This is a genomic window from Acinetobacter wuhouensis (assembly GCF_001696605.3).
GTDB lineage: Bacteria > Pseudomonadota > Gammaproteobacteria > Pseudomonadales > Moraxellaceae > Acinetobacter > Acinetobacter wuhouensis.
Map to the genome: position 1 here is coordinate 3,803,230 of NZ_CP031716.1, position 47,859 is coordinate 3,851,088.

A 47,859-nucleotide genomic window follows, 5' to 3' on the forward strand; every position below is an offset into this window, starting at 1 on the left:
GACTACCTACTTCTGGTGCAACAAACTCCCATGGTGTGACGGGCGGTGTGTACAAGGCCCGGGAACGTATTCACCGCGGCATTCTGATCCGCGATTACTAGCGATTCCGACTTCATGGAGTCGAGTTGCAGACTCCAATCCGGACTACGATCGGCTTTTTGAGATTAGCATCACATCGCTGTGTAGCAACCCTTTGTACCGACCATTGTAGCACGTGTGTAGCCCTGGTCGTAAGGGCCATGATGACTTGACGTCGTCCCCGCCTTCCTCCAGTTTGTCACTGGCAGTATCCTTAAAGTTCCCACCCGAAGTGCTGGCAAATAAGGAAAAGGGTTGCGCTCGTTGCGGGACTTAACCCAACATCTCACGACACGAGCTGACGACAGCCATGCAGCACCTGTATGTAGATTCCCGAAGGCACCAATCCATCTCTGGAAAGTTTCTACTATGTCAAGACCAGGTAAGGTTCTTCGCGTTGCATCGAATTAAACCACATGCTCCACCGCTTGTGCGGGCCCCCGTCAATTCATTTGAGTTTTAGTCTTGCGACCGTACTCCCCAGGCGGTCTACTTATCGCGTTAGCTGCGCCACTAAAGCCTCAAAGGCCCCAACGGCTAGTAGACATCGTTTACGGCATGGACTACCAGGGTATCTAATCCTGTTTGCTCCCCATGCTTTCGTACCTCAGCGTCAGTATTAGGCCAGATGGCTGCCTTCGCCATCGGTATTCCTCCAGATCTCTACGCATTTCACCGCTACACCTGGAATTCTACCATCCTCTCCCATACTCTAGCTTCCCAGTATCGAATGCAATTCCCAAGTTAAGCTCGGGGATTTCACATCCGACTTAAAAAGCCGCCTACGCACGCTTTACGCCCAGTAAATCCGATTAACGCTCGCACCCTCTGTATTACCGCGGCTGCTGGCACAGAGTTAGCCGGTGCTTATTCTGCGAGTAACGTCCAAGCATCTTGGGTATTAACCAAGAGCTCCTCCTCCTCGCTTAAAGTGCTTTACAACCATAAGGCCTTCTTCACACACGCGGCATGGCTGGATCAGGGTTCCCCCCATTGTCCAATATTCCCCACTGCTGCCTCCCGTAGGAGTCTGGGCCGTGTCTCAGTCCCAGTGTGGCGGATCATCCTCTCAGACCCGCTACAGATCGTCGCCTTGGTAGGCCTTTACCCCACCAACTAGCTAATCCGACTTAGGCTCATCTATTAGCGCAAGGTCACAAGTGATCCCCTGCTTTCTCCCGTAGGACGTATGCGGTATTAGCGTTCCTTTCGAAACGTTGTCCCCCACTAATAGGCAGATTCCTAAGTATTACTCACCCGTCCGCCGCTAGGTCAGTTACCGAAGCAACTCCCCCCGCTCGACTTGCATGTGTTAAGCCTGCCGCCAGCGTTCAATCTGAGCCATGATCAAACTCTTCAGTTAAAATCATTAGTGACTTAAGGTCACAATTCTGGCTCATCAATTTTCTGACAAATTCTCTCAAATAAACTTCGAGTAATTTAAACCAATCAATCAATGATAATATTTCGATCAATCAATCAGTAAAAATCCACACAAGTTGTTCTTCATATTCTCTTAATGATCTTCTCAATGCTTCGTCAGCATCAAGCTAGGTCGGCTATATTACTCCGAATCTCTTCAAAGTCAACCAGTAATTCAAATTATTTTAAACTTTCTCTCTAAAACCCAACTCAATCAATCTTAACTAAGTCACTGTTTTATCAGAAGTTTTAATCTTCATCACCGCCGATGGATGTGCATTCTACAGCATTTCACATCCAACACAACCCCTTTTTCAAGGGTTTTTAATCGTGTGGACATTTTTTCTACCAAATTCGTGAAAAAATCGTTTTTCTATCTATTTTTTGAGCATTTTTATAAAAAAATCCCGCCGAAGCGGGATTTTTTGCACTTATTTATTCATGTTATTTGGCTTTATCGATAAACAACTGGGTACTGTACTGAGTTGTTGCCAGTTTATTGATCTTCTTCTGACCAATCTGTCCTGGAAGTGCCTGTGCGTACTTTAAAAAAGCTTCTGCATAATCTAAACCGACATTGACACGGCGTTCACCTGTAATGGTTTTCAGTGTTGTGTAATAGTCACCACCATTTGCAAGGAAATCAATCGTGATGACTTTATAGGTTTTATTCAGATCCAGATTTTCATATTGACCTGCATCATTGCGTACTTGAATCTGACTAAGGCGTTGTCCTTTGTTCTGAGTAAAGTCGACATTCCAGCGTAATCCACCTGTATATGGATAACTGCCTGTGTTGTTCTGTGTAATCACACCATCTATTGCATCTTCCAGCGTCGCTTTTACTTCTGCCCCCGTCATATCCAGACGCAATAAGGTATTTTTAAATGGCAGGACATTATAGATTTTACCGACGCTGACATCGCCCAAAGCAACATCTTCACGTACACCGCCACCATTCTGGAAGGAGATATCCGCATTGAAGAATGTCTTGCCCTGCTGTAAGAACGCCTCTGCAATGATTTGTTGGATATCACCGCCATGCTGATCTACATGCGGTTTTTTATTACAAACATCACCTAAAGAGGAACGTCCTACATCACGTTGCGTCCCAGGGACACGGCGTGAACATAAGTTATCAGTTGCTTGTCCTACGATAGTTTGCGCAAAACTCTTTTTCTGATCTTGATACGGTTTTAAAACATCCAGCGTTTTTTGTAATGGCGCAACAACTCTAAATGGAACATTATCCGTCTTAAATTGATTAAGAATGGCTTGCTTCTCTGTTTCTGTTACTACTTTGGCATCTTTTGCAGTACGTGCAAAATTATTTCCAATTAACACATTCGGTGTGCCACTACAGCTTTCAATGTTGCCATTCTTATCAAACTTCACATTTAACTCACCAACGATATAGCTATATTGCCAAGCTTGAGCCACACAAACCAAATTGCCATCTTTATTCTTCAGCTGCGTTGGATACAGACCTTCTGGAGTCATATTGTATTTTTTTAGGCTCTCAGGACCCAATAATGTATGTGAATCACCACCAATAATGACATCAACACCTGTCAATGATTGCGCAAGTTGCTGATCTAGGTCGTAGCCCACATGAGTTTGTAGGATAATATTTTTAATGCCCTGAGCTTTGTATTGATCAATTTCTTTTTGTGCTGTGACGATCTCATCTGCAAATAAAGTATCTGCATTCGGTTGTGATGAGTTCTTGGTTTTCTTCGCCACAGTTAAACCAATGATGGCAAATTTCACCCCATCTTTTTCGAAGACTTGTGATTTTTGAATACGGTTGGTTTTATATAATGGTGAAGAAGCACCAAAAGTGACATTGGCAGTGAGAATTTTGGTTTTGTTTTTACATGAACCTTGATCAAGGAAATCTATAAATTTTTTCAACCCATCATCTTTGGCATCAAACTCATGGTTTCCTGGTGTAAAGGTGTCAAAACAGATGGTATTCATTGCGTCTGCATCCGCTTTACCATCGCTTAAGTTGTAGTACAGATCCCCTGTAACTGCATCACCTGCATGAATCTTTAAAACATTCTTCTTTTCTGTTGCCAGTTGATTGATCAAGCTCGCGACTCGTGCAAAGCCCCCACTTGCGACAGAGAACTCCTCATCACCTGTCCCCACATTGGCTTTAAACTTAATACTTTCTTCATCCAAATGTGAATGGTGATCATTAATATGTAGAATATTAAGTTCCAGTGGTTTTCCCTCAGCCTTTACAGCAGTATCATTATCATCATTACATGCTGTCAAAAGCATCGAGAGAACCGACAACACTAAAATATGTTTTTTATTATTAATCAACATGATATTTCCAACGTTCAGTATATATTAGATCTTTATTTTGTCTTTTATTTATTTAATTTTGATGAATAATTAAACACAATGAAAGTATTTTTATTTTCTGAATTATCATTAAAAATGATCATTTCATCAAATTGAGACATTTTCGTTGCTTTCGCCTTATAGACCACCTAGATCTGAAGGCATACACTATTTATTTGCCCGTTTATCCAATCCAATGCCAAAACACTTTCTGCTTCGCTTACTCACCTTATTTTGTGGCTTAAGTTTATTGTCATTTGGCGTTGCGCTTTCGATCCGTTCTAATTTGGGTACTTCTCCAATTTCTTCAGTGCCTTATGTATTCAGCTATATTTTTCCATTAAGCGTCGGCGTACTGACCATCATCCTGCATGCAATTTTTATTCTGATACAAATGGCGATTTTAGGTAAACAGTTTCAGATGATTCAATGGCTGCAACTTGTGGTAGGCATTGTATTTGGTGTGTTTATTGATGTTGCACTCTGGCTGACGCAATCAATAGACATTCAACAATACGTTTACCAGATGTCGGTGTCATTGATCAGTTGTGTGATCACGGCGATTGGTGTCATTTTACAGGTTAAAGCTCGTTTAATTTATCTGGCAGGTGAAGGGGTTTATCAGGCTTTTGCGATTCGTTTTCACAAAAATTATGGCTCAGTCAAAACCTATGGCGATGTGATTCTTGTGGCTTTTGCAGCGATTAGTTCTTATCTGGTGTTACATCAACTGATCGGAATTCGGGAAGGGACGATTATTTCTGCTTTTTTAATTGGAACGCTGATACGTACGATGATGCCAAAATTCAGCTTTCTAGATTTTAAATAAAGTGTTATGCCAATCTGTTAAATTAACTTTATATAAATTAGCCTCTTTTGCTTTTCTACATCAATTGCTTTAAACGTGGTGATGCTATCGTGAGGCGACATGGATGTCGCTGTTGGACAAGAGCGATATGGATATCCCCTTTGTCCAACAAAGGGTTTTTGTCACTTTTGACCCTTCAAAAGTGAGGCATCAACTACGCAAAGCAATTTAAACTTTTCAACATATTTCGAGTCTGTGTAAACCTTTAATTTATATTATCTAACTTTAATCGAGTGGTATTTATTTCTTATATGACTCATCAATAAAAAATCCATGTGAATTTACTGAAACTCACATGGATCAAATCATTAAAACTATACTCTTAAAATCGTACTTTCAAACCAATACGCTCAAATCAATCCGCCTGATAAAACGGTTTATCCCCCATCAAAGTCGCACGGTTCATCACACGATGCGCAGGACGATAATCATCTACAGCATAATGGAACGTACAACGGTTATCCCAGAAAGCTACATCATTGGCTTGCCATGACCAGCGCACCACAAACTCTGGTTTTTGAATATGCTCAAACAACATTTTCAAAACAGCATCGCTTTCCTTTGCTTCCAGTTCGTTAATGCGAGTGGTGAATCCTTCACTGACGAATAGTGCTTTACGACCTGTCACAGGGTGCGTACGAATCACAGGATGGCTGATCGGTGGATGTTTTTTCTTGGCTGCTTCCAGCTTTTCCAACTCAGCAGGATCACCACCAAAACGATCTACAGGGAATGAACGTGCAATATCATGTGTCGCAGTCAATCCTTCTAACATATTTTGCATCGGTTTTGATAAGGCTTCAAAAGCGGCTGTTCCACTTGACCATAAAGTATCACCACCCCACGCTGGTACTTTCTTGGCGCTGAGAATTGCGCCCATTGCAGGTTCTTCAAGGAAGGTTACATCAGTATGCCAAAGTGCATTGTCACGTAAATCATTCAACTCCGTATCCAGCACCATAATTTCAGGCTGTTCTGGGATATTTGGATAGATTGGATGAACATGCAATTGACCAAACTGACGAGCAAATGCCGCGTGTTGTTGCGGTGTCATTTGCTGATTTCTAAAGAAAATTACCTGATATTTCAGTAAAGCCGCTTCAATCGAAGCTTTTTCCTCAGGTGTTAAAGGCTGATTAAAATTAACACCTTCAATTAAAGCACCAATCGTCGGGTTCAATGGGGTCACTTTAAAAGTACTTGAAACAACAGCGTTCATTTCTTCCTCGATCATCTCATGATGTTTGAAAAGATTTAAATAACTAAAAGACTTCTTGCGAAAGTTAGTTTCAGCAGGATCTGAATCAATATTGAATGTTCCCTCTCCTTTCAGGAGATGAGCAGTACTACTGCGCAAGGGAGAAGTTTTATTCTAAAGCCCATCCTCTTGCGGAGTTTAACTCCTCATCCATGAACCATATATGGTGCAAGAGAAGGAACTCCCAATATTCTTTTGGATATGCTTTGAATCTAAAATTTGAACATTTTCTGACTTCTGCAAGAGGTCTAAAAATAAATATAATTGGGCAATCTGTTTTCTAACAGAAACTTTAACTTGATAAAGCTTACAAAGATTGCTTATCCCAAGGCACCAGTTTTCGCTGCAAACGACGCAAACCAATTTCCAAAATAAAAGCAATCACCGCAATAATTAAGATACCGACAATCACCACATCTGTTGCTAAAAGCTGTGAAGAGGATTGCACCATAAAGCCTAAACCCTCAGATGCACCCACCAGTTCAGCGGCAACCAGTGTAGACCAACCCACACCTAAGCCAATACGGATACCCGTCAGAATATTGGGCAATGAGCTTGGTAAGATCACGTGTTTAATAATCTGCATCTGTGTTGCACCCAAAGACTGTGCTGCTCGGATTTTAGCTTGATCGACCGAACGCACACCTGTTGCAGTTGCAATCACAATCGGGGCAAAGATCGCTAAATAAATCAGCAAGACTTTGGATAATTCACCAATACCACACCAGATCACAATCAATGGTAAATAAGCCAAAGGCGGAATCGGACGATAAAATTCAATAATCGGGTCTAAAACACCACGGACAATTTTATTGCGTCCAATCGCAATACCTAAAGGAATCGCTGTAATCACAGCAGCGATTAAAGCTGTTCCGATACGTCCCAGACTTGCACCGATATGACTCCATAAGCTGATGCTCATATAACCATTGGCGAGTAAGTCCTGAAAGCGATCTATCACTGCAACTGGCGATGGTAAGAATAAAGCATCAATCCAGCCTAAGGTCGTTACCAACCACCACACCACAATGAGCGCAATAATCGTAATCGTGCTGATCAAAGTAATACTGGTTTCACGTGGAACTTTTGCGGAAGCCGACTGAGGTGCAGTACCTTGAGCAACCAATTCAGGATCTAAATGTGCTGTCATGATTACACCTGCTCGACGTGTTGATTTTGATTATTGAGTTGACCATTTTGAATAAAAACACGATTCAACACATATTCACGTGTTTCAATAAATTTTGGATCTGATTTAATACTGCGTGCAGACTCGCCATTGGCATAACGCTTTGCAAAATCCAATTCCAGCTTTTCAACAATACGTCCTGGATTTGGCGCAAGAATGATGAGATCAGTTGCAAGGAAAACCGCTTCCTCAATATCATGGGTAATTAAGAACGTCGGTTTAGCTGTGCTTTTCCAAACATCTAATAATAGGCATTGCATTTGCTCACGGATAAATGCATCCAAAGCACCGAAAGGCTCATCCATTAACAATATTTTAGGATCAGAAGCCAAAGCACGTGCTAAACCAACACGCTGACGTTGCCCACCTGAAAGTTCCCAGATATGACGCTGACCAAAACCGTCTAAATTGACCAGGTTTAATAATTCTTGTGCTTTGCTCAGTCTTGTTTTTCGATCTACACCTGCGAGTTCTAAACCAAATGCGATATTGTCCTGTACATTTTGCCACGGCAATAACACATCATCCTGAAACACCACACCACGGTCACGACTTGGTGCAAGCACTTCCTCACCATCGAGTTTGATCGAACCCAATTGTGGATGAGTAAAGCCTGCTATCAGGTTTAATAATGTTGTTTTACCACTGCCTGAAGCGCCCAACGCTACCATCAGCTGCTCAGAACCCAACTGGAAAGACACATCCTGAAGTACAGGGTGTTGAGCGCCAGCATACTGCGCTTGTACATGTTCTACCGTCAATACAGCCATGATGAACCCTTCCGATCTTATTTAGACCCGCTGATATAGCGTGTCGTAATAAATTGTTGATAATCTGGAGATACTTTTTTGACCAGACCCTGCGCTTTTAGAAAATTCACTGAATTGGCAATATTTTGAATGGTACGCCCACCTAGATACTGCTGACTCAGTTGCACCTGGCGATTTGGATATTCCGCACCTGCTAGTAAAGTTGGTACATCCTGCGCATCTACACCTGTAATTTTGGCAATCTTTTTGACCGCAGGAGAATGTGCCGTCCACTGTTTCTTATTACGGTTATAACTGTCGTAATAATTCAAAGTCACGGTGGAAAATTTGCTTAAAACCTCAGAATGCTTTTTGGCAAAATCTTTACGTGCCACCCAGACTTCAAACGTTGGAGAACCCCATTGACCCACCTGCCCTGCATCGGTCATGACCTTGCCGGTTTTTTGAATATTCGCCAATGCAGGTGACCATACAAAGGCTGCATCAATATCACCACGACGCCAAGCCGCATTGATTTCCGCAGGTTTTAAATTCAGTAAACGAATCTGATTGGTTTTAATATTCCAGTGTTTCAAAGCACCCAATAAGCTGTAATGCGCTGTAGAGGCGAATGGCGTTGCGATTTTTTTACCAATCAAATCTTTTGGGCTATGAATCCCTGAACCATTGCGTACCACCAGTGCTTCTGCACTTTTCAGATCAGTTGAAATCAGGAACACTTCAATCGGTAGATTATTTGCAACTGCTGCACCCAAAGGACTTGAACCGATCAACGCAATATCCACAGAACCTGAAGCCAATGCCGTTAATACTTCTGCCCCACTGTTAAATAACCGCCAGTCCAACTTTTGCCCAATCGCTTTGTCATAGACACCATCTGCCTGCGCCACTTTGGCTGGCTCGATATTGGTCTGATAACCAATGACAATAGGACGTGCATTTGTCAGCCCACTCATGCCCAGTAAGACAGTGAATGAACTCAACAAAATCAATTGCTGAAGTTTCATGAGCGATTATAAAATATGCTGAGAGAAAGGATTAAAATTCATGTTAATGGTAAGGTTTTCGTATATTAATAAAAAATATGTTTTTCAGATTTGCTTATCTTTTTAATTCATTAACTGATTCATAAATCCAAAAAATCTCATTAACCACATCAAGATTAGAAACAAATTAATGGATTTTCCCTCACAGCAATCATGTGATTAAAGTCACACTTAAACAGAGCTTAATTATCAAAATCACATTATCCAAAATTTTCAAAGGTTTACTCGTCAGAAATAGAGTAATAACTCTATTTTTATACAGCTAAAATTACTATATTCAATTTGAAAAGATGCTTCTTAAATATAAGGATTTAGAATGAGAAAAGGATTTCTTACATTTACAGCCATTTCTTTATTGGGATTTTCAAATATTGCACTAGCAAAACAAGATGTTTGCGTTTTTGATTTACTGGGTAAGGCGGGTGAATCATATAAAATGATGGAAGAATGGGCTTTGGCTGCTAAAGCATGGAGCACCGACGTTCAACTCATCGCTTACCAAAATGAAGAACTAGCAGAAAAAGATTTTAAAAATGGTAAATGCGATGCCGTCTATTTAACTGCGATGCGTTCACGTCAGTTTAATAAATTTGCGGGGTCTATTGATGCTTTAGGTGGCGTGCCAAGCAATGCTATTGCCTTAAAAGCTATTAATTTCGTACTTGATAAAAGAAATGTGAGACGTCTGAAATCCACAGTGGATGGCGTTGAATATGAAGTGGGTGGTATTGGTCAAATTGGCCCAGCTTATATATTCGTCCGTGACCGAAAAATTAATACGATTGAAAAAGCCACGGGTAAAACCTTTGCTGTGTTGTCCTATGACAAAGCGCAAATTGCCGCAGTAAAACGAGTTGGTGCAACACCAATTTTATCTGATATTTCTGATTTCGTGCTTAAATTTAACCAAGGTAAAGTGGATATGGTCGGTGCACCCGCCTATGCGTTTAAACCTTTAGAAATATCCAAAGGCTTAGGCAATACTGGAGCAATGTTTAATTTTCCAGTACTCAACGTCACAGCAGATCTCATTTTTAATACCACCAAGTTTTCGCCAGGTTTTGGCAACCTATCCAGAGATTGGTTCTTAAAACAAATGCCAAAACAATTTGCGATGGTTAAAAAACTCGAAGAAACCATTCCAAATAGTTATCGTATGAATCTGAGTAAAGAAGACAAAGAACGCTATCAAAAATTACTGCGTGATACTCGTTTAGAACTCACTCAACAAGGGGTTTATGATCCAACCATGATGTCGGTACTCAAACGTGCGCGCTGTACTGTGGATCGAACCAACTTTGAATGTTCTTTATCTGGTGAATAGGTACGATTCAATCTCATAAAAAACCAGACAGTGGAGGCATCCTAAAACTGTCTGGTTTTTTATCTACTATAAAATGATTTTACTGTGCAGAAGGTTGTTGTTCTAAACCAGTATCATCTGTTGCTTGTGGTGCTTGAGATTGTTGAATATTGGCATCACCTTCAACCGCTGTACCTTGTTGAGTTGGATCCACTGTAGAAGATTGAGCAGACTGTTGTTGATCTACAGATGTCGGAGCCGTTTGTGTTGTTTCAGGTGCTTTTGTTGTTTCACTTGAAGTACACGCTGTACTCATCACAGCAACACCTGCCAAAAGCATAAAAATTAAACCTGACTTTTTCATCATTAATTCCTTTATCACTCTTAAATTTAAACTTAGTAAAAACGACAACTCAAGACGATGTTGTCGTGCTGACTATCATTACTATTTTTTTTGTGAACTTGGTTGATGCTTGGTAAGAATTTTAGAGCTTTGCCGTATAAGCTCTGCAAAAGTTTGTTAAATTTAAAAATAAGATCAATTTCATGAAAATTATGATTAATCATCTGTTTTCCATCAATAAATCATCATATTCAACATCAAATTTGATGTGATGCATTTTAATTTTATTATAAAAGTCTTACACGCTTTACATCATTAAACATTTTGTTGTGGCAAAAAAAAAAGCTTATCCAAGAGGGTTGGATAAGCATAGAAAACACATTCTAAAATAAATGTGATAATAAAAAGAAACTACAGCGATAGAATCTGAGATGGATAATAATTAAAGATTCGGGTTAATACAAAGCTTTTTTATCAATGGTTTAATCGATTTTTACGATACATATAGATGTTTAAATGTTTAGATAAATTTTAACATTTGATAAATTTGCTTATTTTGGGATTTATCTGATTTATGAACATTCAATTTTTAGCTAAAAAATGATTAAACTTTTTTGTATACGAGTGCATCTATTTCCAATATTTCCACCTCATTCAGTGTAAATCTGCTGTTTTTGATGAAAACCCATTAAATTAAAACGAAAATCCTTGAATTTTAGCGACTCGCCCACATTTCATATGCATTGACAAATTAAACACTCATGGCAGTTCAGCAATGAACACAGTGTAAACTGCTGCCGATAAGGACTGTACATGTTTAAGAACCCTTTTAAACGGAGTAAATCAATGGCAACTGAGCAAAATCAAGAAGCCCAAGATCTTCAAAACGAGCAAGCTGTAGAACAACAATCAGCGCAAACTCAAGCTGAAAATGAACAGGCTGAAGTGACTGTTGATTCTTTACAAGAACAAATTGCTCAACTTGAAGGTGACTTAAAACTCGAAAAAGCACGTACTGCAAATGCAGTCTATGAGGCTCAAAAAAGCGTTGAACGTATTCAACGTGAAGCTGAAAAGCATAAAGATACAGTGCTTGAAAAGTTTGCCAAAGAGTTACTGACTTCTGTAGATAACTTAGAACGTGCAATTCAAGCAGGTGGCGAAGAAGAAACTCCTGTACTTGAAGGCGTAAAACTGACTTTAAAATCATTACTTACGACTTTAGAGAAGTTCGGCATTGTAGAAGTAGATACGATCAATGGTTTCAATGCTGACTTGCATCAAGCAGTGGGTATTGACCCAAATGCCAAAGCCAATGAAATTGGCACAGTTTTACAAAAAGGTTATGCCCTAAATGGTCGTCTGCTCCGCCCTGCAATGGTCATGGTCGGTGCATAAACCCAATAAATGAGAGAGTTTTTTAGAAATTTTATCAAAAATGACTTGAAATATTTTGAATGGCTCTCATATCGGATTACAAGAAAATCACTTTTAATTTCTCATTATCAAAGCGAGAGATTAAAGGATTCAAAAGAATTTAGAGGAACATATTAATGGCTAAAATTATCGGTATTGACTTAGGTACAACCAACTCATGTGTTGCGGTACTTGAAGGCGATAAAGTTAAAGTAATTGAAAATGCTGAAGGCGCACGTACAACTCCATCGATTGTTGCGTACAAAGATGGCGAAACTTTGGTGGGTCAATCTGCAAAACGTCAAGCAGTAACCAACCCTAAAAATACCTTGTACGCGATCAAACGTTTGATCGGTCGTAAGTACCAAGACCAAGCAGTACAAAAAGACATCGGTATTGCACCATTCAAAATCGTGAAAGCGGACAATGGCGATGCTTGGGTTGAAGTAAACGATAAAAAACTTGCACCACAACAAGTTTCAGCAGAAATCTTGAAAAAGATGAAAAAAACTGCGGAAGACTACCTTGGTGAAACAGTAACAGAAGCGGTAATTACTGTTCCTGCGTACTTCAACGATGCGCAACGTCAAGCAACTAAAGATGCAGGTAAAATTGCAGGTTTAGATGTTAAACGTATTATCAACGAACCAACTGCTGCTGCACTTGCGTTCGGTATGGATAAGAAAGAAGGCGACCGTAAAGTTGCTGTATATGACCTTGGTGGTGGTACTTTTGACGTATCAATCATTGAAATTGCTGACCTAGATGGCGACCAACAAATCGAAGTATTGTCTACAAATGGTGATACATTCCTTGGTGGTGAAGACTTTGATAATGCATTGATCGACTATTTAGTTGAAGAGTTCAAAAAAGAACAAAACTTCAACTTGAAACAAGATCCTCTTGCACTTCAACGTTTAAAAGAAGCAGCTGAAAAAGCGAAAATTGAGCTTTCTTCATCTAATTCAACTGAAATTAACCTTCCGTACATCACGGCTGATGCAACTGGTCCTAAACACTTAGTGATCAATGTAACACGTGCAAAACTTGAAGGTTTGGTTGCTGACTTGGTTGCTCGTACGATTGAGCCTTGTAAAATTGCGCTTAAAGATGCTGGTCTTTCAACTTCTGACATCTCTGACGTGATCTTGGTTGGTGGTCAGTCACGTATGCCAATGGTTCAACAAAAAGTTCAAGAGTTCTTCGGTAAAGAACCTCGTAAAGACGTAAACCCTGATGAAGCAGTGGCAATTGGTGCTGCGATTCAAGGTGCGGTACTTTCAGGTGACAAAACTGACGTACTTTTACTTGACGTGACTCCGTTGACTCTTGGTATTGAAACGATGGGTGGCGTGTTAACTGCAATCATCGAGAAAAACACCACGATTCCTGCGAAGAAATCTCAAGTGTTCTCAACTGCTGCGGACAACCAACCTGCTGTAGACATTTCAGTTTACCAAGGTGAACGTAAAATGGCTCAACAAAACAAATTGTTGGGTAACTTCCAATTAGGCGATATTCCACCTGCTCCACGTGGTGTGCCACAAATTGAAGTATCGTTCGACATCAACGCTGATGGTATCTTGAAAGTATCTGCAAAAGATAAGAGCACTGGTAAAGAGCAATCAATTCAAATTAAAGCAAACTCTGGTTTGAGCGATGCTGAAATTGAAGCGATGATCAAAGATGCTGAAGCGAATGCTGAAGAAGATCGTAAGTTCGAAGAACTTGCTAAAGCACGTAACGAAGCTGATGCACTCGTTTCTTCTGCTCAAAAAGCGGTTAAAGATTTGGGCGAGCAAGTCACTGCTGATGAAAAATCTGCAATCGATGCTGCGGTAGCTGAGTTAGAAACTGCTGCGAAAGAGAATGATGTAGATGATATTAAAGCGAAAACTGAAGCGCTTCAAAACATCATCATGCCGATTACTCAACGTGCGTATGAAGCTGCTCAAGGTCAAGGCGGAGCTCAAGGTTTCGATCCTAACCAATTCGGTGGAGACGCTGGTCAACAACAGCAAAAAGCGGACGATGGCGTTGTAGATGCTGAGTTCACTGAAGTGAAAGATGACAAAAAATAATTCGTTATTGAATGTCTAAAGAAAACCGCTCAAGAGATTGAGCGGTTTTTTATTGCCTTCTACTTGAATAAATTAAATTTGGAGTTGCTTTTGTTAATCTCTGATATTGCTAAAAAAACTGGGTTATCCATCCATACGCTAAGGTATTACGAGCAAATTGGATTACTCAAAAATATTCATCGTAATCAAGCAGGTCGACGTGTTTATACCCAACTGGACTTGGACTGGTTAGAATGGATTAAGCGTTTAAAATCTACAGGTATGCCTTTAGAACAGATGCAAGAATTTGCCCAATTTCGTCTCGAAGGCGATCAAACCTTGAAACAAAGGCAATTATTACTTATGCAACATTCACAAAAATTAAAACAAGAAATTCAACGATTAAATCAAGAACTCGACATCGTCGATTATAAAATCGAATTTTATGCAGAAAAAATGCTTGAGCTAGAGTGAACTCTAGCAGTTAGCATCTATGATTCACCATATGAATGAGAAAGAAATGATGCTGACTACAGGCTTTTATGTCACTGCTGAATTAAAAATTAAAGATCCCAATAAAATTTTAGAGACCCGTAATGCCTTAAGTGCATTATGTAAAATCACTTTAGAACAGGAATCAGGCTGTACCCTATTTCAACTCCATCAATGCCAAAATGATGCTACTCGTTTACTGCTTTGGGAACGCTTCGACTCAGAAGATGCCTACAATACCCATTTTCAACAATCCCATACCAAAGCATATCTTGCACAGGATTTGACTGAGGTCATGCAGCATTTTATCAGTGACATTGTTCTTTAACGTTTAGATTCATCAGAAGATGAACTGAATCCTCTAAGCTGTAGCAAACTTAGAGAATTTAGTTCAGAGTTTTTTATAGACGAAACTAAAACTATCTTTATAATCAAAATAAAAACAGGCTTAGAAAATGAAAAACACCCCTGCCGTTTCCCCAACCGTGTATTACAGTCTGATCATTGCCCAATTTATTTTGCCTATCATTGCAGCATGCATTGATATGTTTAATGTTGAACCTGAATTAGAACTTCTCGATAAAACCCTATATCTAGAACCACAATCGTGGGAACTCACTGTGATGGGCATTGCAGGAATAATTATACTCACCATTACTATTGGGTTACTCCTGAAAAAAGAATGGGCAAGAAAAGCCTATCTCTATACATTCTTCCCCACTTTTCTACTCTATTTTATGCCCTATATGCATTGGATTTATATGAGTAGTTTTGCTGCGATTTTTAATGATCTGGCTTTTGTGAGTGCAGGAATTTTGTTGATGATATTGGTCACACCTTCGCTCTATCAACCCATTTTCCAAGAATAAAACATGATCAAAATTATACTTCTGACCATTGCACTGTATATTTTCATCGAACTGATGTGTCATGGCTTTGCGATATTTGTACGTCGAATTTTAAATAAAACCGTTGTTCAAGATCATCGTAAAGCACTTCATTTACAGTTTATTCAGCAGACTTTTTATCGTCTTATGCTAATCCTCAGCATCGTACTGATGAACCATGCCTATACAGAAATGGCTTTCTTTGAACAAAGTGATGTTGTACGTTTTACATGGAGTGCTTTTGTCATTGTACTGATTTTATTTATTTTCTGGTGGATCAATGCTTTTATTATTCGTCAGGTTTTACAATCACAACAGCAACAATCCGTCACTGCGACATTTAAACAAAAAGTCAGTTATATCATGTTCCATCCAAAGGAGTTTCAAGACAGTTATATCAATACCACATACTTAGAAAAATCCAAATGGATAAATCGAATCCTCAGTGTGCTTGCATTTATTTTGCTGTTTATGGATCTACAATTACTATTCAATATTGCGCATTCATAACGTATTTTTACATGCCCAAAGCACCTTCAAGATGCACACCTGTCGTATGACCTAAGACAGTAAACAATCCTATATTGAATAAAAATAGTCCGATAAAAACAGCGGGAATTATCAATAATCGTTGCCGTTTATTCAGGCTTTTGCGTAGTTGAATTCGATATTCTGATGCTGGTGCTTTAGGAATCGTCACCACACGCTCAATCGTATTGCTGATCGCTTGATCGAGTTTGCCTAATGAAGAGCCTGCATGAACTTCAAACACATAATTTCCTGCATCCAACTCACAAAAGTAAACCATTCGCGATGCGCGAGTAAAACTTGTTTTTGTGGCATTGCCATAACTACGGGAAAGTTTTACAGGCTGATGGTGATCGGTGTTTATAATCTGAGGTGTGCTGAATGCCATGGGCGATTTTTTCAACATTGGTCCCTCTTCCCAAATGGCAAAACCACCTTTTTCAGTTAATTTGAATGTTTTAAACTGCTCATTCAAGGGTAAATCGACCACGATACGAGTACGGAACATGATGTACAGACATTTAAACACATAGCTCCAACACCCTAAACCTGCGATGAACATCAACACACCTAAAATTACATATATATTCATTGTTGTTATCTTCTAAATCTTTTGCTTAAGCTTAAAAGCGAATGCTCTACACGTCTGTTAAATTCTGCAATCTGCATTTTATAAAGACTGCCACAACAAGGGTTAAAACAACCATCATGTATGATCAATCTGTTTGAGTACTTGTCATTCTGATAATTTCAGATAGATTATTCAGAACAAAAAATATTTATATACAGATCATGCGTCTTTGGATTTTACTCGGTTTAATCATTTTTACGGCATATTTTGCGATACAACGCATGATGTATCCGCAACTCAATCATAATTCTGTGATGGATCGTATTTCTCACCCTTTGGACACTCGTCTTCGCTATCGTATCGGTGAGATTGATCCACGCTTTAATCTAAGCCAATCACAAGTGCAAGACTTGGCACAACAAGCGGCTGAAATTTGGCATATTGGTACACTGAAAAGCCTATTCGTCTATGATCCCAATGCCAAACTGACCATTAATTTGATCTACGATGAACGTCAGGCTGAGTCGAATGCACGTTCGCAAGAAATGAAAATATTAGAAAATACCCAACAATATACGCACAGTAAAAAACAAAAAATTCAACAAATCCACGCAGAACTGGATTTAGCAAATCGTGAATTGGAACTACAGAAAGCCAATTATCAAAATAAAGTTGACCAATATAATCAGTTAATCAATAGCATTAACCAGACCCGACAAAATATCGACTCATCAACAAAATACCAACTGGATCAGCAAAAAAACCAACTCATCATTGAACAAACTCAACTGAAACAACAACTGGATAGTTACAATCAAAAAGTCTATGAATTAAATCGACAAGTAGAGCAATTCAACTCTGTTAATCAACAATTTAATCAATCTGTGGATCATTTCAATCACCGCTTTCAACCACGTCAATTTGATAAAGGTGTTTTTGATGGACGTAGTATCAATATTTATGAATTTGAATCGAGCGATGATCTACGTGTCACCATTGCCCATGAGCTCGGGCATGCACTTGGACTGTTACACAATGATGATCCGAAAGCACTGATGTACCCAATGATGAAAGAACAAGATTTGCAAAACTTTAAATTAACCGCAGCAGATTTAGCAATGTTAAACTCTAGATGAATATTCTTTTTTCAACAGTAATGCTGATATTTTAAAACCTTATTGTTTTTATGTATTTAATTGGCAATAAGATCGGTTTTATTTAAAAATCATGCTATTGTGCTTCATCTAAGCTAAGTAATGGGGAGATTCCAATGAGCTATTATCATATTATTCTTGAAGTAAATGATCATATCAGCACGATTGAACAAACTCGTGATATTGAAATCTTTGATATTACTGAACTTCAGCCTTATCTTTATGCCATTTTGTTGCCTTATTTTAATGAACAACAAATCGAACTTGAAGAAGAAAATATCGAGTTCTCTGATATTTTACACATCGAAATTAAGCAGACTTTATTGCCTATTCAACACCTGATTGAAGAAGAACAAAAACAACTTCCGAGTGATACGGATGTGACCATCACGGCTTATGAAATTTTTAATAATCGTGACCATACTCAAGATGTGACTGCGGTGATTTTTGATTTACTTGAAGCTGTAAAAATTGATCAAGCGGATATTGAATAATCCTATGATTTAAATCAACAAAGGTCTGCAATTGCAGACCTTTTGTTTTGTTAGCGATAATTTATTGCATCATACTTTTAGCCGCTTCATTTCTGAATGCATTTAAAATTTGTTGCCCTGCCCGACCTGTTGGATTTAAGCCCAACTTGGTTTGCTCTTGTTGGATTGCCTGACGCGTTTTATCACCAATCAAACCATCAGCCTCACCAATGTCATAGCCTTTTTTCAATAAATAATTTTGAATTTCACGACGTTCAGCGCGAGATGTTCCCGCATCTGCTGTAGGCCACGCTGTTTGAAAACCACCTTTACCCTGTAAACGATCAGATAAATGAGCAATTGCCAAAGCATAACTTTCAGCAGCATTGTACGAATAAATCGCATCAAAGTTTTTAAACACTAAGAAAGCTGGGCCATTCGCCCCTGCTGGCATCATTAAACCTGCTTGTGAACTTTCAGATAAATTACCTTGAATGATTGGCGTACCATCCACACGGGTAAAACCACGATTTACCCAAGAACTTAAAGATTTTTTATTACGACGACTTTCGCCACCCACTGAAGCACCATCAGGGATTTTAACTTCAAAGCCCCACGGCATACCTGTTTGCCAACCACGCTTTTTGAGGAAATTTGCTGTTGAAGCCAAAGCATCTGAAGTACTTGAAACCAAGTCACGGCGACCATCACCATCGAAATCGACTGCCAACTCTTCATAAGTCGACGGCATAAATTGGGTATGACCAAACGCCCCTGCCCACGATCCTTTTAACTGCTCTTCACGCAAATCGCCACGTTGCAAAATGCGCATGGTTGCAAAAAACTCGCCTCTAAAATAGCTTTGACGACGACCTTCACAGCTCAATGTACCCAGAGCTTGGAGTAATGGATATTTACCAGAAATATCACCAAAATTACTTTCCACGCCCCACACAGCGACCACAGTTTCAGCAGGTACACCATAAGCAGCTGCGACACGGTTGAGCACATCGCGATGTTGCGCTAACATTTGACGCCCTTTTTCTACACGCTCCTCATCGACCAAACCTGAAAGATAATCCCAGATTGGTGTAGAAAATTCAGGCTGATAATCCAGTTTACTAATCACTGAATAATCAGGTGTTAAATTTTGCGTATAACGATCATAGGTTGAACCACTCACACCTGAAGAAATAGCCTGAGAACGTAAATTTGCAATACAGCCTTGAAAATTTGAATTTGGTGAATAACTTTGATTTTGAAAACTTTGGCTCTGAATAGGCTGATTTGTTGTCGTCGTTGTTCCAGAAGAAATCTGACCATTAATAATTAACTCAGCATTGGCATGAGTCACTGCCAATAAAGCCGATCCACAAAATAATGATAAATAACGCATAATATCCACAAATTGGTTTTAAATTTAAATTATGTAAATACCATAACAGCCTGTGAATAAAATGACAGTTGTAAATCGTAAAATTTAAATTCATTTGTACAATTTGAATTCATAATTTATAAAAAGAAGTTTTTGAATTTAAAAAAGTTACCCACAGCCAACCAAAGTCTTTTTTCTTGTAGAAATTACGCCAAATAATTTGAATTCAAAGTTTCACCCAAAATATAGACAGAAAGTTATCCACACCTTCACTCGATCATATCTCCTACTGGGCTGATTTCTGTAATATCTTCGCATTGCAAACGGGTATTGCCTTGTGGCGTTTGAGTTAAGCGATCTGACGTTTTCCATTGCGTTGAAAATTGTTGTTTTAACGCTTTACTCACCTGTGATGGTTTTCCTTTAAAAACAATATAATAAGCATCACTTTGTTCTATCGCATAGCCTTTTGTCCATACTGAAATTTTAATCACAGGCAATGTAAATTGATTAAAATTCACTGAAAAATCAGTCTGTTGACCATATTTTGTGGGATATGTTTTAACAGCGTTTATCCCACGATAATTCGCATCATTCAATATGAATCGTTGCCCTTTAAGTACAGGTTTATTTTCACTTTTTTGAGCACTGTAATAGTTCAACAAAAAATCCTGCATTGGATTTGGAGATTCACAATTGATCGCATCCAGTGTTAATAATGTCTGAACTTGGATACTTTCTTCTGCAAAAATACTCTGTATGCAGAATGCATTGATACAAATCAGGATTGTGGATATCTTTTTATTCATTCTGGCTCTTCGTTTTTTATTTTCATGATTTAAATTCAAATTTTTTGAATTCAAATTAATCTCTATTGCATTTCCTAGAATCTAAGTTATTTAAATAGGCTGTGGATAAATAAATTTTCCACAAAAAATTGCCCTGCTCTATTTTTAAATTCAAATCAAATTTTTATAGTTTAAATTTAAAAATATCTCTCAATTCAACCGATTTTGAAGGTGAATTATGCACTTAATTTGATTATTTTAATTGTGCTTTTCGGTGAAATACAGCGCTTTTCGATCAAAGGAAAAGTGCAGGACAGGCATCATACAGAACTAAAAATAATAAAAAAGCGGTCATTTGAATGACCGCTTTTTTAACGCGCAATTTTTCGCTTAGATGCTCATATCTTCGCTTAACGCCAACGGATTCGGTAGAATCTTCGCCAATTGACGGCATAAAGCCGTCAATTCAGCGCTGTCATTCGGCATTAACGTAATATGACCGATCTTACGACCTTCACGTTCAGTTTTATTGTAAAGGTGCATGTGCGCGCCTTTTAACGCCAAAACATCTTCAGATTTTGGATATTGACCAATGATATTCACCATCACGGTTGGGCGAACTACTTCAGTTGAACCGAGCGGTAAACCAGCCACAGCACGAATATGATTTTCAAACTGTGAGCAGATCGCACCTTCAATCGACCAATGCCCTGAGTTATGCACACGTGGCGCCATCTCATTGGCATATAAGCCTTTTTCTGTTACGAATAACTCAAGTGTCAGTACACCGACATAGTTTAAATGGTTCAATAAACGTGTGATGTAATCCTGTGCCACAGGCTGTAAATCTGTGCTGTTTGGCGCAGGTACAATCGAGTGCGACAAGATACCATTGTGATGATGATTTTCAGCCAAAGGCCAAGTTTTCACATCACCATCAATACCACGTACGGCAATGATTGACACTTCACGTGAGAAAGTCACAAAACTTTCCGCTATCAATTCACCCGCAGGGCCCAGTTCAGCCCAAGCCTGATCAATTTGATCTGCTGTACGCAATACAAACTGACCTTTGCCATCATAACCACCACGTGAGGTTTTCAGGACAATTGGTAAATCGAGCTGTTCAACCGCTGCTTTTAATTCATCGAGTGAAGTCACCGCTTTATACGGCGCAACAGGGATCGCAAGCTCATCAAACAGTGCTTTTTCAGACAAACGATGTTGTGCGATCGCCAAAGCCTGACGTGGCGGATGTAAATCTTTTTGTTTGGTCAAAACATCGACATCGATTAACGGTGTATTTTCAAACTCAAGGCTGAATACATCTGCGCTGGCAATAAAATCTTGCAAGCCATTTTCTGCTTTGGTTGAAAATACTTGACCTAATGCAGCAGATGGACAATCTTGGCTGGCTTCAAAAAAGGTGCATTGAATATTTAGGGGCAGGGCAGCTTGTGCCATCATTCGACCCAATTGACCACCACCAAAAATACCGATGGTTTTATTCATAATCTGTGTCCTGTTTTTCGCTTGGCTTGACTGACTGAATATGAAACTGACTCAATAAAAAATCAGTCGATCTTAAATTTGACCTGGAATATTTTTGCTCGCCACTTTATCAGTTTGCGCAGCACGGAATTCCGCAACATTTTTTGCAATTTCTGGACGTGTCAAACCTAAAATCTGTGCTGCCATAATTGCCGCATTGGTTGCACCCGCAGGGCCAATCGCCAATGTACCCACTGCAATACCCGCTGGCATTTGCACGATAGAAAGCAAAGAATCTACGCCATTCAAAATAGAAGATTTAACTGGAACACCCAATACAGGAAGATCAGTTTTTGCCGCACACATACCTGGTAAATGCGCCGCACCACCTGCACCTGCAATAATCACTTGAATACCACGTTCACGTGCAGTTTCAGCATATTCAAATAAGCGGTCTGGCGTACGATGCGCAGAAACAACTTCGGCTTCAAAAGGGACACCAAGCTGTTTAAGCATATTGGCAGTGTTTTCGAGAGTCGCCCAATCAGATTGAGAACCCATGATAATTCCAACTAAAGGAGCGTCTTGTACAGCGGCCGCATTCATTGCATATATTCCGTAAACGAATGTAAGGAAGTTTAAAAACTGATGATCAGTGTTTAAATGAATATCAAGAAGCTCGCTATTATAGACTGATTTTTCAGCTCAAGAAAATTTTACAGATAGAGCAGGGCGATATTTTCATTATTTTTTTAGCGAATAGGAATAATTTGGATTGAACTAGGCAATAACATTGAAATTAATTAAGATAGAACAACAACATCTGCAAGAAAATATACAATGAAAAAACTTCTCAGTATTCTTACCCTAGCACTCTGCGCGACTCAGAGCTATTCAGCATTGGTTAATTTAAACACCAATGAATTCAATACAACTTTTAAAAATCTCAATAAAGAAAAAGGCTATATGGGTGAGATCAAAAGTTCTGCACTCACTGGTGGGACGCATGAAAAATTTATCGTGACAGGGAAAAAGGTCACTTATGACAAAGAACCCATTGCCATGACAGGATATTATGTTGGCCCAACTGAGATTGGCAATACCTATTCTATTGCTGAATACCATGTGTATTGCGAAGACCAAGCCTATAATACGGTGATTTCAGGATTTGAGCCGAATGGCGAATTATCTTTTACAACTTTAGATACAGATTATGCCTTTGATTACGAAGATCCAACTGATCGGGATAAGAAGTTTTCACAGATCCTCAAAAAAGCATGTAAATACAAAATAGATTGAGTTTTGACTCATTACTATCATCATTTTAAATCTAAGCGTTGATGTTTCAAATGATGCATCAACGCGTTTAGCGAATCTTCATGTTTTACTGACTTCTAAAGACAAAATAAACACAGCCCAGTAAACATAAACCTGCCCATAAATAATCAAGCTTAAAAGGTTGTTTAAATAGAAAAATCATAAAGGGAACAAAGACTAAAAGTGTCACCACTTCTTGGGTAATTTTCATCTGTCCCATCGACCAACCATGTGTTGCCAATAAACGCGTCGCGGGAATCATAAAACTGTATTCAAGTAAGGCAATGATCCAACTCAATAAAATGGCTTTCCACAAAGGCGCATCATGCGGTAAAAATTTTAAATGACCATACCATGCCAAGGTCATAAAACAGTTGGAAATAATGAGAAGTAAAAGAGGGAGAGATAAAGCCATTTTTAGCTCAGATTTTTAGGATGATTATAGATTACACTGCTAATGTCCATCATAATAAATACTAGAGAAAAAATTATTAAAATATGCATTTACTGTTGAACTATCGTTCAGTTAGAGAATATATAGGGAGTAATTAATTGTTAAAAATACTGGAAAAATTACTGTCAAGAAAAGTAAATGCAGACATGCTATTTCTTTCAGAATTATTAACTTACAAAGGTGAAAGTCAAATTTTATTGGTCAACTATTTTGATCAAGTTACACTAGACTATTCACTACACAGCTTAACTTTTATAGATGAATATTTACTGCTTATTCGACAATATTTTATCGAAACTAAATTAAAAAAACTGAATGAAGAAGAACATCAACATTTTATTCAAGATATTGTCACTATCTCTTTAAGAATTGGTGCATATGTAGGTGAAACTATCCGTGAAAATGATCAAAAACAACAATGGTATTGGATTAAATCAAACAAGAAGAGAAAACTAAATCCAATTTTGCTTAAGGTGACGCAATCTGATCCTAAACATTCTAGTGCAATATTAACCAATGGAACACTCTATGAATTTCCAATGAATATCGTGATTGACTTAATTACGCTCCCGCACAAAGAAAAAAATACGCTATCTCACTATGTGGATGAAGTTTTAAATTTAACAAGTCACTCGATTTAAAACATATCTATTTTACGATACAAGAAAAACTATCTTTTCCCTTAAACCCTTGCTATCGTTGCTTTCAAATCAAATGAATCACGACAACACCACAACAACAAAGTGATGTGTCTAAAAGAAGTGGAGTGAGAACAAATGCATCTGCATATCTTGGGTATCTGTGGCACCTTTATGGGTTCTTTGGCGTTATTGGCGCGTGATTTAGGACATAAGGTGACAGGTTCAGATGCAAACGTGTATCCACCGATGTCGACCCAATTGGAAAATGCAGGCATTACTTTAATGCAAGGCTATGACCGTAGCCATTTGCAACCACATCCTGATCTAGTGATCGTGGGCAATGCCATGAAACGTGGTATTGATGCCGTAGAATATATGCTGAATGAAGGCTTACCTTATATTTCAGGACCACAATTTCTTGCAGATCATGTTTTACAAGGCAAACACGTACTTGGCGTCGCAGGAACACATGGTAAAACTACAACCACAACCATGTTGGCATGGGTACTCGATCAAGCGGGTTTAAATCCAGGTTTCTTAATCGGTGGCGTTCCTTTAGGTTTCAGTGAAAGCGCTCGTTTAGGTGGTGGTAAATACTTCTGTGTAGAAGCAGACGAATACGATTCAGCTTTCTTCGACAAACGTTCTAAGTTCGTACATTACCATCCTAAAACAGCGATTTTAAATAATTTAGAATTTGATCACGCTGATATTTTCGATGACTTAGCAGCGATTCAAAAACAATTCCATCATTTAGTTCGCACCATTCCAAGTGAAGGTCGCATTATTGCGCCAATCACTGAAACCAATATTGATGAAGTATTGGAAATGGGTTGTTGGACACCTGTAGTTCGTACATCTTTAGATGCCAATGACACAGCTGAAGTTTATGCAGAACAACTCTCTGCCGATGGTTCACATTTCAAAGTACTTCAACACGGCGTTGTGAAAGGTGAAGTGAAATGGACAATGACAGGACAACACAGTGTTGCCAATGCTTTAGCGACTATTGCTGCTGCTGAACATGTCGGTGTTTCGATTGAAACTGCATGTGAAGCATTGTCGAATTTTGGCGGTGTAAAACGCCGTATGGAACTTTTGGATACGGTTAAGGGCATCGAAGTCTATGATGACTTTGCACATCACCCAACGGCAATTGATACCACACTTGAAGGCGCGCGCAAGCGTTTAGGTGAACGTAAACTGTGGGCGATTATTGAGCCACGTTCAAACACCATGCGTATGGGCTCACACAAAGATGGTTTGGCACATTCTGCACGTTTGGCAGATGAAGTAATTTGGTATCAACCTGAAGGCTTAGATTGGGATTTGCAGCCTGTTATTGATGCTGCACCGAATAAAGCGGTGATTGCACGTACTTTGGATGACATCATCCAAACTATCGTCACAGAAGCAGGCGAGGGCGATGCAGTCGTGATCATGTCAAATGGTGGTTTTGGTGGCTTACATCAAAAATTACTTACTGCGTTGAGAGCCAGATAAGTTCTGGATCCAGATCAACCCGCGAAAGCGGGTTTTTTAACATATAGTTGATTCTAAAATATTTAATTCTTCTAAATTATTTTCAATAATCTTTTCCATTACATCTGGTAAATAATTTAATAAATGTTGAAAATTTAAGTTTTCGACTTTTTTAAAACCATGCTTATCTTCTAGGTACCCAATAATTTTATTTAATTCATCTGTATGAATTTTCGTAATAGGATCTTCTAATTTATAAAGATGAAATCCTGACAGATGTATAAATCTACTACCGAATTCATACACATTATTCGCCCACCCTAGATTGTTTGGAATATTCTTCTTCATCTCTGCATCACTTATCCTTTTATTCAGTCCCCAAAGTCCTTTCTCTACAGATTTTGTAATTATTTCAATTTTTTTATTGTTATCTTCTAAAACATTTAGATAATTAAGTCTTATTAATGTGTCCAACTCTTGCCTTAAAAGCCCAATACAAACACCATATAATTGCTTATCAAACAATAACTCAAATGCTTTATAATTTTCTTTCGTTCTTTCAGTAACTTGCATACTAAATTTCTCTAAATCAGACATTTTTACCTTATCCCTTTTGATATTTGACTAATAAATTTCAAATTCATTCAGCTTCACCCAACCTTCCACCATTTCATTTTCTAAATCCTGCCGCTTACTGTAATACATGACATAAACCCACTCTTGATGCGCTTTATCTTTATACAAATCATAAGCAGTGACACTATCTCCATGAATAATAAATAAACCTTTAATTTTACATTCAGCCAAAGGTGCTGAATGGAAATACACTCGTTGTTTAGATTGAACGACTAATCCCCAACGTGGAACGATTGGAACAGCTTGCTTTTCAACTTGTTCATTCATTTTTGAACAATCTATAGCAAATGCAAAATGTGCACTTAAAAGCAATGTGAATCCTAAAATTAGCTGTTTCAACATTACTCAATACCTCTTTTAATATTGAACATATTTTATTTTGCTACCGCAACATAATCATCTAACTTTTTAAAATCCTTTAATTTTACCCAGCCTTCAACCAAATCGTCACTATCATCGGCATCATGCTCGGTATTGATATACATCACATAGACCCATTTTTCTTGTGCTTTATCGGTATAAAGTGAATAAGCAATGACATGATCATTTTGAATAAGATAATCATCCACCATTTTACATACCGCTTTAGGTGCAGAATGGAAATACACCCGCTGTTTAGATATAACTGACAATTCCCAACGTGGCTGAATTTCTTGCTCATATGAATATGTTTTTAAGTCCGAAACTAAACAATCCTAAGCAAAAATCAATGATGAATTCAAACTCAATAAGCTGATAAACAGCATTTTTTTAAACATTTTTAATCTTCTAACCGAATTTCTATAACGCTTTTACTATATTTCATCGTTCTTATGTTAAATATCACGATAGATTCTAAAATATGGTGCCCTTTTGTGAAAACGTCACAAGTTGGATAATTTTATCGCGTTTTATATGCTGGCTCACTATTGTCTATTTTCAATAATAGATTGACGAAATCCTGAATATTTTCATTATTTAACTGATAAGGCTGAAACTTTTCTAAACCAAGTTTTGCAAAAAAACGAGAAATTTTTGTAGAGTCTTTGACATATTTCATCGACCATTTTGAAAAATATAACTGTTTCAATGGCTGATCTGGAAAACGATGTAAATTTATATGTCTTTGATCATTTGAGATTCTTCCATATAAATCATCTAATACAGCCTGTTGTCCTTCTAAACACTGAAAAAAAACACCTTCAGAATAATACAGCACACCATAAATTTGATGTTCCTGATTAAATTGTCTTGCCGTAGACAAAATATCACTGAGATCTTCTAATAAATTTTTATCATGCTCCACTCGCGTACTGACATAACAGAGTCTAATAAACATGCTATTTCCTTTATTTATATCATTCTAATTTAATGTGTTTTAGATTTAATTTTTGATTCAATCATTTTCTTCTAAACTCAAATATACAAGAACTTTCCCTGAATAAAAAGCCCATTTACACAGCGCGTATATGCAATCGGTCATCTCAAAAAAATAGCCCAACATATGGGCTATTTATCTTTAAACTTACTTAACTTTTTATATTACGCCACGACATCTGAAAAACTTTTCTCACGGCGAAACATCACTTCAACATAGGAACAAGTCGGCACAATTTTAAGCTGTTTCTTACGTGCAAAATCAACTAAAACATCCAATAATTGGCGTGCCATACCTTGACCACGAAGTGAATCATCTACCCATGTATGGTTGGCAATAATTTTTTGCTCTCCACTCCAGACATAACTGATCTCAGCAATCCGTTTGCCTTGCTCATTGTCGAGGTAAAATTCACCATTGTGTTGATTATCTACATGTTGGAATTGCATCATTATTTCTCATCATTCTTTATGGCACATTCCAACTGTAACAAAGTGATCTTAAGATTTCAAAACATCACGAATCGATGGATCTTTATCAAACACAGATTTGGCAAAAGGGCATAAAGGAATAATTTGGATATTTTTTTGACGTGCCATATCAACCACTTGATCAAGTAGTTTGCGCCCAACACTTTGACCACGTAATTCATCTTCAACCGTAGTATGATCAATGATCAGCATGGTTTCACCTGCCCATGTATATGCCATTTCAGCCAAATGGTGATTTTCTTCACCAATATAAAATTCACCCTTTTTACCATTATCTTGATGTTTAATTTCTAACATGGTCATTACTCTTATATTGTTCAATTTTTTAGATTTTAAAAAATGCCACAATTCAATTTGAATTATTGTTAAATTTTGTCGGACAAACTCTAATTTTTTATATCAAAACTCAACTTAACATTTAAAAAAAATCAGCCTAAAATTTAGGACTATTCTTTTAAATTCTTGACTATGTCAGCCTCTACTCCCCAAAACCCTATGCCACAACCTGCTCCCAGTGAAACTCAACAATGGATCAGTGTGATTAGTCTGGCTTTCGCTGCATTTATTTTTAATACCACTGAATTTGTTCCTGTTGCTTTACTTAGTGATATTGGAAATAGCTTTGCCATGCCTGCAACAGATGCAGGCATCATGATCACCCTATATGCATGGGTGGTTGCTCCCATGTCATTACCAATTATGCTGTTAACCAAAAATATTGAACGGCGCTTTTTACTGATCGCACTGTTTTCTGTTTTTGTCGTGAGTCATGTTTTATCTTACTTCTCATGGAGTTTTAATGTGCTGTTGCTGAGTCGTATCGGCATCGCATTCGCTCATGCACTATTTTGGTCAATTACTGCTTCATTGGCGGTGCGGGTTGCGCCAAAAGGCAAAGAATTACAAGCTTTGGGCTTACTCGCCACTGGTACAGCATTGGCAATGGTCTTAGGGATTCCATTTGGGCGAATGATTGGTGAAACCTACGGTTGGCGTAATACTTTTGCGCTGATTGCCATCGGTGCAACGCTTGTGTGCTTTATTTTGGCAAAAACCTTACCCAAATTACCAAGTGTCAATTCGGGGTCACTCAGCAGTCTGAAACTGTTTTGGCAACGCCCTAGCTTGTTGATGGTATTTGCCTTAACCGTGATTGTAGTGACGGCACAATTTACCGCCTATAGCTATATTGAACCATTTGCCTTAAATATTGCACATTTTAGCTCATCACAAACCACAACATTATTGCTAGTTTATGGTGTCACTGGTTTTCTTGGCTCTTATTTATTTGGAAAATTTGCCCGTAAATATCCGAAATTACCAATCCCATTAAGCAGTGCTGTGATTGCAGCTGCCATGTTATTGCTCATTCCACTGTCTACAAACTTCATCAGTTTCAGCGTGATTTGTGGGCTTTGGGGCATGGCAATTATTTGTTTCAGTCTTGCGCAACAAGCCAAAACCTTGGATTTTGCTTCAGATGCAACCGATGTCTCTATGGCGATTCATTCAGGCTTATACAATGTCGGTATCGGTGCAGGTGCTTTGATTGGTGGTCTTGCCACAACAAACTTTGGTTTGAATCAAATCGGTATTGTCGGTGGAATCATTGCAGTGATAGGGACATTATTGGCACTGGTTTTAGTACAGCGTAAAGACTTTTTAACGGGTATTAAATAAACAAATAATTTGCACATTGCTTATAAATATGCGATTCTGTGCGCATATTAAGAAATCAACGATTTCTTTAACCCAATTTGTTGAACAAGGGGAGTAGCCTCCCATCAGACTATCGTCATTACGCATTTTTTCTGATTAAGATAAAAATGCCGGTATCTGAGCATTATCCGCATAAGATAATGTAGGCAAGACCTTGATCATGTTGATACAGATGTTTAATCATCTGGCAACTGATCAAGGTTTTTTTATGCCTGATTGATTGCCAGACTTGGAGAATTTTATGGAATCCATTGGCAATCCATGGCTATATCTGGCGTTCTTTGCCATCGTCAGTGTCATGTTACTGATTGACTTTCTTGGTTTTAAACAAAAAGAAGGGCAAGAAGTCAAAGTCAAAACCGCAGCCTATTGGAGTATTGCATGGGTCACTATTGCAACACTTTTTGGTGGTGGCTTGTGGTTCTATCTACAACAAACAGCAGGCGTGACCATCGCAAATGCAAAAACCATGGAGTATTTTGCAGGTTATTTACTGGAAAAATCCCTCGCAATTGATAATGTATTCGTGTGGATGATGATCTTCGCGGCATTTAGTATTTCGCCTGCATTACAACGTAAATTATTACTTTATGGTGTATTGGGTGCGATCGTTTTAAGAACCATTTTTATCTTTATCGGTGCATGGTTCGTTCAAGAGTTCTCTTGGATTCTCTATCTCTTCGGTGCATTCCTCGTCTATACAGGTTTTAAATTCCTCAAAGGTCAGGAAGAAGAAGACACCAATATCGAAGATATGGCGATTTTAAAATGGTTACGTAAACACATGCGGATCACGCCACAGCTCGAAGGTGGCAAATTCTTTGTTCGTCAAAATGGTGTACTGTGGGCAACCCCATTATTCCTTGTATTGATCTTGGTTGAAGCATCAGATGTGATCTTTGCTGTTGATTCAATCCCTGCGATCTTTGCTGTTACCACTGACCCGTTCATTGTACTCACAGCAAACTTAATGGCAATCTTAGGTCTACGTGCGATGTTCTTCTTACTGTCAGGTGCTGCATCGAAAATGCATTATCTACCCTATGGCTTGGGTCTGATTCTTGTGTTCATCGGCTTTAAGATGCTCATGCTCGATGTGTTCCACATGCCAATTTGGATCTCGTTAAGTTTCATTGTGATTGTCTTGACGATTACTGCAATTCTGTCAATTCGTCATAGTAAAAAATACAACGAAACAACCTTATAAGTTGATTGAAAATACAGAGCCTTCCGAATGGAGGGCTTTTTTATTCCACGTAAAAACAGTAGATTAGTGATACAGCGAAATAAGAGAATAAAATGAACGATGCATGTTTAACCATTAACTTTCAAAGCAAAAATGTATCCATTGATGGACGAGCGATTACTTTAGAAAATTTGATCAATGGGTTATTTCATACTGAATTTAATCAAGAAAAACAGCTTTGGACTATTAAAAATACTTTCAAAATATATGGTCATACGGGCAATAATATCTATGTTGAACAACTGCCAACAGGGCTAAAATTTTTTATTATGCTTTGGGCTGAAGAAGGGCATTTAGTCGATTCTAAAATCGTAAAAAAGCTTAAATCTAAACTCAAAGTTAAAATTGAGCATAATTCTAAAGTATCTATACTCGATACAGCATGGGCAAAAGCATCGCTAGACTATGATATTCGATATAATGGTATTACGCTTATCTTAGAAAACTAATCTATGATTTCTAGTCTATTCCAACGCTCAAAAAACCGTTTAGATTGCACACGCTCTAAGAATACTTCGTGACTCACCAAACAATCATTCCAACGGACTTTAAGTTCAAACAAATCATTTAAACCAAATGGCGCAATGATCTCCAGATCATCATTTTTCAATAATCGTACTGCAATTGCAGTCGCAGTTTCTGGCCAAGTTGCAAGTGCTTCTGCTAATGATGAATATTGTGCAACAGAGCGACCATCATCAGTTGTATACCAAGTATGGACAAAGGCTTGATTGACCACATCCCATGTATTTTCAGGAAACTTTTGACTGAGTAATTGTGTTAATCGTTGCTGTTCATCTTCAATAGCGTTTGTATCATAAAAAATCACATCAATCTCAGTCTGTTCAATGAGATAGTGCTGATCATGCAAAACTGACCACACCATATTGCGAATAACGCCAGCGCTTAAATAAGCAGAAGAATTTATTTCTCTGAGAAATTTTAAACGATGTAAAAATACAGGATGTGCATAGATGATCTGCTTCAAATCTTGTGAATATTTCATGCCTTACCGCCTATCTCGAATGTCTATTTTGAAATAAAACTTTCCAGATGTTTTGAATATCATCCATAACATCAATTTTCAATCAAACATACTTTTTATCTTTTTTTATCCGCTCACAGACTGTACATTCACCCCTCATACTCATATTATACGGCGTATAAAATAATTTTCTTTTTTATCATTTATAAAGCAAATAGATAAAAATTCCGAATGATGTAAGGCAAATCATGCGTTCAAAAAAAATCAGTCTGGTTGTCGTTCCGCTCTTAATCACTGCTTGTAGTAGTAATGACAAACCGCTTGTTCAAGATGTTTACAATAGTCAATATGATTGTTCATATGATTGGAATACAGAACTATGTGAAGAAGAGCAAACCACGACATCTTCAAGTAGTTCACATGGCGGTGGATATTATTATGGTGGTTCAGGCACACGCTATGTCGGACCACAGTATTATGATGGCAATCGAAAAGTGAACTATTTAGGTCGTAAAGTTGAGCCTTCGACCAATCTCAGTGTGGGACAACCCTTTGTTTCCCAAGTTAGTAAAAGTAGTAGTAAATCCTCACCTGTCCGTGGTGGCTTTGGTCGTAGTGGCTTCTCTTTTGGTGGATAATTTACACGTTTTACCCCCTCTATATTTAATGTTTAAGCTTTCACTATTCTCCTAATATCTTATGAAAAGAAAACGCTTCCAAGCACGTCCCGACTGGCAACAACAACATGAGCAAATCGGTTTTGATTATTACAATCTCCCATCATTAGATGGCTCGATTTATTGGTCAGAAGGCGTGGCTTATGAGTTTACTTTAAAGCAAATAGAGCAACTTGAAGATGCCTCCAATGAACTGCATCAAATGTGTATGCAAGTGGCTGGAGAAATGATTCAAAAGGGCAACTATCCTGACTATTTTCAGATTCCGCAGGCAGCAATTCCACTGATTGAACATTCATGGCATCATCAAGCACCGATGCTCTATGGACGTTTTGACTTTGCCTACGATGGTCATCAGATCAAAATGTTGGAATACAATGCCGATACTCCGACAGGTTTACTTGAAGCTTCTGTTGCACAATGGCATTGGATTGAACAAGTTGAAAATATTCCGCATCGTGATCAGTTCAACAGCATTCATGAAGATTTGATCAAGCGCTGGAAAACCATTTTTCCTCGTGGCTCACATATTCATTTTGCAGCTTGCCAAGAAGCAGGGCGTGAGGATTGGGGCAATCTCGAATATTTAATGGATACAGCGTTCCAAGCAGGGCATAAAGTTTCTGAACTCTCCATGGAAAATATCGGTTGGGATGGGCAAAATTTCCTTGATCTAAATGATCAAAATATCCAAAACCTATTCAAACTTTACCCATGGGAATGGGTTTGGGAAGAAAACTTTTCACAATATTTAAAGCCTGAGACCAATTGGGTTGAGCCGTGCTGGAAAATGCTCTTGTCGAATAAGGCAATCTTAGTTGAACTGTGGAAGAAGTTTCCCAATCATCCTTTATTACTCGAATCGCATGCTTTTAAAAACGATATGCAGTTGCAAGGGAAATGGGCAAAAAAACCGATTTTAGCCCGTGAAGGCGCCAATATTCGTGTGGTTCAGGACAATGTCGATCAAGGTGCAGCTTCAGGCAGTTTCTATTTCGATGATTATGATAAATATGGTTACATCGCGCAGAAATGGGTAGAGACACCATTGTTTGATGGCAAATTACCTACGCTTGGTTTATGGATGGTTGGACACACTTGTGCAGGCATGTCGATCCGTGAAGATGAGTTCGATATTATTGGCAATGATGCACATTTTGCGGCGCATTATTTTGTAGAATAGCACTCAAATTTAAGTACACATTCTTTATCGTGAAATGAATCATTGGAATATGTTTTATATTATTTGAACTCTTTCAATGCCTCCTCTGAATCAGTCTTAAAGGTTTACCAACAGCAAGTGGAGTGGCTATTCCATTACAAAATTTTATTGTCCCTTCGATTTTTATCTGTATAGGGCTATTTGTCATTTTCTTTAAAAATACTGATGATGAAATGTGAAGCCGCATTTCCAAATTTAAAAATTCAGCATTGTTTCAAAACTGATGAAATAAAAAGCAACACTGTTAATCTTGTAATTAATTTAAATAATCCACTAGATTATTGATAAGTAAATTTAATAAATCTAAGAGAATATTCATTCTCCAAAGCAATGAAAAATAACTTAACCCATCACATTCAATTCCAAAAGTGATCGTGGTTTTTAATGAATAAAAAGGAAAATTCTGATGTCAGAACAAGCTATTGTTGAGATTTTCAAGAAGAATGTTTTAGGAAAGCGCGCTGATTCCAGTCAATATAATACCAACCATGACGGTAAAGTCGGTCATTGGTTAGAAAAGCAAATGGGGATTAAACCCAATGCAAAAGCAGAAGCCGATCTAATGGGTTTTGAAATGAAAAACCAGACTTCAATCAAAACCACCTTTGGGGATTGGAGTCCAACTTATTTTATTTTCAATGACCCGCATATTATTCAATGGAATACTGGTGAAAATGCGCTTACCCGACGCAATAAGTACTTTTTACCTACTTTTGGAAAACCCAATGAGGATAAAGATAACCGTTTATCTTGGTCGGGCAGTGCTATTCCTAAAATTAACCAAAGAAATCAATATGGTTGTATCCTAAAAGTAACAGCACACAATCATATTGAAATTCAATATAGCTATTCCTTTGACAATCGAACCCACAAATCAACACTCGTCCCTGAAGAATTTAAGAAAGATGATCTGGTGATTGCCCGTTGGAGTGCAGACAAAATGCGTCAAAGGGTCAATCAAAAATTTAATCAGAATGGTTGGTTTAGATGTAAAACCGATGATTCAGGAAAATATGTAGCGATTGAGTTCGGTGAACCATTATCTTTTGAAAAATGGATCCGACTCGTCAAACAAGGCGTGATCTTTTTTGATTCTGGCATGTATGAATCAAATCGTCGCCCCTACAGTCACTGGCGAGCAAGTAATTCACTTTGGGATGCATTGGTCGTTCGATCTTACTAATTTTTCTAACGTATAAAGCGCTTTAACCTTAAATTAAAGCGCTTTATTTTTAATATGTTATAAAAATATTAGATCGTATGTTCAGCCACACGTTTCATGTATTTATTTAAACGGGTAAAGAAGAGTACTTGAAGAAAAATCGTAAATGCAGATACACACCACTCATACCATAGATCAAATGCCGTGTTTTCAAGTTGAAAATATTGGTAAATTCCCAATAAAACCAAACCAAAAGCAATCCCTGCTACCGTTGTTTGTAGAAGAATAGGGAAAGAAAGTGCTGTGATTCTATTCATAAAATGCACACCATTGTCACCGCCATTCGCAACATAGCAACGCTGAATCCCAATGAACATGATCACTAATGTCAGGAGGCATTCTAAACCAATCACACGGACATCATAATAAGGTGAATACATTCCGTAGTAATACACGGCGCTGACCACCAATGCTGCGATTAAATAATAGTTTTTATAATGGCGCTTTTCTAAAGTATCTTCTGATAATTCATGCGCAAGGGCTTTAGTATTCCAAAAATACATAAATATTATTGTCTCTTATTTCATCATTTGCCGACACTGTACCGATTCTTGATGTAAAGATAAAGTCATCTACACAAATAATCATTGACTGATATTTTGAATCGAACATCCATTCAAAAATTTAAATTTAAGCGATTCAAAAATATCAATATTCCATCTTCAATGTAAATAGAGCTAAAACCACGTACAGCGTCATCTTGATCTTTAGGGTACAATCAACTGAAAAAAGTCAAAACGCAGGTTAAAAATGTCTTCTGTAATTGCAACGACAGCGATTCGTGGTCGTTTCCTTGATATTCAGAATACAGTTGCCCAAGCGCGTGAAATACACGACCAAGTGCGATATGTAGAAGATGGTCTACTCATTACTCAAAACGGCAAAATTAGTTGGTTTGGAGAATGGGAAGCAGGTCAACAGCACATTCCCGAAAATACGCAAATTGAACATTATCCTGAGCAACTGATTGTGCCAGGATTTATTGATACGCATATCCATTTCCCACAAACTGAAATGGTGGGCGCTTACGGCGAACAGCTTTTAGAATGGTTAAATACCTATACTTTTCCTACTGAAATTCAATTTGCCGATAAAAACTATGCCGATCAAATCGCGCATTTTTTTGTTCAAGAACTCTTAAAAAATGGTACAACCACAGCACTGGTTTTCTGTACCGTCCATCCACAATCTGTCAATGCATTATTTGAAGCAGCAGAACGCCACCAAATGCGTTTAATCGCAGGTAAAGTGATGATGGATCGTCATGCACCTGAAGCACTGACAGACACAGCAGAAAGCGCTTATACCGACTCTAAAGCTTTGATTGAGAAATGGCATGGTAAAGGACGTAATCTCTACGCGATCACTCCACGCTTCGCACCAACGTCTACACCTGAGCAATTGGCAAAAGCAGGGCAGCTCAAAGCTGAATATCCCGATGTCTATGTGCATACCCATTTAAGTGAAAATAAAAATGAAATTGCTTGGGTCAAAGAATTATTTCCTGAACAAAAAGGCTATTTGGATGTTTATCATCACTATGGCTTAACAGGGGAGCGATCTGTTTTTGCCCATTGTGTGCATTTGGAAGAACATGAGTGGGATTGTATGCATGATACTGATTCTGCGATTGCATTTTGTCCTACCTCAAATTTATTCCTTGGTAGTGGCTTATTTCCATTGAAAAAAACATGGGAAAAACAAGTCAAAGTCGGTTTAGGTACTGACATTGGCGCAGGGACTTCATTTAGCCAGTTACAAACCATCAATGAAGCCTATAAAGTTCAACAGCTACAAGCTGATAAACTGTCAGCGATGGAATCGCTTTATCATGCAACACTCGGTGGTGCAAAAGCACTGCATTTGGATGATAAGCTTGGTAATTTTAATATCGGGAAAGAAGCCGATTTTGTCGTGCTGAATCTGAAAGCCACAGCATTACAAACCTTACGCCAACAACGTGCCAAGAATATTGAAGATGCATTATTTGCCTTATTTACCATGGGCGATGATCGCAATATTCAAGCCACGTATATTTATGGTCAAAAAGCTTATGAGCAAGTCTAAAGATGATCAACCGCCTAAAAGATCAAAGCAGAAATTGATTCTGATCGGCGTGGTTTTTGTGGCGTGTGCTTTACTCCTTAAGCGCGACGCACACTAAAACTTGACTTTGAAAATGTGAAAATTACATATCCAATTGTCAAAAAAGATGCATCTTGAGCTGATATGTTTTAAAATTGATGCATCTTTTAGGTGTTGCTGGTCAACGCCTTTTTTATTTTAGAATTTGCTGTTTAGTTTTAGGTATTTCCCATGACTGTTGAAATGAAAGTAATGATTTCTGCTGAAGAAATTCATGCAAAAGTTCAAGAACTTGGTAAAAAAATTGATGCGCATTATGCCAATAGCGACAAAGAACTGGTTTTAATCGGTTTATTGCGTGGTTCAGTTATTTTTATGGCTGATTTATGTCGTGCAATCACTAAAACTCACGAACTCGACTTTATGACAGTTTCAAGCTATGGCGGTGGTACAACATCGAGCCGTGATGTCAAAATTCTCAAAGATTTAGATGGTGAAATTCGTGGTAAAGATGTCTTAATCGTAGAAGACATCATCGACTCAGGCAACACATTGAGCAAAGTATTAGACATCCTTAGTACACGCGAGCCTAACTCTATTGAGCTGTGTACTTTAGTCAGCAAACCTTCACGCCGTGAGATTGATTTAGAGGTTAAATTCTTAGGCTTTGAAGTTGAAGATAAATTTATCGTTGGTTATGGCTTAGACTATGATCAAAAATACCGCCATATTCCTTTTATTGGTGAAGTTGGTCTTTAAGCTGAATTCAAAAAATTTATAGACCTAAATTTTCTAAGCGACTTCGGTCGCTTTTTTAATATCTGGAATTTTAAAATGAACAAAAATGCAACAACTTTTAGCATATCTAGGCTATTTCAAAACTCTAAAATATTTGAATATAGAAAGAGTTAACTTGAATAACGCAATTACGCTTAGCAATAGAAAGAAAGGAGAAATCTTATGATGTCATTAATCGGTGCCATTATCATTGGTTTTTTTGCAGGTCTGATTGCTCGCGCAATCCATCCTGGTGATGACAAAGCTGGCTTTCTAGTGACAACTGCATTGGGGATCATTGGCTCTTTAGTTGCAACTTATGGGGGACAATTTCTGGGTCTATATAAAAATGGGGCATCGGCAGGATTTATCGCTTCTGTGGTCGGTGCGATCATCGTGTTATTTATCTATAACTTTGTTTCAAAACGCACTTAATTCAAAACTTTTAAAGATCAGCAAAAAGCACCATAAACTGGTGCTTTTTTGTGTTTTAAACAGTGTTAAAAACACTTAAATTACAATCCAAACTTTTGCCAAAGCTTTTCTATTTCATCTGCTGGATAAGCCCCCATCGCTTTATAACCATTTGAAAAAATAATAGCTGGCGTACCCTGCAAACCTAATTTTTGACCTAATTCCAGATTACGATCAATCGGTGTTGCACAGTTTGCAGGCGCAGTAGGTTTTATTCCACTTTGAATTAAATTCTTCCAAGCGTATGCTTTATTGCTTGAACACCACACTTGCTTCGATGGAAGAATAGATTGCGCTTTGATTGGGTAAATGAATGTGTAAATCGTCACATCATTGAGTTTAGCTAAATTCCCTTCAAGAACCTTGCAATATGGGCAATTTGGGTCAGAAAAGATCGCAAGCTGACGCTTTCCATTCCCCCTCACTGTTTTAATAGCATCATTCAGAGGTAAAGTTTTAAAATCTACATAATTTTTCTGATCGACTAGATCTTTAGTTAAGTTATGTTGATCTTTTAAGCGAATCATTGAACCAATGAAAATATGTTGGGCATCTTCATTCACATAAATAATTTTATCGTCTAATGTCCCACTATATAAACCTTGCATCTCCGTTGTTTTCAGATTATCAATTTTTATATTGGGATATTGTTGAGCTAATTTCGCTTTCACAGTATCTACACTGGCAAAACTGACTGAACACAACGTAAGACTTAAACTCAATGCTATAAATTGCTTTAACATATTTCTAAAAAAATCAAAAATCAGAATAGGCGACATTAAAACATAGTTTAGTAGGACACTTGTTTGAAAACTGTGAGGATGTTTTCTTAAAACATTAAGTTCCACGTGAAACAAAGTTAAACATCGAAATCTGATTTATTTCGACTGAAATATGAATCAATTCTTCATGGATGGATAAAGCTTGACGAATCATATCGGCATTAAGATTTTTATCACTTGTTTCAAGCGCCAAAATCACTGAAAACTTTGCTTTTCCCACTTTCCATACATGAATATCTGTAATTTTCACCTCACTTTTGAGTTCATCAATCGCTTCACGAATTTCATTTACCACAGGCTCATCCATTTCAGCATCAAGTAAGGTTTTACCTGTTTGACGAATCAAGCTCCATGACCAATTTGCAACGAGAAAAGCACCCACTATGCCGAGGATTGGATCTAAAAAATTCCAGCCAAAATATTTCCCTGCAATTAATGCCAATATTGCCAAAACAGAGGTCACAGCATCAGCGACAACATGGAGAAAAGCAGCTCGATGGTTTAAATCGTGCACATCATGCGAGTGTCCATGACCTGAATGTGCATGATGTGAATGTGTATGTGAATGACCATGCCCATGATGATGCCCATGCTCGTGACCGCCATCATGTAATAACCAAGTACAAATTAAATTGACCAATAAACCAACGACTGCAATCGGTATCGCTTCATTAAAATGAATCGGAACAGGAGAAAATATGCGTTCAATTGATTGAAATGCCATAAGAATCGCCACAAGCATCAGGATAATCGCACTGCTATATCCCGCTAAAATTTCGATTTTCCATGTTCCAAAACTAAACCGAGCATCTTGTGCATAATGCCGAGCTGCACGATAGGCAACATAAGCCAATCCCAGTGCAATCATATGCGAGCTCATATGCCAACCATCTGCAAGCAGTGCCATAGAGTTAAATACCCAACCACCCACGATCTCAAAAATCATCATGACTGCAGTGAGTATTGTTGCAAATAAGATTTTCTTTTGTGCCAATGGATTACCTTCATCAAATTGATGACTGTGTTGGCGTTGTATGGTTTTAAATTGCATGAGGGACTAATCCTATATACTCCCCCTTAGTATATTATTTCAATTTAAAATATACTATAAGGGAGTATATATTTAGAGGATGATCGTGATGAGTCATTTACACCAAGATAAAAAAGTCCTCAATCGTGTAAAGCGTTTAAAAGGTCAAATTCAAGCTGTTGAAGAAGCCTTAAATCAGCCAGACAGTTCTTGTATTTCAGTGCTACAGCAAGTTGCAGCAATAAAAGGGGCAGTCAATGGTTTGATGAATGAATTGATTGAACAACATTTAACTGAACATGTGATTCAAGATCCACACGCTGTAGATAAAGTAGAGTTACAGGAATTTTTAAAGTTATTGAAGCGCTATTGTTAAAACAGAGGAATAATATTTTTCGTTATCTTTTAATTTTTGATTGACCCTAAAGTGATTAAGTTTTAATCTCCCAATATATCGTTTTTTTTCGATGCTGACGTTGATTAAACACGTTCCGCATTTTTGTCTGCAAAATTTAGGTCTATATAACGCATCTAAATTTCCTTTTTTAAGCTCTAAATCTATGAATCAGCAATCATGGCGTCCATTTTTCATGGTCAGCCTTGCTTTATGTATCGGTACGATTGGTACGGCACTTGCTAGCCCTTTATATCCAATTTATCAACAACTTTGGCACTTACTCCCAAGCCATATTACTTATATTTTTGTCGCCTATATGTTCGGTTGTATGACCACATTGTTATTTCTAGGTCGTACCAGTAATAGTTTTGGGTTTATTCGAACTTTGCAGATTGGATTGTTGTTTGCGGTCATCGGCTTAACACTTTCTGTATTTGCTTCAAATACTTACTATCTTGGATTTGGGCGCTTTATTATTGGTATTGCATCAGGTCTGATCAGTACCTCTGCCATGTTGGGTTTGATTTACACCATTCCAAATTCGCACAAACAAAATGCAGCACAATTAAGTTCAATCATTACCGTATTAGGATTCGGTCTTGGACCTTTCATTGGTGGGGCAATTGCGCAATTTTCTGATCAACCACTCGTGACGCCTTATATCCCTGTCATTATTGCTACCTCGATCAGCTTAATTAGCCTATTTAGTATTAAAACCATTCGACCTGAGAAACAACCTTTTTCTATTGCGCCACATTTAGAACTTCCCGAAGCTCAATTTAAAAAACAGTTTTATATTGCAAGTTTTACAGCATTTTGTGCTTTTGGTTCGTTCAGTTTATTTGCTTCTTTAGCACCATCTTTTATCATAGATATTATCCCTTGGCATGGTCCTTTGATCAGTGGTGCAACCATTGCCAGCATTCTTCTTGTTTCTGCAATTGTACAATTTGCAGCAAAATCAATGGATATGCATAAAGCTTTAAATGCTGGTTTAATTTTATTAATCAGCAGTTATCTCATTCTGTCCATTTGTATGATTTTAGACTTAGGCTTTATTTTCTTTATCAGTGTGATCTGTGTGGGAATGGGACATGGTATGGGTTTATTGGCTGCTTTTGCTTTGGTGCATCGCATGACCAATCCTGATAACTGTGCTGCGGTGGTTTCGACTTATTTGTTTATTGCGTATTTTGGTACGATTGTTCCTGTTATTTTTGCAGGCTATTTATCGGATCATTTTGGTTTGATAACAGGTGTTTTAGGTTTCTGTGCAGGGGTAGGTGCGCTATGTGTTTACCTGTTGATCAATCATTTAAAGCTTAAAACCACATAAAAAAAGGCGCTTAGCGCCTTTTTATTTAAGGAATGATTTCAATTTTAACGACTTCAATATCTGTCGGTTTATAACGATGTGTATCCACCTCACCAACGACTTTGACTTGAGTACCTGATTTCAACTGTTTTAAATCAATCAAATCATCATCGACCTCTATTCCAATCGTTCCCGTACTATCTTTGAGTTCATAATGCTCGTGTTTAATCTGACCGACGATTGTTCCAGTCAAAGTCACCGCAACTTCATCATTGGCACGTAAAGCTTGCGCTACAGTGATATTATTTTTAGCAGCTTCTTGAATAATGGCTTGATCATCTTTTCCCGCCCAAACATTTGCTGTTAGACCAAGTAAAATAACAGTGAGTAATAGAGGAGACTTTTTCATAAACAGAACCTTACTTTAAGGAATTCTGTTTAAGCTTAAAATATTAAGATCTGTACTGTAAATAAAATGTACTAAATGATAAATAAAATCATAAAAAAGCTGACATTTATGTCAGCTTAAATAAAACATTAAAAATAAATAAATTTTCTAATCTAGGGTAAATTTGACTTGATATCCTAAGCACATATCGTACTCTTCATCAACAAACTCATCCTCGATCAGAACCCCTAAATCGGGGCGATTACAATACATCAAAAATGAATCAAAATTTATATCTTCAAGTACAATCGGATAACCATGTTGTTTAAACATATTACTTTCAAAATAATAAATGGCTGCTGCATTAAATCCCTTTAACTCGCAGTGCAAAGCATCTTGAGGAAATACCGCAAAACAGTTGCCTTCAGGGGTGACAACTCTCAATGTTTTGAATGCTTCCATTGACTATAATCCGTTTAAGTAATCATTTTAAATCAATAATTACAACTACTTTCCAATACAAAACGATCCAAAAATCACCCCCAGCAAATCATCTGCACTAAAATCACCTGTAATCTCACCCAATGCATTTTGTGCTAAACGAAGCGATTCCGCGACCAATTCACCAGCTTGATACACCACAAGTTGCTCATGTGCCTCAGCAAGATAGTGCTGAGTGCGCTTCATTGCGTCTAAATGACGAGTTCGAGCAATAAAGGTATCTTCTTCTGGTTGGAAGCCTGCATGCGCTGTAATCGCATCTATGAGCGCTTGCACACCTGTTTCCTGTTTTGCTGAAACAGTAATATGACGGAAACCTTCAAAATCACTTAATTCAGCTTGTTGTGCTGTCAAATCACACTTATTCCCAATCAGCATCAGACGTTTTGGTTCAAGATGATCAGCAAAATATTCCTGCGCTAAAGCCAAAGGATTTTCACCTTGGCTCAAGTCATACACCAAAAGCAATAAATCTGCTTGTTCAATTTCTTTAATAGCACGGCGGATCCCTTCACGCTCCACCACATCTCCTGTTTCACGCAAACCAGCAGTATCCGTAAGGGTAATGGGTAAACCATTCAAAGTGATTTTTTCATGAAGCACATCACGTGTCGTCCCCGCAATATCGGTGACAATCGCACGATCATTGCCCGCCAAAGCATTCAGCAATGAAGACTTACCCGCATTCGGTTTACCTGCGATGACCACTTGTAAGCCTTCACGGAGTAATTGCCCTTGACGTGCAGAGGTCTGAACCTCAGTTACCGAAGCTTGTACACCTTCAAGCAAGGCTAAAATTTTACCATCTGCTAGAAAATCAATTTCTTCTTCGGGAAAATCAATCGCAGCTTCTACATGCAAACGCAAATGAATTAAATTTTGCAACACAGCATTTACTTTGTTGGAAAATGCACCTTGAAGCGAACGTACCGCGGAACGTGCTGCTGCTTGTGATGTCGCATCAATCAAATCGGCAATCGCTTCTGCTTGTACCAAATCCATTTTGCCATTTTCAAAAGCACGCATGGAAAACTCACCTGCTTTTGCAGCAGTCGCACCGAGCTCCAGTAAACGGGCAAGCAGGGCATTTTGAATCACAGGACCGCCATGACCTTGTAATTCAACCACATCTTCACCAGTGAATGAGTGTGGGTTTGGGAAACAAATCGCCAGCCCCTCATCCATCACTTCGCCTTGATCATCAAAAAACTGACGGAAACCTGCAAAGCGCGCTTTCGGTAATTCTTTTTGTGTCAAGGCTTGAGCAATCACATAGGCTTTTGGGCCAGATAGACGAATCACACCTACACCACCACGTCCAGGAGGTGTTGCAATGGCAGCGATTGTGGTCAGGTTGATACTATTCGTCATGTAAATCTACTCAAATTTTGACAATAAAAAAATCCGCCTAAGATTAGCATCTCAAGCGGATTTTTTCAGCAGTTGGATTGATGTTTAAATCAATTAAACCACTTCTGGTTCAGCTTTCGCTTTTTCAACAGATTTGTTGATAAACCATTGCTGTAAAATTGTGATCGAGTTGTTCACAATCCAGTACAAAACTAGACCAGCAGGGAAGAACAACATGAATACAGTGAACATAATCGGCATGATTTTGAACACTTTTGCTTGCATAGGATCAGTTGGCTGTGGGTTCAACATTTGTTGAACAAACATGGTCACACCCATGATCAACGGCAAGATGAACCAAGGATCCATCGCAGATAAATCTTGAATCCAAAGCATCCACGGTGCATGACGAAGCTCAACAGATTCCATCAATACCCAATACAATGCAAGGAAGATTGGCATTTGTAGAAGGAGCGGTAAACAACCAGCAAGAGGATTTACTTGTTCGCGTTTGTAAAGCGCCATCATCTCTTGAGAGAAACGCATGCGGTCTTCACCAAATTCTTCTTTCATGCGTTGCATTTCAGGTGCAATCACACGCATTTTCGCCATAGAACGGTAGCTCTTAGACGATAATGGCCAAAGAATCAGTTTCACCAATACAGTCAATAGAATAATTGACCAACCCCAGTTACCCACTAAATTATGGAAGAACTGTAAGCCTGCAAACAATAACTTCGCAATCGGCCATAACCAACCATAATCAACAGTTTGGTTTAAACCTGCTGCCAAATCTTTTAACTCAGATTGAATTTTTGGACCAGAATAGAACGTCGCATCAATGCTCATTGCTTTACCAGCAGGAACATTAATCGTTGGAGAGGTAAATCCAATGATATTCATACCATCTGCAGATTTACGAGATTCCAATTTTGCTGTGTATTGTTGACCACCAAAATGACCTGGCATCCAAGCACTTACAAAGTAATGCTGAACCATTGCCACCCAACCACCTTTCGCTTCGGTATTGAGTTTTTCATCAGTAAAATTAGCAAACTTTAATTTATTGTAGTGTTCATCAGGCGTACCCCAAGCACCACCAAGATATGTTCCAAGGGTGAAAATACCTTGTGAAGTTTTACCAGGATCATCCGAGTTATCACGTTTGATCTGACCGAACATTTGTCCTTGCCAGTTCTGTGCGCTACGGTTAACCACCTGATAGCTCACATCAATCGGATATTCACCTTTTTTAACGGTAAATGTTTTGATGATTTCGACGCCATCTGCCGATTTTAATACCATTGGTATGGTTAAAACATCAGAGGTCTTACCGTCTTTATCTTTAGTCGCTTTCGCGTCAGCAAGCGTATAAGTCGCTTTTTCGAACGCATAATTTGGACGATCTGGTTTACTGTCTGGACCATTGAGTCCGATTAACCCAGATTGTGCCACATAGGTACGTTTTGCATCACTTTCAAGCATAACAAAAGGCTGATCGCTATCTTTGCTTTTGTCATGATTCAGTAATTCAATACGAACAATATCACCACCTTTCGGACTAATCCAAAGATGATAAAGGTCAGTTTGTACTGAAATCAGTTGTTGATTTGCTGTGGCTGGCGCAGCTGTATTTTGTTGTGCAGCAGCTACATTGGCTTGCGGAACATCGCTAGTAGTCGCAGTTGCTTGACCTTTTGGCAAATCGGCAGAGACATCATGAGCCACAACAGCCTGCGGAGTCGCAGCTTTCGTTGTAGCATCCTGACCATAGTCTTTTTGCCAAGCCAAAATGAGCAAATATGCGGTGACTAACATGGCCCCAAGGATTGCAAACCTGGCCCATTGTTGCATATCTATTACCCCAAGTGGTTAGAGTGATTTTGGTTCAATAAACGTTCACGCAAGGGTACAGGAACATGAAGCGTTTGAGAATCTATTTGCTGAAATGAAATAAAACGAATTGTTTTTTTCGGCACAGGATCATAACCATAACCACCCCATGGATGACAACGACAGACACGTTTAGTGGCTAACCAGCTGCCTTTTAATGCGCCGTGCGTGTGGATTGCTTCTAACGAATATTGAGAACAAGTCGGAATATAACGACAACGGGGTCCAATGAGCGGACTAATCGCAATTTGATAGAAACGGATCAACCAATGCAATATACGAATCATTGGCTTCCTCTATTTTTGAGGGGAGGATTGAGCTATTTTATGGTGCTTTTTAACAATACGTTGCAATTTTAACCAAGCAAATTCTAACTGCTGAAACAATTCAGCATTGGGTACAGTTTCAATACCTACTTTAGGCATGACCACAATATCCAATAAGTCAATATTTTGCTGGTTTAAACGAAAACTTTCACGTGTTAAACGTTTTATTCGATTTCTTTCATGCGCACGGCGCACTTTCTTCTTAGCAACAACAATACCCAAACGGCTTTTAGGCTGTTCGGTTAACTTTGCTAAAAAAATAAAATGGGGTTGATGCACTTTAAAAAGCGCACCATCAAATACACCTTTGTAATCTGCAGCACAATGGATTCTCACCGCTGGACTGAAACTATAAAGAGACATAACACCCAAAGTCATGTACTAACTAACTGTCTAACGAATTAAACAGTTAAGCTGTGACGACCTTTTGCACGACGGCGAGCTAATACTTGACGACCAGCCTTAGTAGCCATACGAGCACGGAAACCATGAACGCGCTTACGCTTTAATTCAGATGGTTGGAATGTACGTTTCATATCGAAACTCCAAAATTGATCTTTTCTAAAGGTTCGCGATTATATTGTGCATTCCTTATTCAGTCAATGAATATTGCCTTAACTTTACGATATTCGTTGTTATTTTACACATCTATAGAATTTCATCATTTTATATAGATAAAGTAATCAAAAAAATATTCACAACATAACTTATTATTTTATAGTATAAATAGAAGTTACCAACAGATATATCCTCAAAGTTATCCATAGGTTTGAAAGATTTTAAATTTAATTTGCGATTTTTAAATTTAAAATCTTGGAAATTTGAATTTAAATTCATAATATTGGACTTATCCACAAAAAGCTCTGCTCTTATAAATAAATTCAAATTTAAAATTTAAAATTTATTATTATTAGCACTCGTTTTTTCTGTGGGAAACGCACTTTTATTTTTAAATAACATTTATTTAAGTTGTGAATAACTGTGTTTTTATTAATTTGATAGATTGTGGATAAGTTTATGTGCTAATTTATCCACAGCAAGTGATAAATCTTATCCACAAGTGGTTTAAATTTAAATTTATTCGCGGAAAGTTGTTTTTTTAAACGAATTAGACCGAATTGGTCATGACAGATGTGGATAACTTGGTTAGAATGGCGACCCCCTTAATCTGTGCACAGGGGGAAATGGTCTTTTTTGAATTTAAAATGGAATGAAGGGGTTTCAC

At 38.2% G+C, this 47,859-nt stretch carries 53 protein-coding genes and 1 rRNA gene (1 of these 54 only partly in view); 24 read left to right on the top strand and 30 right to left on the bottom strand.

Annotated features, from left to right (window positions below):
* Window positions 1-1,441: ribosomal RNA gene (locus tag BEN71_RS18825) — 16S ribosomal RNA — on the bottom strand (it extends 98 nt beyond the left edge of the window).
* Window positions 1,442-1,944: 503 nt separating this feature from the next.
* Window positions 1,945-3,837, bottom strand: a complete 1,893-nt coding sequence (locus BEN71_RS18835; RefSeq protein WP_068974204.1) for a 5'-nucleotidase C-terminal domain-containing protein — start codon at window positions 3,835-3,837, stop codon at window positions 1,945-1,947.
* A gap of 214 nt (window positions 3,838-4,051) precedes the next feature.
* Here BEN71_RS18835 and BEN71_RS18840 point away from each other — a divergent pair, with 214 nt between their 5' ends.
* Window positions 4,052-4,684 carry a YczE/YyaS/YitT family protein gene (locus BEN71_RS18840; RefSeq protein ID WP_068974203.1) on the top strand — a complete coding sequence of 211 codons (633 nt, stop codon included), beginning with the start codon at window positions 4,052-4,054 and terminating at the stop codon, window positions 4,682-4,684.
* A gap of 394 nt (window positions 4,685-5,078) precedes the next feature.
* Here BEN71_RS18840 and tauD read toward each other — a convergent pair whose 3' ends face one another.
* The 4 genes from tauD to tauA all read right to left on the bottom strand — a co-directional run bounded on the left by tauD (window position 5,079) and on the right by tauA (window position 8,947).
* Window positions 5,079-5,942, bottom strand: coding sequence for a taurine dioxygenase (tauD, locus tag BEN71_RS18845; protein WP_068974208.1), 864 nt, complete (start codon window positions 5,940-5,942; stop codon window positions 5,079-5,081).
* A 346-nt stretch (window positions 5,943-6,288) separates the two neighbouring features.
* Window positions 6,289-7,131, bottom strand: a complete 843-nt coding sequence (gene tauC, locus BEN71_RS18850) for a taurine ABC transporter permease TauC (protein ID WP_068974202.1) — start codon at window positions 7,129-7,131, stop codon at window positions 6,289-6,291.
* 2 nt (window positions 7,132-7,133) lie between these two features.
* Complete coding sequence (gene tauB, locus BEN71_RS18855) at window positions 7,134-7,940, bottom strand: taurine ABC transporter ATP-binding subunit (RefSeq protein ID WP_068974201.1); 807 nt, start codon at window positions 7,938-7,940, stop codon at window positions 7,134-7,136.
* Window positions 7,941-7,957: 17 nt separating this feature from the next.
* Window positions 7,958-8,947 (bottom strand): taurine ABC transporter substrate-binding protein, encoded by a 990-nt coding sequence (gene tauA, locus BEN71_RS18860; RefSeq protein ID WP_068974200.1) that lies wholly within the window; start codon window positions 8,945-8,947, stop codon window positions 7,958-7,960.
* 355 nt (window positions 8,948-9,302) lie between these two features.
* Between tauA and BEN71_RS18865 the strand changes: the two genes are divergently transcribed.
* Window positions 9,303-10,310 carry a putative solute-binding protein gene (locus BEN71_RS18865; protein ID WP_068974199.1) on the top strand — a complete coding sequence of 336 codons (1,008 nt, stop codon included), beginning with the start codon at window positions 9,303-9,305 and terminating at the stop codon, window positions 10,308-10,310.
* Between the two features lie 79 nt (window positions 10,311-10,389).
* On the opposite strand, the gene BEN71_RS18870 is transcribed toward BEN71_RS18865, so the two are convergent.
* Complete coding sequence (locus tag BEN71_RS18870) at window positions 10,390-10,653, bottom strand: hypothetical protein (RefSeq protein ID WP_068974198.1); 264 nt, start codon at window positions 10,651-10,653, stop codon at window positions 10,390-10,392.
* Between the two features lie 825 nt (window positions 10,654-11,478).
* On the opposite strand from BEN71_RS18870, the gene grpE reads away from it, so the two are divergent.
* From grpE to BEN71_RS18900, 6 genes are all read left to right on the top strand, one after another.
* The gene (gene grpE / locus BEN71_RS18875; RefSeq protein ID WP_068974197.1) at window positions 11,479-12,030 is read left to right on the top strand and encodes a nucleotide exchange factor GrpE; all 552 of its coding nucleotides are present in this window, start codon (window positions 11,479-11,481) and stop codon (window positions 12,028-12,030) included.
* Between the two features lie 155 nt (window positions 12,031-12,185).
* Window positions 12,186-14,129, top strand: a complete 1,944-nt coding sequence (gene dnaK / locus BEN71_RS18880) for a molecular chaperone DnaK (RefSeq protein ID WP_068974196.1) — start codon at window positions 12,186-12,188, stop codon at window positions 14,127-14,129.
* 90 nt (window positions 14,130-14,219) lie between these two features.
* The gene (locus BEN71_RS18885; RefSeq protein ID WP_068974195.1) at window positions 14,220-14,582 is read left to right on the top strand and encodes a MerR family transcriptional regulator; all 363 of its coding nucleotides are present in this window, start codon (window positions 14,220-14,222) and stop codon (window positions 14,580-14,582) included.
* A 31-nt stretch (window positions 14,583-14,613) separates the two neighbouring features.
* Entirely contained in the window at window positions 14,614-14,928 is a 315-nt protein-coding gene (locus tag BEN71_RS18890; protein ID WP_227542639.1) for a putative quinol monooxygenase, read from the top strand.
* A gap of 127 nt (window positions 14,929-15,055) precedes the next feature.
* Window positions 15,056-15,469, top strand: coding sequence for a hypothetical protein (locus BEN71_RS18895; protein WP_068974194.1), 414 nt, complete (start codon window positions 15,056-15,058; stop codon window positions 15,467-15,469).
* A gap of 3 nt (window positions 15,470-15,472) precedes the next feature.
* Window positions 15,473-15,997: a hypothetical protein gene (locus tag BEN71_RS18900; protein WP_068974193.1), complete on the top strand. Its 525-nt coding sequence runs from the start codon at window positions 15,473-15,475 to the stop codon at window positions 15,995-15,997.
* Between the two features lie 7 nt (window positions 15,998-16,004).
* Here BEN71_RS18900 and BEN71_RS18905 read toward each other — a convergent pair whose 3' ends face one another.
* Window positions 16,005-16,607 carry a hypothetical protein gene (locus BEN71_RS18905; protein ID WP_068974192.1) on the bottom strand — a complete coding sequence of 201 codons (603 nt, stop codon included), beginning with the start codon at window positions 16,605-16,607 and terminating at the stop codon, window positions 16,005-16,007.
* Between the two features lie 200 nt (window positions 16,608-16,807).
* On the opposite strand from BEN71_RS18905, the gene BEN71_RS18910 reads away from it, so the two are divergent.
* Window positions 16,808-17,722 (top strand): matrixin family metalloprotease, encoded by a 915-nt coding sequence (locus BEN71_RS18910; protein WP_068974191.1) that lies wholly within the window; start codon window positions 16,808-16,810, stop codon window positions 17,720-17,722.
* Window positions 17,723-17,856: 134 nt separating this feature from the next.
* Window positions 17,857-18,234, top strand: coding sequence for a hypothetical protein (locus BEN71_RS18915; RefSeq protein WP_068974190.1), 378 nt, complete (start codon window positions 17,857-17,859; stop codon window positions 18,232-18,234).
* A 61-nt stretch (window positions 18,235-18,295) separates the two neighbouring features.
* Here the strand turns inward: BEN71_RS18915 and BEN71_RS18920 are convergent, their stop codons facing one another.
* The 4 genes from BEN71_RS18920 to purE form a co-directional block, all read right to left on the bottom strand.
* Window positions 18,296-19,609 carry a lytic murein transglycosylase gene (locus tag BEN71_RS18920; protein ID WP_068974189.1) on the bottom strand — a complete coding sequence of 438 codons (1,314 nt, stop codon included), beginning with the start codon at window positions 19,607-19,609 and terminating at the stop codon, window positions 18,296-18,298.
* 248 nt (window positions 19,610-19,857) lie between these two features.
* Complete coding sequence (locus BEN71_RS18925; protein ID WP_068974188.1) at window positions 19,858-20,397, bottom strand: hypothetical protein; 540 nt, start codon at window positions 20,395-20,397, stop codon at window positions 19,858-19,860.
* A 369-nt stretch (window positions 20,398-20,766) separates the two neighbouring features.
* Window positions 20,767-21,888 carry a 5-(carboxyamino)imidazole ribonucleotide synthase gene (locus BEN71_RS18930; RefSeq protein ID WP_068974187.1) on the bottom strand — a complete coding sequence of 374 codons (1,122 nt, stop codon included), beginning with the start codon at window positions 21,886-21,888 and terminating at the stop codon, window positions 20,767-20,769.
* Between the two features lie 72 nt (window positions 21,889-21,960).
* Window positions 21,961-22,473 carry a 5-(carboxyamino)imidazole ribonucleotide mutase gene (gene purE, locus BEN71_RS18935; RefSeq protein WP_068974186.1) on the bottom strand — a complete coding sequence of 171 codons (513 nt, stop codon included), beginning with the start codon at window positions 22,471-22,473 and terminating at the stop codon, window positions 21,961-21,963.
* Between the two features lie 234 nt (window positions 22,474-22,707).
* On the opposite strand from purE, the gene BEN71_RS18940 reads away from it, so the two are divergent.
* Window positions 22,708-23,166, top strand: a complete 459-nt coding sequence (locus BEN71_RS18940; protein ID WP_068974185.1) for a hypothetical protein — start codon at window positions 22,708-22,710, stop codon at window positions 23,164-23,166.
* 85 nt (window positions 23,167-23,251) lie between these two features.
* Here BEN71_RS18940 and BEN71_RS18945 read toward each other — a convergent pair whose 3' ends face one another.
* Window positions 23,252-23,599 (bottom strand): DMT family protein, encoded by a 348-nt coding sequence (locus BEN71_RS18945; RefSeq protein ID WP_068974184.1) that lies wholly within the window; start codon window positions 23,597-23,599, stop codon window positions 23,252-23,254.
* 137 nt (window positions 23,600-23,736) lie between these two features.
* Between BEN71_RS18945 and BEN71_RS18950 the strand changes: the two genes are divergently transcribed.
* Both BEN71_RS18950 and mpl read left to right on the top strand, forming a co-directional pair.
* The gene (locus tag BEN71_RS18950; RefSeq protein ID WP_130132140.1) at window positions 23,737-24,279 is read left to right on the top strand and encodes a hypothetical protein; all 543 of its coding nucleotides are present in this window, start codon (window positions 23,737-23,739) and stop codon (window positions 24,277-24,279) included.
* Between the two features lie 135 nt (window positions 24,280-24,414).
* Window positions 24,415-25,782: a UDP-N-acetylmuramate:L-alanyl-gamma-D-glutamyl-meso-diaminopimelate ligase gene (gene mpl, locus BEN71_RS18955; RefSeq protein ID WP_068974182.1), complete on the top strand. Its 1,368-nt coding sequence runs from the start codon at window positions 24,415-24,417 to the stop codon at window positions 25,780-25,782.
* A gap of 36 nt (window positions 25,783-25,818) precedes the next feature.
* On the opposite strand, the gene BEN71_RS18960 is transcribed toward mpl, so the two are convergent.
* From BEN71_RS18960 to BEN71_RS18985, 6 genes are all read right to left on the bottom strand, one after another.
* Entirely contained in the window at window positions 25,819-26,358 is a 540-nt protein-coding gene (locus BEN71_RS18960; protein ID WP_068974181.1) for a hypothetical protein, read from the bottom strand.
* Between the two features lie 27 nt (window positions 26,359-26,385).
* Window positions 26,386-26,739 (bottom strand): hypothetical protein, encoded by a 354-nt coding sequence (locus BEN71_RS18965; protein ID WP_068974180.1) that lies wholly within the window; start codon window positions 26,737-26,739, stop codon window positions 26,386-26,388.
* Window positions 26,740-26,771: 32 nt separating this feature from the next.
* Window positions 26,772-27,029 carry a hypothetical protein gene (locus tag BEN71_RS18970; RefSeq protein ID WP_227542640.1) on the bottom strand — a complete coding sequence of 86 codons (258 nt, stop codon included), beginning with the start codon at window positions 27,027-27,029 and terminating at the stop codon, window positions 26,772-26,774.
* A 248-nt stretch (window positions 27,030-27,277) separates the two neighbouring features.
* Window positions 27,278-27,715 carry a BLUF domain-containing protein gene (locus BEN71_RS18975; protein WP_068974179.1) on the bottom strand — a complete coding sequence of 146 codons (438 nt, stop codon included), beginning with the start codon at window positions 27,713-27,715 and terminating at the stop codon, window positions 27,278-27,280.
* A gap of 203 nt (window positions 27,716-27,918) precedes the next feature.
* Entirely contained in the window at window positions 27,919-28,203 is a 285-nt protein-coding gene (locus BEN71_RS18980; RefSeq protein WP_068974206.1) for a GNAT family N-acetyltransferase, read from the bottom strand.
* A gap of 51 nt (window positions 28,204-28,254) precedes the next feature.
* A complete protein-coding gene (locus BEN71_RS18985; RefSeq protein ID WP_068974178.1) occupies window positions 28,255-28,542 on the bottom strand; it encodes a GNAT family N-acetyltransferase in 288 nt (95 codons plus the stop codon).
* Between the two features lie 171 nt (window positions 28,543-28,713).
* On the opposite strand from BEN71_RS18985, the gene BEN71_RS18990 reads away from it, so the two are divergent.
* The 3 genes from BEN71_RS18990 to BEN71_RS19000 all read left to right on the top strand — a co-directional run bounded on the left by BEN71_RS18990 (window position 28,714) and on the right by BEN71_RS19000 (window position 31,659).
* Window positions 28,714-29,925 (top strand): sugar transporter, encoded by a 1,212-nt coding sequence (locus BEN71_RS18990; protein ID WP_068974177.1) that lies wholly within the window; start codon window positions 28,714-28,716, stop codon window positions 29,923-29,925.
* A gap of 280 nt (window positions 29,926-30,205) precedes the next feature.
* Window positions 30,206-31,171 carry a TerC family protein gene (locus BEN71_RS18995; RefSeq protein WP_068974176.1) on the top strand — a complete coding sequence of 322 codons (966 nt, stop codon included), beginning with the start codon at window positions 30,206-30,208 and terminating at the stop codon, window positions 31,169-31,171.
* A 92-nt stretch (window positions 31,172-31,263) separates the two neighbouring features.
* Complete coding sequence (locus BEN71_RS19000; RefSeq protein ID WP_068974175.1) at window positions 31,264-31,659, top strand: hypothetical protein; 396 nt, start codon at window positions 31,264-31,266, stop codon at window positions 31,657-31,659.
* Here the strand turns inward: BEN71_RS19000 and BEN71_RS19005 are convergent.
* Window positions 31,656-32,216 carry a nucleotidyltransferase family protein gene (locus tag BEN71_RS19005; protein ID WP_068974174.1) on the bottom strand — a complete coding sequence of 187 codons (561 nt, stop codon included), beginning with the start codon at window positions 32,214-32,216 and terminating at the stop codon, window positions 31,656-31,658. The two genes, BEN71_RS19000 and BEN71_RS19005, sit on opposite strands and share 4 nt — an antisense overlap.
* Window positions 32,217-32,443: 227 nt before the next feature.
* Here BEN71_RS19005 and BEN71_RS19010 point away from each other — a divergent pair, with 227 nt between their 5' ends.
* The 3 genes from BEN71_RS19010 (at window position 32,444) to BEN71_RS19020 (ending at window position 35,277) form a co-directional block, all read left to right on the top strand.
* A complete protein-coding gene (locus BEN71_RS19010) occupies window positions 32,444-32,833 on the top strand; it encodes a hypothetical protein (protein ID WP_068974173.1) in 390 nt (129 codons plus the stop codon).
* Window positions 32,834-32,894: 61 nt separating this feature from the next.
* Window positions 32,895-34,055 carry a glutathionylspermidine synthase family protein gene (locus BEN71_RS19015; protein ID WP_068974172.1) on the top strand — a complete coding sequence of 387 codons (1,161 nt, stop codon included), beginning with the start codon at window positions 32,895-32,897 and terminating at the stop codon, window positions 34,053-34,055.
* 445 nt (window positions 34,056-34,500) lie between these two features.
* Window positions 34,501-35,277: an LlaMI family restriction endonuclease gene (locus BEN71_RS19020; protein ID WP_068974171.1), complete on the top strand. Its 777-nt coding sequence runs from the start codon at window positions 34,501-34,503 to the stop codon at window positions 35,275-35,277.
* A 68-nt stretch (window positions 35,278-35,345) separates the two neighbouring features.
* Here BEN71_RS19020 and BEN71_RS19025 read toward each other — a convergent pair whose 3' ends face one another.
* On the bottom strand, window positions 35,346-35,819 hold the full coding sequence (locus BEN71_RS19025) for a hypothetical protein (RefSeq protein ID WP_068974170.1): 474 nt from the start codon (window positions 35,817-35,819) through the stop codon (window positions 35,346-35,348).
* Between the two features lie 247 nt (window positions 35,820-36,066).
* Between BEN71_RS19025 and guaD the strand changes: the two genes are divergently transcribed.
* The 3 genes from guaD (at window position 36,067) to BEN71_RS19040 (ending at window position 38,613) form a co-directional block, all read left to right on the top strand.
* Window positions 36,067-37,383, top strand: coding sequence for a guanine deaminase (guaD, locus tag BEN71_RS19030; protein ID WP_068974169.1), 1,317 nt, complete (start codon window positions 36,067-36,069; stop codon window positions 37,381-37,383).
* A gap of 249 nt (window positions 37,384-37,632) precedes the next feature.
* A complete protein-coding gene (gene hpt, locus BEN71_RS19035; protein WP_068974168.1) occupies window positions 37,633-38,160 on the top strand; it encodes a hypoxanthine phosphoribosyltransferase in 528 nt (175 codons plus the stop codon).
* 201 nt (window positions 38,161-38,361) lie between these two features.
* Window positions 38,362-38,613 carry a GlsB/YeaQ/YmgE family stress response membrane protein gene (locus BEN71_RS19040; protein ID WP_068974167.1) on the top strand — a complete coding sequence of 84 codons (252 nt, stop codon included), beginning with the start codon at window positions 38,362-38,364 and terminating at the stop codon, window positions 38,611-38,613.
* A gap of 80 nt (window positions 38,614-38,693) precedes the next feature.
* On the opposite strand, the gene BEN71_RS19045 is transcribed toward BEN71_RS19040, so the two are convergent.
* Both BEN71_RS19045 and dmeF read right to left on the bottom strand, forming a co-directional pair.
* Window positions 38,694-39,395, bottom strand: coding sequence for a DsbC family protein (locus BEN71_RS19045; RefSeq protein ID WP_068974166.1), 702 nt, complete (start codon window positions 39,393-39,395; stop codon window positions 38,694-38,696).
* A gap of 94 nt (window positions 39,396-39,489) precedes the next feature.
* The gene (gene dmeF / locus BEN71_RS19050) at window positions 39,490-40,485 is read right to left on the bottom strand and encodes a CDF family Co(II)/Ni(II) efflux transporter DmeF (RefSeq protein ID WP_068974165.1); all 996 of its coding nucleotides are present in this window, start codon (window positions 40,483-40,485) and stop codon (window positions 39,490-39,492) included.
* An 88-nt stretch (window positions 40,486-40,573) separates the two neighbouring features.
* On the opposite strand from dmeF, the gene BEN71_RS19055 reads away from it, so the two are divergent.
* Together BEN71_RS19055 and BEN71_RS19060 are read left to right on the top strand one after the other, a co-directional pair.
* Window positions 40,574-40,840 carry a metal/formaldehyde-sensitive transcriptional repressor gene (locus BEN71_RS19055; protein ID WP_068974164.1) on the top strand — a complete coding sequence of 89 codons (267 nt, stop codon included), beginning with the start codon at window positions 40,574-40,576 and terminating at the stop codon, window positions 40,838-40,840.
* A 184-nt stretch (window positions 40,841-41,024) separates the two neighbouring features.
* Complete coding sequence (locus tag BEN71_RS19060; protein WP_068974163.1) at window positions 41,025-42,197, top strand: MFS transporter; 1,173 nt, start codon at window positions 41,025-41,027, stop codon at window positions 42,195-42,197.
* Window positions 42,198-42,222: 25 nt separating this feature from the next.
* Here the strand turns inward: BEN71_RS19060 and BEN71_RS19065 are convergent, their stop codons facing one another.
* From BEN71_RS19065 to rpmH, 7 genes are all read right to left on the bottom strand, one after another.
* Window positions 42,223-42,585, bottom strand: a complete 363-nt coding sequence (locus BEN71_RS19065) for a NirD/YgiW/YdeI family stress tolerance protein (RefSeq protein ID WP_068974162.1) — start codon at window positions 42,583-42,585, stop codon at window positions 42,223-42,225.
* 147 nt (window positions 42,586-42,732) lie between these two features.
* Window positions 42,733-43,026, bottom strand: a complete 294-nt coding sequence (locus BEN71_RS19070; RefSeq protein ID WP_068974161.1) for a hypothetical protein — start codon at window positions 43,024-43,026, stop codon at window positions 42,733-42,735.
* Between the two features lie 45 nt (window positions 43,027-43,071).
* On the bottom strand, window positions 43,072-44,436 hold the full coding sequence (gene mnmE, locus BEN71_RS19075) for a tRNA uridine-5-carboxymethylaminomethyl(34) synthesis GTPase MnmE (protein ID WP_068974160.1): 1,365 nt from the start codon (window positions 44,434-44,436) through the stop codon (window positions 43,072-43,074).
* A 93-nt stretch (window positions 44,437-44,529) separates the two neighbouring features.
* Entirely contained in the window at window positions 44,530-46,269 is a 1,740-nt protein-coding gene (yidC, locus tag BEN71_RS19080) for a membrane protein insertase YidC (RefSeq protein WP_068974159.1), read from the bottom strand.
* A gap of 5 nt (window positions 46,270-46,274) precedes the next feature.
* Complete coding sequence (yidD, locus tag BEN71_RS19085) at window positions 46,275-46,595, bottom strand: membrane protein insertion efficiency factor YidD (RefSeq protein ID WP_068974158.1); 321 nt, start codon at window positions 46,593-46,595, stop codon at window positions 46,275-46,277.
* 9 nt (window positions 46,596-46,604) lie between these two features.
* The gene (gene rnpA, locus BEN71_RS19090; protein ID WP_068974157.1) at window positions 46,605-46,997 is read right to left on the bottom strand and encodes a ribonuclease P protein component; all 393 of its coding nucleotides are present in this window, start codon (window positions 46,995-46,997) and stop codon (window positions 46,605-46,607) included.
* 38 nt (window positions 46,998-47,035) lie between these two features.
* Window positions 47,036-47,170: a 50S ribosomal protein L34 gene (rpmH, locus tag BEN71_RS19095; RefSeq protein ID WP_000831329.1), complete on the bottom strand. Its 135-nt coding sequence runs from the start codon at window positions 47,168-47,170 to the stop codon at window positions 47,036-47,038.
* Between the last annotated feature and the right edge of the window lie 689 nt (window positions 47,171-47,859).

Bases quoted from the DNA above. Each gene is read 5' to 3' on its own strand.
- hpt (WP_068974168.1), top strand. From the start codon at position 37,633: ATGACTGTTGAAATGAAAGTAATGATTTCTGCTGAAGAAATTCATGCA.
- BEN71_RS19015 (WP_068974172.1), top strand. From the start codon at position 32,895: ATGAAAAGAAAACGCTTCCAAGCACGTCCCGACTGGCAACAACAACAT.
- BEN71_RS18910 (WP_068974191.1), top strand. From the start codon at position 16,808: ATGCGTCTTTGGATTTTACTCGGTTTAATCATTTTTACGGCATATTTT.
- BEN71_RS19065 (WP_068974162.1), bottom strand. From the start codon at position 42,585: ATGAAAAAGTCTCCTCTATTACTCACTGTTATTTTACTTGGTCTAACA.
- BEN71_RS18905 (WP_068974192.1), bottom strand. From the start codon at position 16,607: ATGAATATATATGTAATTTTAGGTGTGTTGATGTTCATCGCAGGTTTA.
- BEN71_RS18870 (WP_068974198.1), bottom strand. From the start codon at position 10,653: ATGAAAAAGTCAGGTTTAATTTTTATGCTTTTGGCAGGTGTTGCTGTG.
- mnmE (WP_068974160.1), bottom strand. From the start codon at position 44,436: ATGACGAATAGTATCAACCTGACCACAATCGCTGCCATTGCAACACCT.
- BEN71_RS18985 (WP_068974178.1), bottom strand. From the start codon at position 28,542: ATGTTAGAAATTAAACATCAAGATAATGGTAAAAAGGGTGAATTTTAT.
- BEN71_RS18835 (WP_068974204.1), bottom strand. From the start codon at position 3,837: ATGTTGATTAATAATAAAAAACATATTTTAGTGTTGTCGGTTCTCTCG.
- BEN71_RS19040 (WP_068974167.1), top strand. From the start codon at position 38,362: ATGATGTCATTAATCGGTGCCATTATCATTGGTTTTTTTGCAGGTCTG.
- BEN71_RS18930 (WP_068974187.1), bottom strand. From the start codon at position 21,888: ATGAATAAAACCATCGGTATTTTTGGTGGTGGTCAATTGGGTCGAATG.
- BEN71_RS19010 (WP_068974173.1), top strand. From the start codon at position 32,444: ATGCGTTCAAAAAAAATCAGTCTGGTTGTCGTTCCGCTCTTAATCACT.
- BEN71_RS18960 (WP_068974181.1), bottom strand. From the start codon at position 26,358: ATGTCTGATTTAGAGAAATTTAGTATGCAAGTTACTGAAAGAACGAAA.
- grpE (WP_068974197.1), top strand. From the start codon at position 11,479: ATGGCAACTGAGCAAAATCAAGAAGCCCAAGATCTTCAAAACGAGCAA.
- BEN71_RS19005 (WP_068974174.1), bottom strand. From the start codon at position 32,216: ATGAAATATTCACAAGATTTGAAGCAGATCATCTATGCACATCCTGTA.
- tauA (WP_068974200.1), bottom strand. From the start codon at position 8,947: ATGAAACTTCAGCAATTGATTTTGTTGAGTTCATTCACTGTCTTACTG.
- BEN71_RS18965 (WP_068974180.1), bottom strand. From the start codon at position 26,739: ATGTTGAAACAGCTAATTTTAGGATTCACATTGCTTTTAAGTGCACAT.
- tauC (WP_068974202.1), bottom strand. From the start codon at position 7,131: ATGACAGCACATTTAGATCCTGAATTGGTTGCTCAAGGTACTGCACCT.
- BEN71_RS18975 (WP_068974179.1), bottom strand. From the start codon at position 27,715: ATGTTTATTAGACTCTGTTATGTCAGTACGCGAGTGGAGCATGATAAA.
- dmeF (WP_068974165.1), bottom strand. From the start codon at position 40,485: ATGCAATTTAAAACCATACAACGCCAACACAGTCATCAATTTGATGAA.
- tauD (WP_068974208.1), bottom strand. From the start codon at position 5,942: ATGAACGCTGTTGTTTCAAGTACTTTTAAAGTGACCCCATTGAACCCG.
- BEN71_RS18990 (WP_068974177.1), top strand. From the start codon at position 28,714: ATGTCAGCCTCTACTCCCCAAAACCCTATGCCACAACCTGCTCCCAGT.
- BEN71_RS19045 (WP_068974166.1), bottom strand. From the start codon at position 39,395: ATGTTAAAGCAATTTATAGCATTGAGTTTAAGTCTTACGTTGTGTTCA.
- BEN71_RS19070 (WP_068974161.1), bottom strand. From the start codon at position 43,026: ATGGAAGCATTCAAAACATTGAGAGTTGTCACCCCTGAAGGCAACTGT.
- BEN71_RS18895 (WP_068974194.1), top strand. From the start codon at position 15,056: ATGAAAAACACCCCTGCCGTTTCCCCAACCGTGTATTACAGTCTGATC.
- BEN71_RS18995 (WP_068974176.1), top strand. From the start codon at position 30,206: ATGGAATCCATTGGCAATCCATGGCTATATCTGGCGTTCTTTGCCATC.
- rnpA (WP_068974157.1), bottom strand. From the start codon at position 46,997: ATGTCTCTTTATAGTTTCAGTCCAGCGGTGAGAATCCATTGTGCTGCA.
- BEN71_RS18890 (WP_227542639.1), top strand. From the start codon at position 14,614: ATGAATGAGAAAGAAATGATGCTGACTACAGGCTTTTATGTCACTGCT.
- guaD (WP_068974169.1), top strand. From the start codon at position 36,067: ATGTCTTCTGTAATTGCAACGACAGCGATTCGTGGTCGTTTCCTTGAT.
- BEN71_RS18915 (WP_068974190.1), top strand. From the start codon at position 17,857: ATGAGCTATTATCATATTATTCTTGAAGTAAATGATCATATCAGCACG.
- BEN71_RS19025 (WP_068974170.1), bottom strand. From the start codon at position 35,819: ATGTATTTTTGGAATACTAAAGCCCTTGCGCATGAATTATCAGAAGAT.
- BEN71_RS18865 (WP_068974199.1), top strand. From the start codon at position 9,303: ATGAGAAAAGGATTTCTTACATTTACAGCCATTTCTTTATTGGGATTT.
- BEN71_RS19060 (WP_068974163.1), top strand. From the start codon at position 41,025: ATGAATCAGCAATCATGGCGTCCATTTTTCATGGTCAGCCTTGCTTTA.
- rpmH (WP_000831329.1), bottom strand. From the start codon at position 47,170: ATGAAACGTACATTCCAACCATCTGAATTAAAGCGTAAGCGCGTTCAT.
- BEN71_RS18945 (WP_068974184.1), bottom strand. From the start codon at position 23,599: ATGGCTTTATCTCTCCCTCTTTTACTTCTCATTATTTCCAACTGTTTT.
- BEN71_RS18900 (WP_068974193.1), top strand. From the start codon at position 15,473: ATGATCAAAATTATACTTCTGACCATTGCACTGTATATTTTCATCGAA.
- BEN71_RS19055 (WP_068974164.1), top strand. From the start codon at position 40,574: ATGAGTCATTTACACCAAGATAAAAAAGTCCTCAATCGTGTAAAGCGT.
- BEN71_RS18920 (WP_068974189.1), bottom strand. From the start codon at position 19,609: ATGCGTTATTTATCATTATTTTGTGGATCGGCTTTATTGGCAGTGACT.
- mpl (WP_068974182.1), top strand. From the start codon at position 24,415: ATGCATCTGCATATCTTGGGTATCTGTGGCACCTTTATGGGTTCTTTG.
- purE (WP_068974186.1), bottom strand. From the start codon at position 22,473: ATGAATGCGGCCGCTGTACAAGACGCTCCTTTAGTTGGAATTATCATG.
- BEN71_RS18940 (WP_068974185.1), top strand. From the start codon at position 22,708: ATGAAAAAACTTCTCAGTATTCTTACCCTAGCACTCTGCGCGACTCAG.
- BEN71_RS18980 (WP_068974206.1), bottom strand. From the start codon at position 28,203: ATGCAATTCCAACATGTAGATAATCAACACAATGGTGAATTTTACCTC.
- BEN71_RS19000 (WP_068974175.1), top strand. From the start codon at position 31,264: ATGAACGATGCATGTTTAACCATTAACTTTCAAAGCAAAAATGTATCC.
- yidC (WP_068974159.1), bottom strand. From the start codon at position 46,269: ATGCAACAATGGGCCAGGTTTGCAATCCTTGGGGCCATGTTAGTCACC.
- dnaK (WP_068974196.1), top strand. From the start codon at position 12,186: ATGGCTAAAATTATCGGTATTGACTTAGGTACAACCAACTCATGTGTT.
- yidD (WP_068974158.1), bottom strand. From the start codon at position 46,595: ATGATTCGTATATTGCATTGGTTGATCCGTTTCTATCAAATTGCGATT.
- BEN71_RS18840 (WP_068974203.1), top strand. From the start codon at position 4,052: ATGCCAAAACACTTTCTGCTTCGCTTACTCACCTTATTTTGTGGCTTA.
- BEN71_RS19020 (WP_068974171.1), top strand. From the start codon at position 34,501: ATGTCAGAACAAGCTATTGTTGAGATTTTCAAGAAGAATGTTTTAGGA.
- tauB (WP_068974201.1), bottom strand. From the start codon at position 7,940: ATGGCTGTATTGACGGTAGAACATGTACAAGCGCAGTATGCTGGCGCT.
- BEN71_RS18925 (WP_068974188.1), bottom strand. From the start codon at position 20,397: ATGAATAAAAAGATATCCACAATCCTGATTTGTATCAATGCATTCTGC.